The sequence below is a fragment of the Kitasatospora sp. NPDC059673 genome (assembly GCF_042734215.1).
In the GTDB taxonomy this organism is placed as follows: domain Bacteria; phylum Actinomycetota; class Actinomycetes; order Streptomycetales; family Streptomycetaceae; genus Kitasatospora.
In genome coordinates, this window is record NZ_JBHWEN010000001.1 from 153,307 (window position 1) to 210,100 (window position 56,794).

54 protein-coding genes (2 of these 54 running past the window's edge) are annotated in these 56,794 nt (G+C 73.6%); 23 read left to right on the forward strand and 31 right to left on the reverse strand.

Annotated features, from left to right (window positions below):
• The 10 genes from ACFV18_RS00565 to ACFV18_RS00610 form a co-directional block, all read right to left on the reverse strand.
• On the reverse strand, positions 1–944 hold the 5' portion of the coding sequence (locus ACFV18_RS00565; protein ID WP_380477962.1) for a hypothetical protein. Its footprint begins 412 nt before the window's first position; only the first 944 of its 1,356 coding nucleotides appear in the window; the start codon lies at positions 942–944; its stop codon lies beyond the left edge, outside the window.
• A gap of 53 nt (positions 945–997) precedes the next feature.
• The gene (locus tag ACFV18_RS00570; RefSeq protein WP_380477963.1) at positions 998–2,941 is read right to left on the reverse strand and encodes a hypothetical protein; all 1,944 of its coding nucleotides are present in this window, start codon (positions 2,939–2,941) and stop codon (positions 998–1,000) included.
• 80 nt (positions 2,942–3,021) lie between these two features.
• On the reverse strand, positions 3,022–3,570 hold the full coding sequence (locus ACFV18_RS00575; RefSeq protein ID WP_380477964.1) for a WXG100 family type VII secretion target: 549 nt from the start codon (positions 3,568–3,570) through the stop codon (positions 3,022–3,024).
• Positions 3,571–3,795: 225 nt separating this feature from the next.
• Positions 3,796–6,576: a BTAD domain-containing putative transcriptional regulator gene (locus ACFV18_RS00580; protein WP_380477965.1), complete on the reverse strand. Its 2,781-nt coding sequence runs from the start codon at positions 6,574–6,576 to the stop codon at positions 3,796–3,798.
• Between the two features lie 109 nt (positions 6,577–6,685).
• Positions 6,686–8,839 carry a WD40 repeat domain-containing protein gene (locus ACFV18_RS00585; protein WP_380477966.1) on the reverse strand — a complete coding sequence of 718 codons (2,154 nt, stop codon included), beginning with the start codon at positions 8,837–8,839 and terminating at the stop codon, positions 6,686–6,688.
• Positions 8,840–8,884: 45 nt separating this feature from the next.
• Positions 8,885–9,448, reverse strand: a complete 564-nt coding sequence (locus ACFV18_RS00590) for a GNAT family N-acetyltransferase (RefSeq protein WP_380477967.1) — start codon at positions 9,446–9,448, stop codon at positions 8,885–8,887.
• 244 nt (positions 9,449–9,692) lie between these two features.
• A complete protein-coding gene (locus tag ACFV18_RS00595; RefSeq protein ID WP_380477968.1) occupies positions 9,693–10,583 on the reverse strand; it encodes a LysR family transcriptional regulator in 891 nt (296 codons plus the stop codon).
• Between the two features lie 17 nt (positions 10,584–10,600).
• Positions 10,601–11,293, reverse strand: coding sequence for a hypothetical protein (locus ACFV18_RS00600; RefSeq protein ID WP_380477969.1), 693 nt, complete (start codon positions 11,291–11,293; stop codon positions 10,601–10,603).
• A gap of 106 nt (positions 11,294–11,399) precedes the next feature.
• The gene (locus tag ACFV18_RS00605) at positions 11,400–12,116 is read right to left on the reverse strand and encodes a hypothetical protein (protein WP_380477970.1); all 717 of its coding nucleotides are present in this window, start codon (positions 12,114–12,116) and stop codon (positions 11,400–11,402) included.
• A gap of 23 nt (positions 12,117–12,139) precedes the next feature.
• Entirely contained in the window at positions 12,140–12,658 is a 519-nt protein-coding gene (locus tag ACFV18_RS00610; RefSeq protein WP_380477971.1) for a SigE family RNA polymerase sigma factor, read from the reverse strand.
• 98 nt (positions 12,659–12,756) lie between these two features.
• On the opposite strand from ACFV18_RS00610, the gene ACFV18_RS00615 reads away from it, so the two are divergent.
• Complete coding sequence (locus ACFV18_RS00615; protein ID WP_380477972.1) at positions 12,757–13,878, forward strand: NADP-dependent oxidoreductase; 1,122 nt, start codon at positions 12,757–12,759, stop codon at positions 13,876–13,878.
• A gap of 1 nt (position 13,879) precedes the next feature.
• Here ACFV18_RS00615 and ACFV18_RS00620 read toward each other — a convergent pair whose 3' ends face one another.
• Positions 13,880–16,036 carry a DEAD/DEAH box helicase gene (locus ACFV18_RS00620; RefSeq protein WP_380477973.1) on the reverse strand — a complete coding sequence of 719 codons (2,157 nt, stop codon included), beginning with the start codon at positions 16,034–16,036 and terminating at the stop codon, positions 13,880–13,882.
• Positions 16,037–16,157: 121 nt separating this feature from the next.
• On the opposite strand from ACFV18_RS00620, the gene ACFV18_RS00625 reads away from it, so the two are divergent.
• Positions 16,158–16,451 carry a hypothetical protein gene (locus ACFV18_RS00625; RefSeq protein WP_380477974.1) on the forward strand — a complete coding sequence of 98 codons (294 nt, stop codon included), beginning with the start codon at positions 16,158–16,160 and terminating at the stop codon, positions 16,449–16,451.
• A gap of 65 nt (positions 16,452–16,516) precedes the next feature.
• Here the strand turns inward: ACFV18_RS00625 and ACFV18_RS00630 are convergent, their stop codons facing one another.
• Positions 16,517–17,272: an MBL fold metallo-hydrolase gene (locus tag ACFV18_RS00630; RefSeq protein WP_380477975.1), complete on the reverse strand. Its 756-nt coding sequence runs from the start codon at positions 17,270–17,272 to the stop codon at positions 16,517–16,519.
• A gap of 137 nt (positions 17,273–17,409) precedes the next feature.
• Between ACFV18_RS00630 and ACFV18_RS00635 the strand changes: the two genes are divergently transcribed.
• On the forward strand, positions 17,410–18,006 hold the full coding sequence (locus ACFV18_RS00635; protein WP_380477976.1) for a CGNR zinc finger domain-containing protein: 597 nt from the start codon (positions 17,410–17,412) through the stop codon (positions 18,004–18,006).
• A gap of 67 nt (positions 18,007–18,073) precedes the next feature.
• Here the strand turns inward: ACFV18_RS00635 and ACFV18_RS00640 are convergent, their stop codons facing one another.
• Positions 18,074–19,510: a glyceraldehyde-3-phosphate dehydrogenase gene (locus tag ACFV18_RS00640; protein ID WP_380477977.1), complete on the reverse strand. Its 1,437-nt coding sequence runs from the start codon at positions 19,508–19,510 to the stop codon at positions 18,074–18,076.
• 398 nt (positions 19,511–19,908) lie between these two features.
• On the opposite strand from ACFV18_RS00640, the gene ACFV18_RS00645 reads away from it, so the two are divergent.
• From ACFV18_RS00645 to ACFV18_RS00660, 4 genes are read left to right on the forward strand one after another with little or no spacing between them, the layout of a single operon-like run.
• A complete protein-coding gene (locus ACFV18_RS00645; RefSeq protein WP_380477978.1) occupies positions 19,909–20,439 on the forward strand; it encodes an EF-hand domain-containing protein in 531 nt (176 codons plus the stop codon).
• A gap of 30 nt (positions 20,440–20,469) precedes the next feature.
• Positions 20,470–21,597, forward strand: coding sequence for an isocitrate/isopropylmalate family dehydrogenase (locus tag ACFV18_RS00650; RefSeq protein WP_380477979.1), 1,128 nt, complete (start codon positions 20,470–20,472; stop codon positions 21,595–21,597).
• Positions 21,594–22,232, forward strand: a complete 639-nt coding sequence (locus ACFV18_RS00655; protein ID WP_380477980.1) for a cysteine hydrolase family protein — start codon at positions 21,594–21,596, stop codon at positions 22,230–22,232. The genes ACFV18_RS00650 and ACFV18_RS00655 overlap by 4 nt, the downstream gene beginning before the upstream one ends.
• Before the next feature lie 2 nt (positions 22,233–22,234).
• Positions 22,235–23,122 carry an SAM-dependent methyltransferase gene (locus tag ACFV18_RS00660; protein ID WP_380477981.1) on the forward strand — a complete coding sequence of 296 codons (888 nt, stop codon included), beginning with the start codon at positions 22,235–22,237 and terminating at the stop codon, positions 23,120–23,122.
• A gap of 55 nt (positions 23,123–23,177) precedes the next feature.
• Here the strand turns inward: ACFV18_RS00660 and ACFV18_RS00665 are convergent, their stop codons facing one another.
• The 6 genes from ACFV18_RS00665 to ACFV18_RS00690 form a co-directional block, all read right to left on the reverse strand.
• Complete coding sequence (locus tag ACFV18_RS00665) at positions 23,178–24,311, reverse strand: FAD-dependent monooxygenase (RefSeq protein WP_380477982.1); 1,134 nt, start codon at positions 24,309–24,311, stop codon at positions 23,178–23,180.
• Between the two features lie 51 nt (positions 24,312–24,362).
• Positions 24,363–24,926 (reverse strand): ATP/GTP-binding protein, encoded by a 564-nt coding sequence (locus ACFV18_RS00670; protein ID WP_380477983.1) that lies wholly within the window; start codon positions 24,924–24,926, stop codon positions 24,363–24,365.
• A gap of 1 nt (position 24,927) precedes the next feature.
• Positions 24,928–25,284: a DUF742 domain-containing protein gene (locus tag ACFV18_RS00675; protein WP_380478301.1), complete on the reverse strand. Its 357-nt coding sequence runs from the start codon at positions 25,282–25,284 to the stop codon at positions 24,928–24,930.
• Between the two features lie 44 nt (positions 25,285–25,328).
• The gene (locus tag ACFV18_RS00680) at positions 25,329–25,766 is read right to left on the reverse strand and encodes a roadblock/LC7 domain-containing protein (RefSeq protein ID WP_380477984.1); all 438 of its coding nucleotides are present in this window, start codon (positions 25,764–25,766) and stop codon (positions 25,329–25,331) included.
• On the reverse strand, positions 25,763–28,489 hold the full coding sequence (locus ACFV18_RS00685) for a nitrate- and nitrite sensing domain-containing protein (RefSeq protein WP_380477985.1): 2,727 nt from the start codon (positions 28,487–28,489) through the stop codon (positions 25,763–25,765). The genes ACFV18_RS00680 and ACFV18_RS00685 overlap by 4 nt, the downstream gene beginning before the upstream one ends.
• Before the next feature lie 542 nt (positions 28,490–29,031).
• Complete coding sequence (locus tag ACFV18_RS00690) at positions 29,032–30,036, reverse strand: hypothetical protein (RefSeq protein WP_380477986.1); 1,005 nt, start codon at positions 30,034–30,036, stop codon at positions 29,032–29,034.
• A 98-nt stretch (positions 30,037–30,134) separates the two neighbouring features.
• Between ACFV18_RS00690 and ACFV18_RS00695 the strand changes: the two genes are divergently transcribed.
• Positions 30,135–30,719 (forward strand): TetR/AcrR family transcriptional regulator, encoded by a 585-nt coding sequence (locus ACFV18_RS00695; RefSeq protein WP_380477987.1) that lies wholly within the window; start codon positions 30,135–30,137, stop codon positions 30,717–30,719.
• Between the two features lie 6 nt (positions 30,720–30,725).
• Here the strand turns inward: ACFV18_RS00695 and ACFV18_RS00700 are convergent, their stop codons facing one another.
• A complete protein-coding gene (locus ACFV18_RS00700) occupies positions 30,726–30,851 on the reverse strand; it encodes a hypothetical protein (protein WP_380477988.1) in 126 nt (41 codons plus the stop codon).
• A gap of 56 nt (positions 30,852–30,907) precedes the next feature.
• A complete protein-coding gene (ddaH, locus tag ACFV18_RS00705) occupies positions 30,908–31,756 on the reverse strand; it encodes a dimethylargininase (RefSeq protein WP_380477989.1) in 849 nt (282 codons plus the stop codon).
• A gap of 220 nt (positions 31,757–31,976) precedes the next feature.
• On the opposite strand from ddaH, the gene ACFV18_RS00710 reads away from it, so the two are divergent.
• From ACFV18_RS00710 to ACFV18_RS00730, 5 genes are all read left to right on the forward strand, one after another.
• Entirely contained in the window at positions 31,977–32,495 is a 519-nt protein-coding gene (locus ACFV18_RS00710; RefSeq protein WP_380477990.1) for a hypothetical protein, read from the forward strand.
• Between the two features lie 89 nt (positions 32,496–32,584).
• The gene (locus ACFV18_RS00715; RefSeq protein ID WP_380477991.1) at positions 32,585–33,334 is read left to right on the forward strand and encodes a PIG-L deacetylase family protein; all 750 of its coding nucleotides are present in this window, start codon (positions 32,585–32,587) and stop codon (positions 33,332–33,334) included.
• 66 nt (positions 33,335–33,400) lie between these two features.
• The gene (locus tag ACFV18_RS00720; RefSeq protein ID WP_380477992.1) at positions 33,401–33,907 is read left to right on the forward strand and encodes a GNAT family N-acetyltransferase; all 507 of its coding nucleotides are present in this window, start codon (positions 33,401–33,403) and stop codon (positions 33,905–33,907) included.
• Between the two features lie 301 nt (positions 33,908–34,208).
• Positions 34,209–35,138 (forward strand): LysR family transcriptional regulator, encoded by a 930-nt coding sequence (locus ACFV18_RS00725; protein ID WP_380477993.1) that lies wholly within the window; start codon positions 34,209–34,211, stop codon positions 35,136–35,138.
• A 156-nt stretch (positions 35,139–35,294) separates the two neighbouring features.
• Entirely contained in the window at positions 35,295–37,871 is a 2,577-nt protein-coding gene (locus tag ACFV18_RS00730; protein WP_380477994.1) for a collagenase, read from the forward strand.
• Positions 37,872–37,926: 55 nt separating this feature from the next.
• Here ACFV18_RS00730 and ACFV18_RS00735 read toward each other — a convergent pair whose 3' ends face one another.
• Positions 37,927–38,073, reverse strand: a complete 147-nt coding sequence (locus tag ACFV18_RS00735; RefSeq protein WP_380477995.1) for a hypothetical protein — start codon at positions 38,071–38,073, stop codon at positions 37,927–37,929.
• 16 nt (positions 38,074–38,089) lie between these two features.
• Positions 38,090–38,674 (reverse strand): TetR/AcrR family transcriptional regulator, encoded by a 585-nt coding sequence (locus ACFV18_RS00740; protein WP_380477996.1) that lies wholly within the window; start codon positions 38,672–38,674, stop codon positions 38,090–38,092.
• A gap of 137 nt (positions 38,675–38,811) precedes the next feature.
• Between ACFV18_RS00740 and ACFV18_RS00745 the strand changes: the two genes are divergently transcribed.
• Positions 38,812–39,840 (forward strand): hypothetical protein, encoded by a 1,029-nt coding sequence (locus ACFV18_RS00745; protein ID WP_380477997.1) that lies wholly within the window; start codon positions 38,812–38,814, stop codon positions 39,838–39,840.
• A gap of 85 nt (positions 39,841–39,925) precedes the next feature.
• Here the strand turns inward: ACFV18_RS00745 and ACFV18_RS00750 are convergent, their stop codons facing one another.
• Positions 39,926–40,528 carry a hypothetical protein gene (locus tag ACFV18_RS00750; RefSeq protein ID WP_380477998.1) on the reverse strand — a complete coding sequence of 201 codons (603 nt, stop codon included), beginning with the start codon at positions 40,526–40,528 and terminating at the stop codon, positions 39,926–39,928.
• Between the two features lie 96 nt (positions 40,529–40,624).
• Between ACFV18_RS00750 and ACFV18_RS00755 the strand changes: the two genes are divergently transcribed.
• Together ACFV18_RS00755 and ACFV18_RS00760 are read left to right on the forward strand one after the other, a co-directional pair.
• A complete protein-coding gene (locus ACFV18_RS00755) occupies positions 40,625–41,596 on the forward strand; it encodes a GlxA family transcriptional regulator (protein ID WP_380477999.1) in 972 nt (323 codons plus the stop codon).
• A complete protein-coding gene (locus ACFV18_RS00760) occupies positions 41,593–42,225 on the forward strand; it encodes a DJ-1/PfpI family protein (RefSeq protein ID WP_380478000.1) in 633 nt (210 codons plus the stop codon). The genes ACFV18_RS00755 and ACFV18_RS00760 overlap by 4 nt, the downstream gene beginning before the upstream one ends.
• Positions 42,226–42,346: 121 nt before the next feature.
• On the opposite strand, the gene ACFV18_RS00765 is transcribed toward ACFV18_RS00760, so the two are convergent.
• Positions 42,347–43,048 (reverse strand): DUF4241 domain-containing protein, encoded by a 702-nt coding sequence (locus tag ACFV18_RS00765; protein WP_380478001.1) that lies wholly within the window; start codon positions 43,046–43,048, stop codon positions 42,347–42,349.
• Positions 43,049–43,261: 213 nt separating this feature from the next.
• Between ACFV18_RS00765 and ACFV18_RS00770 the strand changes: the two genes are divergently transcribed.
• The 4 genes from ACFV18_RS00770 (at position 43,262) to ACFV18_RS00785 (ending at position 46,665) form a co-directional block, all read left to right on the forward strand.
• Positions 43,262–44,365 (forward strand): hypothetical protein, encoded by a 1,104-nt coding sequence (locus ACFV18_RS00770; protein ID WP_380478002.1) that lies wholly within the window; start codon positions 43,262–43,264, stop codon positions 44,363–44,365.
• Between the two features lie 130 nt (positions 44,366–44,495).
• Entirely contained in the window at positions 44,496–44,663 is a 168-nt protein-coding gene (locus ACFV18_RS00775; RefSeq protein ID WP_380478003.1) for a hypothetical protein, read from the forward strand.
• Positions 44,660–45,127, forward strand: a complete 468-nt coding sequence (locus ACFV18_RS00780; protein WP_380478004.1) for an SsgA family sporulation/cell division regulator — start codon at positions 44,660–44,662, stop codon at positions 45,125–45,127. Before ACFV18_RS00775 ends, ACFV18_RS00780 begins: the two co-directional genes overlap by 4 nt.
• Before the next feature lie 161 nt (positions 45,128–45,288).
• On the forward strand, positions 45,289–46,665 hold the full coding sequence (locus ACFV18_RS00785; protein WP_380478005.1) for a hypothetical protein: 1,377 nt from the start codon (positions 45,289–45,291) through the stop codon (positions 46,663–46,665).
• Positions 46,666–46,956: 291 nt separating this feature from the next.
• On the opposite strand, the gene ACFV18_RS00790 is transcribed toward ACFV18_RS00785, so the two are convergent.
• From ACFV18_RS00790 to ACFV18_RS00800, 3 genes are all read right to left on the reverse strand, one after another.
• Positions 46,957–47,448, reverse strand: coding sequence for an acyl-CoA thioesterase (locus tag ACFV18_RS00790; RefSeq protein WP_380478006.1), 492 nt, complete (start codon positions 47,446–47,448; stop codon positions 46,957–46,959).
• A 3-nt stretch (positions 47,449–47,451) separates the two neighbouring features.
• Positions 47,452–47,709, reverse strand: a complete 258-nt coding sequence (locus ACFV18_RS00795) for a hypothetical protein (RefSeq protein WP_380478007.1) — start codon at positions 47,707–47,709, stop codon at positions 47,452–47,454.
• A 335-nt stretch (positions 47,710–48,044) separates the two neighbouring features.
• Positions 48,045–50,300 carry a hypothetical protein gene (locus tag ACFV18_RS00800; protein WP_380478008.1) on the reverse strand — a complete coding sequence of 752 codons (2,256 nt, stop codon included), beginning with the start codon at positions 50,298–50,300 and terminating at the stop codon, positions 48,045–48,047.
• 270 nt (positions 50,301–50,570) lie between these two features.
• Here ACFV18_RS00800 and sigJ point away from each other — a divergent pair, with 270 nt between their 5' ends.
• Positions 50,571–51,521, forward strand: coding sequence for an RNA polymerase sigma factor SigJ (gene sigJ / locus ACFV18_RS00805; RefSeq protein WP_380478009.1), 951 nt, complete (start codon positions 50,571–50,573; stop codon positions 51,519–51,521).
• Positions 51,518–53,569, forward strand: coding sequence for an MMPL family transporter (locus ACFV18_RS00810; RefSeq protein WP_380478010.1), 2,052 nt, complete (start codon positions 51,518–51,520; stop codon positions 53,567–53,569). The genes sigJ and ACFV18_RS00810 overlap by 4 nt, the downstream gene beginning before the upstream one ends.
• Before the next feature lie 122 nt (positions 53,570–53,691).
• Here ACFV18_RS00810 and ACFV18_RS00815 read toward each other — a convergent pair whose 3' ends face one another.
• Positions 53,692–53,922 carry a DUF397 domain-containing protein gene (locus ACFV18_RS00815; protein ID WP_380478011.1) on the reverse strand — a complete coding sequence of 77 codons (231 nt, stop codon included), beginning with the start codon at positions 53,920–53,922 and terminating at the stop codon, positions 53,692–53,694.
• A gap of 3 nt (positions 53,923–53,925) precedes the next feature.
• Positions 53,926–54,798, reverse strand: coding sequence for a helix-turn-helix transcriptional regulator (locus ACFV18_RS00820; protein WP_380478012.1), 873 nt, complete (start codon positions 54,796–54,798; stop codon positions 53,926–53,928).
• Positions 54,799–55,025: 227 nt separating this feature from the next.
• Between ACFV18_RS00820 and ACFV18_RS00825 the strand changes: the two genes are divergently transcribed.
• Complete coding sequence (locus tag ACFV18_RS00825; RefSeq protein ID WP_380478013.1) at positions 55,026–55,505, forward strand: ATP-binding protein; 480 nt, start codon at positions 55,026–55,028, stop codon at positions 55,503–55,505.
• A 264-nt stretch (positions 55,506–55,769) separates the two neighbouring features.
• Here the strand turns inward: ACFV18_RS00825 and ACFV18_RS00830 are convergent, their stop codons facing one another.
• Positions 55,770–56,794, reverse strand: the 3' portion of a protein-coding gene (locus ACFV18_RS00830; RefSeq protein WP_380478014.1) for an LLM class flavin-dependent oxidoreductase. It continues 49 nt past the right edge of the window; only the last 1,025 of its 1,074 coding nucleotides appear in the window; its start codon lies off the right edge, out of view; it ends in the stop codon at positions 55,770–55,772.

The window sequence follows — 56,794 nt, forward strand, 5'->3', positions numbered from 1 at the left end:
TCCACCTGGAACCCCTGCCCGGCCTTGCCCGTGTCGGAGGAACCCGAGCCCGAGCCCGACCCGGAGCCTGAACCGGCGTTGGTGCCGTTGGCCGCCCCAGCCCGCTGCCCGGCCTCGGCCGACTTCTGCGGCACCCCGTTCTCGATCGGAGTCCCGCTCGACTTCATCCGCGCCGCCTCCGTCCCGGGCGCGAGCGGCTCCCCGGCCGTCGCCGGCACCCCCTCCTGGAGCGGGGTCCCCTGCGCCTTCAACCGCCCACTCTCGGCAGGCATCGCAGGCACCGTGTCACCCAACGGCACACCCTCCGACGCCTTCAACCGCGCCGACTCCGCAGGCATCGCAGGCACCGCGCCACCGAGCGGCACACCCTCCTGGAGCGGGGTCCCCTGCGCCTTCATCCGCGCCGTCTCGGCGGGCATCGCGGGCATCGCCTCATGCAGCGGCACGCCCTCCGATGCCTTCATCCGCGCCGTCTCGGCGGGCATCGCGGGCATCGCCTCATGCAGCGGCACGCCCTCCGATGCCTTCATCCGCACCGACTCGGCGGGCATCGCAGGCACCGTGTCACCCAACGGCACACCCTCCGACGCCCTCATCCGCACCGACTCCGCAGGCTCGCCGACGGCCGTCCCGACCCGGAACGCAGGCATCTCGTCCGGCGCAAGCCGCCCGACGTGCGCCGCCTCCGTGAACGGCGAGCTCCCGTCAACCCGCTGCGCAGGCATCACATCCGGCTCAACCCACCCCACCCGCGCCGCCTCCGTGAACGGCGAACCCCCCTCAACCCGCTGCGCAGGCATCACATCCGGCTCAACCCACCCCACCCGCGCGGCTTCGCCGAACGTCGGCGCCTCCACGCCGATCCGCTCACCTTCCGGAATGCGCATGGTGCGCGCGGGTTCGACGTCGGGGTCGATCGCGAACCAGGGCACGTCGTTGCTCATGGGGGGTCCTTAGTGAGTACGGATCAGCGCGGAGGGGGGAAGCGGGGGCGGTGTCAGTCCGCGGGGGCGGCCAGGCGGGTGAGGGCGGCGCGCAGGAACGGGCTGGGAACCTGGTAGCCGCCTTCCTCCCGGATCGGGAGCGGCTTGGCGGCCGCCGCCGCAGGAGCCGCCGCGCTCACCGGAGTTGCGGGAGTGGCCGGCGTGGCCGCCACCGTCTCTGCGGCCTCCCCGTGCCCGCGCCGCGCGGCGACGCTGCGCGCCCGCTCCAGGTAGTCGCCGTCCGCCTTCGCCCCACCGGACGCCCCGGACTCCTTGGTCGCCCCGGAGGACTCGGTCGCGACGCTCTCCTGACGCGGCGCCGCCGCCTCCCCGGCCGCCGCAACAGCCACCTCGGGTGCGTCGCCGTCGGCAGGGGCGGGGGCACCCAGCAGCACTCCCGCGAGCTGGTTGAGGACGGCCTGCTCGCTGGTCGGAGCCGCCGCGGCGTCTGCTGCCACGGGCTCGGGCTCGGGCGCCGTGAGCACGCCCTCGGCGCGGGCGTCGTCCAGCCAACGGCGGCGGGCGCGCTGCCAGTTGCGGTCGCGCGGATCGACCTCGCCGGCCTGGCCGAGGATGCCACTGTCGTGCAGCAGCGCCTCCTCTTCCTCGCCCTCCGGTCCGAAGCGAGTGGGGCCGAGGAAACGGTTGGCACCCTTCTTCTCGCCCTTGCCGCCCCGCCCGGCGCCGCCCATGCCGCCGCCGTGGGCCCCGCCCGCAACACCCGCACCGGCACCCGCACCGCGCGCACCGGCACCGCGCGCACCCGCACCGGCCGCACCGCCGCCGCGCATGCCGCCGGCGCCACCGGCGCCACCGGCGCCCGCGCCGGCCAGCGCGCCGCCGGCCCGGCCCATCGCACCCATCGCGTTGCCGAAGGCGCCGCCGCTCATCCCGCCGGCGCCGCCGAAGCCGCCGCCGCCGAGACCGGCACCGCCGAGTCCGCCGCCGCCCGCGCCGCCGAACGCGGAGAGTCCGCCGCCCGCGCCGCCGAGCCCGGAGTGGCCGATGCCGAGGCCGGTGCCGCCGGAGCCGAGGTCGCCGAGGCCGGCCAGGTTGAGCGAGGCCTTCGGGCTGACCGGAAGGGGCGTGAAGGTCGGCGGGTGGCCGCCGCTGGACAGGTCCGGCACGTGGCCCGGAGGCGGCGGCGAGAACGGCTTCAGGATGCTGGGCGTCTTGGCACCGCCGTGACCGCCCGCGCCACCGCCGCCGCCACCGCCGGCCCCGCCGCCCGCACCGCCGCCCGCACCGCCACCCGCACCGCCGCCGCCACCGGCCCCGTCACCCGCACCGTCCCCACCGGCACCGCCACCGAGGCCGTCGGGTCCGCCGAGGCCGCCCGCGCTGTCGATGCCGAGGCCCGATCCGCCGCCCGCACCGCCACCGCCGCCGCCACCGCCGTTGAGGGTGCAGGTCTTGCCGATGCCGTTCATGTCGGCGATCTGGTTGGCGTTGTTGCGCAGGATGCCGTCCACCTGCGAGCTGACACCGCTCACGTACTGGTGGTACAGGCTGGCGGCCTGCTTGACGCCCTCGGAGTTGGCGATGTCGTCGTGCTTGCCCGCCGGGTTCTGCGCCATGTACGTCTTGGCGTAGTCGAGTTCCCGGATCATCTCGTTCTTGGTGTCGATCACCGCCTGGTGCGCGCCGTGCAGGCCGCTGGCGATGTCGGCACCGGCCTTGACGGTGGTGGCGACGTGCGAGGCGTCGCCGCCCGCGAACTTCTGCAGGTACTGCTGGAAACTGTCGGCGGCCGCGCCGGACATGCAGGACATGGCGCGCTGGGCGGCGTTGGCGATGCCGCGGATGTGGGTGTCCGCGATCTGGTTCCACTTGTCCCAGGCGACGGCGAGGTCGCCGATCAGGTCCTCGTTGCCGTCAGGGAACGAGATGTCCTTGCCGTTCTCGTTCTTCTGCACGGTCTTGAGTACTTCGGCGAGGTCGGCCGGCAGCTCGATCATGGCGGGAAGCTCTCTCGGATGGTGGGTGCGGCGGCGGCTGACACCGGATCAGCCGCCGTGGTGCGGGTGTGCGGCGTGCGTCAGATCAGGTTGCGGCCACCGCCGCCGACCGGGCCGTGCGGCTCCGGCGGGGGCTTGGGCTTGTTGTAGTCCAGGGACGGCCCGTCCTGGGTGTGGTAGCCCCCGGTGTCCGGCTGCGGCGCGGGCGCAGGTGCGGGCGCCGGAGAAGGCGACGGGGTCGGGGACGGGTTCACGGCCGGGGTGAGCGGAGTCAGCGGGCTGCCGTCGCCGGTGCTGATCCGGCTGAGCGAGGCGGCATGCTCCTCGTCGTTGGCCTGGTGGCGGGCAGCCATGGTCTGGAGGTTGGTGCCCATCGCGGTGGCGTTGCTGAGCAGCAGCTTGATACCTGCCAGCACGTCCTTCTGGTGCTTGTTGAAGCCGCCGACCGAGGAACCGCCGCCGGTCAGCGACTTGCCCAGCAGGTCGGTCCCGTACACCGAGTCCTCGACCATGGTGATGTGGGCTTCCAACTGGGCGAACGGGCCTTGCAGTTCCTCCAGCAGCGCTGCGATCGTCTTGGCTGCCGCCTGGACCTCGTCCAGGTCGATGTTCACACCGTCTCCGGCCATCCGTCCCGCCCTCTCCCTGTCTGCTCCCCGACAGTGCGGGCCGGTGACGGGGCGTTGCAGGGGGCCGGGGGCGACCGGGCGAGCGAGGGGCTGTACGCGGTGCCACGGGCAGTCCCGCGCACCCGCGGCTACCGCACCTGCCCATCCTTGCGGTAGCCGTTTGCCTTCGGCTTGCGCCTCACTAACGCGTCGATTTCCGGCCCCCACCAGCGACTTGGGACGGGCTCAGTGCGGCCCGAGTTCCTCCGCCCGCCGCCGGTGGGCGGTCGCGGCGTGGGCCAGCCCGGCGGCGTCCTCGGCGGCGGCGAGCGCGGCGAGCACTTCGGCGGTGGCCTCGTCGTGGCCGATCTGCTCGGCCTCGGCGAGGGCCGCGTTCAGCCGGCTGCGGGCCTCGGCGTGGCGGCCGAGCGCGGACAGTGCCTCTCCGCAGCAGGTGTGCAGCAGCACCCGACGCGCGGACGGCACCTGATCGGCCGTCAACTCCAGCCCGTACAGCGTCCGTTCGATGGCCTGGGCGGGGCGTCCGGTGGCCAGCAGGTGGCGGGCCAGGTGCTGGAGGGCGAGGGTGACGGTGTGGGTGTGGCCGATGGCGAGGGCGATCTCCAGGGCCTGGGTGAGGTTGCCGCCGGCCGTGGCGGTGTCGCCGAGTTCGGCCTGGACGGCGGCCAGGTTGACCAGTGCGACGGCCCGGCCGACCTGGTTGCCGGCCCGGGCGGCGAGTTCGGCTGCCGGGGAGAGGCAGGCGACGGCTTCGGGGAGGCGGCGGTTGGAGACCAGCACCCAGCCGAGCATGGCCCGCACCTGGCTCTCGCCGTCCAGGTCGCCGCACTCCAGGGCGGCCTCCAGGGCGTGTTCCAGCTGGGTCACCCAGCCGTCGCGCAGGCGGCGCAGGATCAGCGGCCACTGGGTGAGGACGAGTCGCCAGACCCGTTCCGGCGAGGTGGTGGCGATCACCTGGGCGAGGGTCTCGCGGTGCGCGCCGAGCCAGCGGATCGCCTCCTCGCCGCCGTCGAACTCCGGTACGGCGCGCGGCCGGTGGCTGCCGGCCGGGGGTTCGCAGCAGGGTTTGCTGCCGGGTTCGGCGGCCTGTGCGGCGGCCAGGCCGGTGTACAGGTACTGGTCGGCGAGCCGTTCCCGGGCGAGGCGCTGTTCGGCGGGGTGGGCGCGGCTGCTCAGTTCGCGGGCGTACAGCCAGACCAGGTCGTGCAGGGTGTAGCGGCCGCCGTCGGTCTCGGTGATCAGGTGGGTGGCGGCCAGCCGGTCGAGGGCCTCGGCGGTGGCCGAGGGTTCCAGGTCGCTGAGCGCGGCGGCGGTGTGGGCGTCGATCACCGGGCCGGGGTGGAAGCCCAGGGTGCGGAACAACTGGGCGGCGGAGGGCGGGAGTTGCTCGTAGGAGATGCGCAGCGCGCTGGCCACGCTGATCTCCTCGGCGGCCAGGTGGCCGAGCCTGCGCTGTTCGTGGCGGAGCTGTTCGGTGATCGCGGCGAGGCCGCGGCGCGGGTCGGAGGCGATCTTGGCAGCGGCGATCCGCAGGGCCAGTGGCAGGCCGTCGCAGAGCCGGGCGAGTTCGCGGGCGGCCTCGGGTTCGGCGGCGATCCGGGCCGGTCCGAGTACCCGGGCGAGCAGCGCCGCGGACTCCTCGGGGCCGAGCACGGCGAGCGGCAGCGGGCGGGCGAGTTCGGCGGCGACCAGGCCGAGCATCCGGTTGCGGCTGGTGACCACGGCGACGGAGTCGGCGCCGGCCGGCAGCAGCGGCCGGACCTGGTCGCTGTCGCGGGCGTTGTCGACCATCACCAGCAGTCGGCGGCCGGTGGTGATCCGCCGGTACAGGGCGGCGCGGGCGGTGGTGCCGGCGGGCAGGTCCTCGCGGGCGACGCCGAGTGCGGCGAGGAATTCGGCGATCACCTCGTCGAGGTCGCGGTCGGGGCGGTCGCTGAAGCCGCCGAGGTCGGCGAAGAGCAGGCCGTCGGGGAAGCGTCCGGCGTTGCGGTGTGCCCAGTGCAGGGCGAGGGCGGTCTTGCCGACCCCGGCCGGTCCGGTGATCAGCGCGATCGCGCCGTCCGGTCCGCCGCGTGCCGCGTCGGCGAGGGTGGCGAGTTCGGTGTCGCGGCCGTGGAAGCCGCGCGGGGCGCGCGGCAGCAGGTCCACGGCGGGGAGGTTCTCGATCGCGGGCGGCCCGGCGGGCGCGGGCACCCTCAGATCAACCAGCTTGTGAGCCACCGGAGTCGGGGGCGCTACGACCGGGGCCGGAATGGGCTCGGTGGGCTCGCCGCGCAGGATCCGCTCGTACGCGGCGTTCAGCGCCCGGCCGGGGTCCACGCCGAGCCGGTCGGCGAGCGATTCGCGGGTGCGGTGGTACCAGTCGAGCGCGTCGCACTGCCGTCCGGCCCGGAACAGCGCCAGCATCAGCGCGGAGACCAGCGATTCGCGCAGCGGGTGGGCGACCGTTTCGGCGCGCAGCAGTTCGGCGGCCCGGGCGGGGTCGCCGAGCCGCTGGTGGTGGTCGGCGAGGGATTCGACGGCGGCGAGCCGGTTCTCCTCCAGGGTCTGCCGCCAGGCCTCCAGCGGGGGGCTGGCGACGGTGCCGGTGAGGGCGGGTCCGCGCCACAGGGCGAGCGCGGCCTCCAGCGCGTCGACGACGTCCACCGAGCGTGCCTCGACCCGGGCGGCGGCCACCAGGGTGTCGAACTGCTCGACGTCCAGGCACCCTTCGGGCAGTTGCAGGGTGTAGGCGTCGCCCGCGGTGGCGAGTTGGACGCCCTTCCCGGTGGCGCCCTGCTCGGTGAGCAGGGCGCGCAGCCGGGATATGTGGCTCTGCACCACGGTGCGGGCGTTGGCGGGCGGTTCGGCGATCCACAGCGCCTCGGTGAGCTGGGCGACCGAGACCGCCCGGTTGCGGCGCAGCAGCAGCAGGGCGAGCACGCTGCGCCGCTTCTCCGGTCCGAGTCGCAGTTCGCCGCCTTCGGCGTCCTCCGCCGAAACGGCCCCGAGCAGCCGGAACTTCACCGCAGTAACCCCCAAACCCCCCCCGAGTTTGTGTTCGGTGACGGAGGCTACCGGGTCGTTATCCGGTACATGTAATCAGGGCCGCTGGTGGGGAGCTCCGGACGGGCCGTCAGAGGGTGACGGCGCCCGCCGGGGTGACGATCCGCAGGCCGGCCTCGTCGAGTTCGATGGCCAGCGGGGTGCCGTCCAGGGCGGCCTCGTTGAGGAGGGTGGCGCTGCCCAGGTGCCACAGCCGCAGGGTGCCGGCGGCGTCTCCGGCGGCGAGCAGCGCCTCGCCGTCGAACTCGCGGCCGACCACGGCGCGGACGGCCGCGCCGCCGCCGGTCAGCTGGGCGGTGCGGCTGCCGCTCTGGACGTCCCAGACCAGCACGGTGCCGTCGGCGGAGCCGGCGATCAGCACGGGGCGGCCGCCGACCTCGGTGAACGACAGCACCTCGGCGGGCTGGGCGAGTCCTTCGCAGACCGGTCCGGCGGCGCCGCTGCCGGCGTGCCACATCCGCACCTTGAGGTCCTCGCCGGCGGTGGCGAGGATCGGCTGCCCGCCCGCGACGACGGCGGCCAGCGCGGTGATCGGGCCGTGGCCGGTGGCGAAGCGCCGGCTGTCGTCGCCGGTGGCGGCGGCGCGGACGGCGATCACGCCGTCGCGGCCGGCCGAGGCCAGCAGCGGCTGCTCGCCGGTGGTGAAGGCGAGTCCGGTGACGGCTCCGGCGTGCGGGACGGGCAGCGGGTTGGCGGCGCCGTCGGCGAGGCGGTGGCTGCGGACGGCGCCGGCGGTGGTGCCGCAGACCAGCAGCGGGCCGTCGGGGCCGCCGTCGGTCAGGTCGAGGGTGTGCACGGGGCCGCCGTCGGCGGCCAGGTCGAGGAGTTGGCTGCCCGTCGGGGCGTCCCAGGCGGCGAGCGTGCCGTCGCCGAAGCCGGCGGCGAGCACCGGGCGGCCGTGCAGGGCGCCGGTGGCGAGCGCGGTGAGCGGGCTGCCGGGGCGGCCGGCGGGGGCGGCGTCGGTGCGGGCGGCGCCGGTGGCGGCGTCCCAGGCGGTGATCCGGCCGGTCTCGTCGCCGGTGTACAGGACGCCGTCGGCGGCGGCCAGCGCGGTGAGCCAGCTGCCGGCGGGCCAGCCGTGCAGGGGGCGGCCGTCGTACACGTCCCAGGTGCGCACGGTGCCGTCGAGGGCGCAGGAGGCGAGCACGGGGCGCTCGTCGAGGGTGGTGAAGGCGAGGCCGGTGACGGTGCCGGTGTGGCCGGTGAGTTCGGCGACCGGCTGGCCGGTGGCGAGGTCCCAGACCCGGACGGTGCGGTCGTGGCCGCCGGTGGCGAGCACGGCCTGGTCCTCGACGGTGAGGACGGCCATCGAGCGGACCTCGCCGCGGTGGCCGACCAGCAGGTGCAGCTGGTCGCCGGTGCCGGCGTCCCAGACCCGCACGGTGCCGTCGGCGGCGGCCGCGGCCAGCAGGTCGATTCCGGCGCAGTGCGCGGCGCGCAGCACGGTGGCGCCGTGGCCGCCGGTGGGCAGGTTGCCGAGCACCCGGCCGTCGTCGGCGCGCACGGCGCGCAGGTCGCCGCCCTGGCCGGCCGAGAACGCCACCGGGATGTCCCGGCAGATCAGTGCGGCCACGGCCTGGGCGCCTTCGCCGCCGGTGGAGCCGTGCACGACCTGGCCGGTGGTGGCGTCCCACACCTGCACCGAGCCGTCGCTGCCGCCGACGGCGAACAGCGAGCGGCCGCCGGCCTCGCCGAGGGCGACGGCGGACGGGGCGAGGCCGGCGTCGGCGTCGGAGCCGCCGAGCGAGGCGGCGTCGTCGAGCGCGGTCAGGCCGAACGAGCCGTCCTCCTCGACCAGGGCGTACGCGGCCCGGCCGCCGACGGTGCCGACGGCGGCGGCGCTGCGGGCGGCCTGCGCGGCCGGGTGGCCGAGAGCGACCGCGCCGGGCAGCGCGGCGGGCTCGCCGGGTTCGCCGAACGCCTGGGCCAGCAGGGTCGCGAACGGGGCGACGGCGGCGGGCACGGGCGCGTCGGTGCCGTCGGCCCACTGCCGGTCCGGGCGGCCGTTCAGTCCGGTCACGGTGAGCCGACGGCCGGCCGCCGGGGCGGCGGCGCCGGGCACCGGCGCGGGGGCCTCGCCGAGCACGGACAGCACGCGGACGATCAGCGCGGCGTCCACCCGTCCGGTGCGCTCCTGCCCGGCCCGGGTGGCGCGGAACCCGTCGGCGGTGATCAGCAGCTCGCCGAGCGTGCTGTCCTCCAGCCGGAGGCTGCTTCCTGACATGTCGTCACTCCTGGTTCTGGTGCGGGGAGTTGAGATCCCCGAAGGTCAGCAGAGGTCTTCCGGTACGAGGGTCGCGTACACGGCGTCGTGCAGCCGCTGGGTGCGGGAGCTGCGGAACAGCGCGGGGCGGTAGCCGGCCCGGCGGAAGCCGATCGCGGCGCCCGTCACCTGGCTGGGCATGTTGTCGGCGGCGGCGAAGGCGTCGATCCGGCGCAGGCCGAGCCGCTCGAACCCGAACCGGCACACCAGTCGCATCGCGCTCTTCGCGGTGCGCAGCCGGCGGTGTTCGGGCAGCAGCCAGACGGTCATCTCGGCGCTGTCCTGTTCGGCGTCGAGGTTGACCAACTCGGCCCAGCCGACGGCTTCTCCGGCTTCCTCGACGGCGAAGTAGGCGGCCCGTCCGGTCTGCCAGAGCAGCGGCGGGATCTCGTCCAGCCACCGCGCGGCGGCGGCCTCGTCCCGGTGCGGGATGACCGCTTGCAGGAACTCGCGCACCAGCGGGTCGTGGGTGCCGCGGTGCACCAGGGCGGCGTCCGCGGGCAGCGGCCTGCGCAGCACCACCTCGCCGTCCGTCAGCGGATCGTCCCGCACCTCGGCGAGCGCTCTCATGGCCACCCCCGTCGCCTCACCGGGCCGCCCGGCGGCTGCCCCCGGCGTACCCTTCCCCGCCCATCGACCACGCGTCAAGTCAACCATATTTCACGGCCGTTCCTGCACGTCAGCGGGACGTTAGTGGGACGTGAGCCCGCCCCGGCAGACTCAGTTGCGGGGTTCGTCACTCCAGTCCCGCCGCCCACCCGGCCCACCTCTCTCCCGGGCCGGGCGCCCCCGCTACGGGCGGCGGGACGCCCCCTCACCGCACGGCGCTCGCGCCCTCCGGCAGCGGGGCGGCGCGCAACTCCCGCACCACCGCCCGCACGGCGGCGGTCCGCGCCAGTTCCGGCGTGGTGACGTAGCCGACCTCCCGGGACGGGCGCTCCGGGCCGAGATCGGTGACGGCGAGCCCCTCGGGCAGCCGGTCCAGGGTGAGCATCGGCATGATCGCCATCCCGAGGCCCTGCGCGGCGAGCGACAGCACCACGGTGTCGTCGGAGACGTTGATGGTCGCGGACGGGATCCAGTCCTGCCGGCGCCACCAATCGGCCGTGTACGAGCCGCAGTTCTCGTCCCAGTCGACCAGCGGCAGACTGCGCGGATCCGGATGGCCCCGCTGGTGGGCCAGCGCGTAGCCCTCCCGGTACAGCGGCACGGCGACCAGCCCGCGCGGGATCGCCCCGCCCAGCGTGGCCAGCGCGAGATCGGCCCGGCCGTCGGCGACCTCCCCGGCGGTGCCCCGGCCCAGGTCCCGCACCACCCGCACCTGCGGCTCCAACTCCGGGAAGTTGACCGCCAGTCGGGCCAGCAGCGCCGGCAGCACCCGCTCCGCCGCACTCCGGAACGCCACGATCCGCACCGGCCCGCGCGGCCGGCCCGACTCCCCCTGCCGCGCCTCGCCGGGCAGCGCCGCCAACAGCCGCAGGATCCTCCGGGCGTGCCCCACCACCCGCTCCCCCGCCGCCGTCGGCACCGCCCCCCGCCGCCCCCGCTCGAACAGCACCGCGCCCAGCTTCCGCTCGCACCCCCGCACCGCGTGCGACACCGCCGACTGCGTCAGCCCCAGCCGCTCCCCCGCCGCCGTGAACCCACCGCTCTCGGCCACCGCCACCAACACCCGCAATTCCTGCGGAAGAAGATCCTCTGCCACCTCCGCAGCGTACGGCGTCAGGGCCGGCGCCGACCCACGGCACCGGCGCCGTACACCACCCCCGCCGCGAGGAGCAGCACGGCCGCCGGTACCGCCAGGTTCAGCAACTGCCGAATGCCCGCCGGGTCACTGAACACATCGACCGGAAGGCCGAGAGCGTGAAACACGCCGAAGGAGTCGCGGGTGGCGCAGACGTAGGCCAGGGCGCAGAATCCGACCGCGAACGCGAGCAGCCCGGCACTGCGCTCGACCACTGCCAGCGCGAGCAGCACGGGGGCGATCACCAGCAGTGGCGTGGCCCCGTTGAACACCATCAGCATCGGCGTCTCCGCCCAGGCCGACGGCGAGCGGAAACCGTGCCAGTCCGCCCAGGTCAGGGCGGTCGTGACCGCCGCCAGCAGCACCGCGACCAGCACCCCCACGACGGCCCGGCGAGCTTCCCCCGCCCGCCGGTACCACCACCCGAGCGCGCAGCTGCCGAGCACCAGCGCAACCAGCCAGTACAGCTGGACCGCTCCGGGGTGCCCCAGCGCGTAGCCGCCCAGAATCCCCTGCGGCGACGAAACCTCCGCGACGCACCCGAACCCCCCTTCCACCTCCGGAAGTTGCGGCCCGCAGAATCGACCCGGCGTCAGATAGAACGGCAGGGAGAGCCCGAGCAGCACCCCGCACACCATCAACGCAAACCAGTACCGCCGTGCCGCAGCCATCGCCGCCATCCCTCCCAGACCTCAACCGGACAGGCCTTGGACGCACCCGGGCGGGACCCGGTTCCGCGACGTCCCCCGGTCCCGCCGGACCGGGGGACGCGCCGCCTCAGCGGGCCAGCGGCGCTCGGGCGATCAGGACCTGCTCGTTGCTGTCCCTCAACGCGACGACCGGCGCGCGCAGCAGCAGCACCACCTCGTAGTCGCCCGGGTGCGCCCAGATCTGCGGCCAGGTCACGGACGGGCACAGCGTGTTCTGCTCGCGCAGCTTCATGTCGAACGGCCTGTCCTCCCGGACCACCCACACTTGGCCCATGAGCTCCCCCGACGGCGGCGGCGTCGGGTCGCCCCGCCCGATCCGCACGGGTCCACCGCCGACGACGACGCCGTCCTTGAGGTACAGCGCCTCCAGGCCCGGGGCCGGCCAGCCGTTGGCGTGCACCGTCCGCTCCGTGCTGAGCGCGGCGTCGATGGCCGGACCTGCCTCGTTGCTCAGCCGTTGGACGGAACGCACCGACATCTTGACGCTTTCGATGGTGGGTGCCGTGCCCTGGGTCGACAGCGGTTGGCCGCACTTCTGGCCCCACGCGCTGTCGAACGACTGCCCGGACGCCGACCCGTTCGCCCCTGCTCCGCCCGCTCCGGGCGAGGCCGCCGCCGGGCCCGCCGGCCCGGCCTGCCCGGCCACGGTGAAGACGGCGCCCGCCAGCGCCAGGACGGCCCCGGCCGTCAGCGTGGAGCGGGTCCTGCGGCGCCGGCGGACCGCCCGCGTGAGCCGCTCGGTGTCCAGCTGAAGCGGTCCGGCCAGCTCGGCCGCGTCGGGCAAGCTCCTACGAATGTCTTCCGGGTTCATGCGCTCACACCTTCCCCAAGTTCTCGACAGGTTTCCGCGAGTGCGACACCCAGCCGCGCCAGCGCGTCACTGAGGTGCCGTTTGACCGTTCCTTCGCCGCGACCCAGCCGCTCCGCGACCGCCGCCACCGGCAGGTCCTCGTAGTACCGGAGCACCACGCAGGCCCGCTGGGTCGGCGACAGCGTCCCGAGCGCGACCAGCAGTTGGAGCCGGTCCGCGAGCTCTTCGCTGCCGTCCGGGCCGACCGGACTCTCGGCCAGCTGCGGCACCAGTGCGCGGTAGCGTGCCCTTCGCCGGTACAGGTCCAGGTAGCGGTTGAGCATGGTGCGGCGGACGTATCCTTCGATCTCCCCGAGCCGCCAGGCGCGGCGCGGGCGGGCGAACACCCGCACCAGCGCCTCCTGCACCAGGTCCGCCGCCTCGGCGCGGTCCCCGGTCAACAGGAATCCGTAGCGCTGAAGTTCGGCTCCCCGGGTCGCCACCAACTCGGTGAGCTGATCCGCCCATTCGGCCACATTCCCCCCTCTCCTCGCCTCTCACCCGTCACCACGAACAGCGGGCCGGTTTCGTTGGGGGGTGCCCGGAGCACTACGCGGGGCCGGATCCGTCAGACATGAACGCCGCTCATGGATCACGGGCAGCCATCGACGCGGGCCTCTGCCACGGCCGTTCCGCCCGGCCTAGCGTTTCTCCTCGTCAACCCCCCTCTTCTCGCGGAGTGTTCACCGTGTCCAGCACCGCCACCCGCCACGCCCGAGCCGTCCACCTGCTCTCCCGCCCGACCGGGCTGCCGACCGTCGATCAGTTCGCTTTCGTGGACGACGAGCTGCCGCCGCTCGCCGAGGGCAGCGCGCTGGTGGAGAACGCCTACCTGTCCGTGGACCCGTACATGCTCGGCATGATGGAGGACGCCGAGGACGGCAACGAGCTGAACGCCCCGATGGAGGGCCGGACGGTGGGGCGGGTGGTGGAGTCCCGCAGCGCCGCGCTGCCGGTCGGCACGGCGGTGATCCACCGTCACGGCTGGCGCACCCACGCGGTGGTGACGCGCGAGGACGTGCGAGTGCTGCCCGACCTGCCGGGCGTCCCGCTCAGCGCGTACCTGGGCGTGCTCGGCGGCACCGGCCTGTCCGCGTACGTCGGCCTCACCCGGATCGCGAAGCTCGCGCCCGGCGAGGACCTGTTCGTCTCGGCGGCGGCCGGCGGCGTCGGCACCGCCGCCGGGCAGCTGGCCCGGCTGATCGGCGCCCGCCGGGTGATCGGTTCGGCGGGTTCGGCCGCCAAGACCGCCTTCCTCACCGACGAGCTCGGCTTCGACGCCGCGTTCGACTACCACGACGGCCCGGTGGCCGAGCTGCTGACCGCCGCCGCCCCCGACGGCATCGACGTCTACCTCGACAACGTCGGCGGCGACCACCTGGCCGCCGCGATCAACTCGATGCGCGACTTCGGCCGGATCGCCTGGTGCGGCGCGATCGGCCAGTACCTCACCGAAGCGCCCGCCGCCCCGTACAACCTGTTCGAACTGGTCGGCCGCAGCATCCGGCTGGAGGGCTTCCTGGTCCGCCACCACATGGACGCCCAGGAGGAGCTGTACGACCTGCTCGGCCCGCACCTGCGCTCCGGCCGGGTGATCTCGCCCGAAACGGTGCTGGACGGCTTCGACCGCACCGTCGAAGCCTTCCTCGGCGTGCTCACCGGCGCGAACACCGGCAAGATGCTGGTCCGGCTCTGAGCTATGCCAACTTTCCTTCCGCCAGCCGCAGTTGCTCGTCCTCGACAATCCGCACCGCGAGTGCGCGGTCCGAGATGTCCACCGCCTCGGGGGCCGACTCGGCGAGGTCGCTGCGGCGCGCGTAGCTGTCGAACAGCTCGGCCTTCCCGCGCAGCCGCTCGACCAGGCTGCGGTCCAGGCTGTCGGTGGCGAGCAGCCGGTGCACCCGGACCCGGCGGATCTGACCCATCCGCTGGGCCCGGGCCACCGCCTGGTCCTCCAGCGTCGGCTTGAGCTGCGGCTCGCACAGCACCACCACGTTCGCCGCCTGCAGATTCAGGCCCAGCCCGCCCGCCTGAATCTGACACAGCAGCACCGCATGGCCGACCACGGCGGTGAACCCGTCCACCAACTCCTGCCGCGCCTCGGCGGGCAGCGACCCGGAGACCGTGCCCGCCACCGCCTCCCCTAGCGCCTCGCCGACGGTGGCCAGCACCTCCCGGAAGTACGAGAACACCACCACCTTGTGCCCGCTCTCGGCCGCCTCCGCGACCAGTTCGCGCAGCCGCCGCAGCTTCGCCGAGTGCGCGGGCTCCGCGTAGGCGGCCCGCCGCATCGCCATGAAGTTGCCCGCCGCGACGGCCTCGGCATACGCGGCCCGGTCCGGCCCGGACAGCTCGTCCCACTCGTCCACCCGTACCACGTCCGGCAGTTCGGTCAGCACGTCCTGCTGGTTGCGGCGCAGGTACGCGGGCGCGACGGCCCGACGGAACGCCACCGACCCGGCCACGCCGAGCCCGGCGGGCAGCTGCGCCAGCAGCTCGGGCTGAAGATGGCCGATCAGGGTGCGGAACTCCTCCACCCGGTTCTCCATCGGCGTGCCCGTCAGGAACAGCACGTGCTCGGTACGCCCGGCCCACTCCGCCACCAACCGGGTGCGCAGCGCGGCCGGGTTCTTCACGAAGTGTGCCTCGTCCACCACCAGCGCGGCCACCTGGTCCTCGGGCAAGGTCCGCAAGGACTCGTAGGTGGCGACCAGCACACCCCCCTCCCTCCGCCACTCCGCCCGGGCCTCCTCCCGCCCCGCGCCGTGGTACCGGTACGCGGCCAGCGTCGTCCGACTCCCCGTCTCCCGCTGCCAGTTGACCAGCACCGACGCCGGGCACACCACCAGGAAGTGCCGCTCCCCCGCCGCCGCCAGATGCGCCAGTACGGCGAGCGCCTGCACGGTCTTCCCCAGGCCCATCTCGTCGCCGATCATCACCCGCTTCCGGGCCAGCGCGAACCGCGCCCCGAACGCCTGATAGCCGCGCAGCGAGACGGTGCAACCCCGGTCGTCCAGCCGCTCCGCCCGCACCGACTCGGCCAGCGCGTCCGGCAGATGACCCTCGGCGGCGCCCCGATCGACCCGGCCGATCCTTCCTTCCTCCTCCAGCAGCGCCAGCTCGGCATAGAACTCGGCCGCCCGGTGCTCGAACTCGACCCAGACCTCCACCTCCCCCGCCCCCGGCCGCAACAGATCCGCCCCCGCCTGGGCGAACCGCAGCGGCACCCCCTCCGCCTCCGCGAACGCGACCTGCTGCTCCAGCGACTCCACCGCCCGCCGAGCCCGCTCCCGCCCCTCGGCCCCGGCCACCAGCCCCCTCACCCAGCCGCAGGCCGGCCGGGCCGCCGCCAACGGCCCCGCCAGCGCCGCCTCCAGCTCTGCTGCCTCGCCCGCCGCCCGCCGCGCCCCCGGCCCGGCCACCACCAGCCGGTGCAAGGCGATCAGCAGCTCCGTGCTGTCCCCGTCCGGCCGCGCGGGATCGATCCGCACCGCCGTACTCCGCTCCACCGCCTCGGCGATCTGCCGTGCCGCCCCCACCAGCTGACTCGCCGTCGGCCCCCCGATCCCCGGAATCCGCACCAACTCCTGCGCACTCGCCCCACACACCTGCGCGACCGTCCGGTACCCCGCCCCCACCAGCACCCCGATCTGCAAGCGCCCCTCCGTCACCTCCTTCAACCGCTCCACCGGTATCCCCTCCAACTCCCCCCGCACCGCCCCCCGAAAAATCCGCCCATGCGCCTCCACCACGGCCCCCACCGCGTCCTCCCACCCCGCCACCACCCCCTTCGCCGCCTCCCGCAACTCCCCAGCCCGCCCCACAACCTCCTTGCCCCGCCGCCCACTCCCCACGACCCACGCCTCCTCTGCCCAACCCACCAACCCGGGCAATTCTGGCACCCACCACCCTCACCCCGACGTGCCCGGACCGCTTGGGGTGCCCCGACCACACCTCGCTGGGAGACTGGCCGCCGTGACGCGACCTGAACTCTCCGAGTTGGAGCACCTGAAGGAGATCGAGCTGCTGGCCAGAGCGGTGACGGCCGCCGCCTCGGCCACCTGGGACGACGGGAACCTTCAGGTGACGATGGTGGTCTCCGCGGTCGACACCACCGAGGGCCTGCTGATGAACTGGTCGCGGGGGCTGGTCCGCTATCCGGTGACGCCCCTGCCCTCGCAGGTCGCTCTCGTCCACCACGGCTGGGCCGCCCACATGATCTTCTCCCCGTTCGGGGTGAAGAAGCTCGGGCTCGGCGGGCAGCCCTGACCTCGCGTCATCTCGACTGCCCGCCACCCGGCACTTGGCCGAGCTGAACCGACCGGGAGCTCGGTTCAGGCCAGGTCGAGGACCTCGGACAGGCCGGCGGCGGCGAACGCGGCGGCGAGTGCCTCGCGGCCTTCCGTGAAGTGGGCCCAGCTGTCGAAGTGGACGGGGACGACGCGGCGGGCGCCCAGGAGGCGGGTGGCTTCGGTGGCGCGGGTGCTGTCGAGGGTGAGGAGGGCGTTGTCGAAGAGGCCGCTGCGGGCCGCGCCGGCGAAGAGGACGGCGGTGTCGATCGGGGCGTAGCGGGCGGCGATCCGGGCGACGACGTCGAGGGAGGCGTTGTCGCCGGAGACGTAGACGGCGGGCAGGCCGGGGCCGGTCAGGACGAAGCCGATGACCTCGCCGGTGACGGGCTCGCAGCCGTCGGGGCCGTGCTGGGCGGGGACGGCGGTGATGGTCACGGGCACGCCGTCACGGCCGGTCAGTTCGGTGCTCTGCCAAGGGGCGAGGCCCTGCGCGGTGCCGCCCAGGCGCTCCGCGCCGCCGCGGGTGGTGAGGGTGAGCGGGACGCCGTCGAGGAACTTGCGGCCGCTGTGGTCGAGGTTGTCGGGGTGTTCGTCGTGGGAGAGCAGGACGGCGTCGATCGGGCCGAGGGCGGCGGGGTCGGCGGCGGCGGGGTGGGTCTTGACCAGGGCGCCGCCGCGCGGGAGCGGGTATTCGCCGGGGGCGTCGAAGGTGGGGTCGGTGAGCAGGCGCAGGCCGCCGTACTCGATCAGCGCGGTGGGGCCTCCGAAGACCTGGACGGCGGGGACAGCAGCAGTCATGACGCACCTCACGGAAGGGAAAGCGGTTTACCGTGAGAGGAATCTAACGGGCCGTCACGGAGAACCGCAAGCTTTTCCGTGAGAAAAAGCGGCGGCAGCACTCCTCACCTGCGAGGGAGGCCTCTACCATGAGGGCCATGAGCCAGCGCACCGCCACCACCGCCCACTCCCCCGCCCCGGGCGCCGAGCAGCACCCGGCGCTGGACTTCGCCAACTCCTTGCTCAGCCTGCCCACCGGCCCGTTCGACCTGCTCGGCTCGCCGGAGGCGGCCACCGCCTGGCTGATCGACCACGAGCTCGCCCCGGCCGGCGGCCGGATATATCAGCCCTGCACCGCCCGGCTGCACGAACTACGAGAATCCGTAAGGGAGTTGCTCGCGGCCCGGACCACCGGACAACCGGCCCCGACCGACGCGCTCAAGGCGGTCAACGCGGCCCTCACCGCCACTCCGTCCACCCCACTGCTGCACTGGGACGCCGAGCGCGGCCTGCACCGCGCCCTGCCGCACCCGGCCGACCGGATCGCCGACCATGCGATGGCCCAACTCGCCGCCGACGCCGCCGAGTTGCTCACCGGCCCGGACGCCGACCGACTGGCGGCCTGCGGCGGCACCCCGTGCACCCGGTTCTACGTCCGCACCCACGCCTCCCGGCACTGGTGCTCGACCCGCTGCGGCGACCGCGTCCGCGCCGCCCGCGCCTACGCCAGGAAGCGCGCCACGAACCCGAGTTGAGAAACAAACGGACCCCGCCCGGCCACGAAGGCCGAACGGGGTCCGCAGGGAGCCGACAAGCAGCGCGTTACGCGGCCGGGCGGGGGAAGGTCGGGTACTCGACGCCGGAGACGTGCTGGACGACCCGGACGACCTGGCAGGAGTAGCCGAACTCGTTGTCGTACCACAGGTACAGGATCGCGTTGTCGCCCTCGACCTTGGTCGCGCCCGCGTCCACGATGGAGGCGTGGCGGGAGCCGATGAAGTCGCTGGAGACCGCGTCGGGCGAGTCGATGAAGTCGATCTGCCGCTTCAGCGGGGAGGTCAGCGAAACCTCGCGCAGGTGGTCGAGGACGTCCTCGCGGGTGGTCTCGCGGGCCAGCTGCAGGTTGAGGATGGCGATCGAGACGTCCGGCACGGGGACGCGGATCGAGCTGCCGGTAATCTTCGCCTTGAGGTCCGGCAGGGCCTTCGCGACGGCGGAGGCGGCACCGGTCTCGGTGATCACCATGTTGAGCGGCGCGGACCGGCCGCGACGGTCGGCCTTGTGGTAGTTGTCCAGCAGGTTCTGGTCGTTGGTGAAGGAGTGGACGGTCTCCACGTGGCCGCGGAGCACGCCGTACTCGTCCTCCATCGCCTTCAGCGGCGGGACGATCGCGTTGGTGGTGCAGGACGCGCAGGAAATGATCTGCTCGTCCGGCTTGATGGTGTCGTGGTTGACGCCGTGCACGATGTTCGGGACGTCGCCCTTGCCGGGGGCGGTCAGCACGACCTTGGCGATGCCGGGGCGCAGGTGCTTGGACAGGCCCTCGCGGTCGCGCCAGCGGCCGGTGTTGTCGATCAGGATCGCGTCGTTGATCCCGTACGCGGTGTAGTCCACCTCGCTGGGGTCGTTCGAGTAGATCACCTGGATCGCGTTGCCGTTGGCGACGATGGTGTTGGTCGCCTCGTCCACGGTGATGGTGCCCTGGAACTGGCCGTGGATGGAGTCGCGCCGCAGCAGCGAGGCGCGCTTGACCAGGTCGTCGGCGCCGCCGCTGCGGACCACGATGGCGCGCAGCCGCAGGCCGCCGGCCTTCTCGACCAGCAGGCGGGCCAGCAGGCGGCCGATCCGGCCGAAGCCGTACAGGACCACGTCGCGGGGCGCCTGGCGCTCCAGCTTGTTCTCGCCGGTGGCGCCGGCCACTGCCTCGGCGGTGAACTCCTCGACGCTCAGGCCGCGGTCGTCCGCACGGTACGCGGCGGCGAGCAGGCCCAGGTCGATCTGGGACGGGCCGAGGTCGAGGGCGGTGAGCGCCTGGAGGAACGGGAAGGTCTCGGTGATCGAGAGCTCCTCGCCGGCTATCTGGCGGGCGAAGCGGTGGGTCTTCAGGATGCTGACCACCGACTTGTTCACCAGGGAGCGGCTGTGCAGCAGGACGGTGACGTCCCGCTCGCGGTGCAGCCTCCCGATGATCGGGATCATCGACTCCGCGAGCTCCTCGCGGTTCTTCCAGTCCGTGAACACGTCGTCGTTGACAGTCACAATTCAACTTTCGAGGGTAGAGCCAGGGCTAGGCGCCCCCATGCTAGCTTCGGCCGCCCCGTCGGCGGGGCGCGGTCCCCCCGCTGACCAGCGGCGGTACCCGCGCGGAGACCGTTCCGGACGTGATCGCGACCACACCCGCGACACTCCCCGACCGCTCCGGTGCAGCTCGGTACCGAATCTGACGACTCGTCAGCCGCATTCCGGGCCCGAGGTGGCGTGACCAAGCTCACCCACGTCTAATTCATCACCCCACGGGGTGATGTCTCATCATTTTCGGCCACTTGGCGCCTGCGGATGGAGGAGAGTGGGAGCCCCGGCCGGGCGGCCGCCCGATACCGGGGGGTGCAGGTCCGGCCGTCCGAGGCCGGGCCGCCGCGAGGAAGGGACGGCCGTCCATGCCACACCTGGCCTACCAGCGGGCCGCGCTGGTGTTCACCCTGTTCGACGCCAACGACAACGGGGTGCTCGACGCCGAGGACTTCGATCTGATGACCGAGCGCGTCCTGGCCGTCGCCGGCGATTCGTCGGAGGCCGACCGGCAGGCGCTGGCCGACAGCATCAGCAACTACTGGGAGGTGATGGCCAAGACACTGGACATCGACGGCAACGGCCTGATCACCCCCACCGAGTTCCGCGGCTTCGTCCTCAACCCGGAGCTGTTCGGCGCCACCGCCGCCGTGTTCGCCGACGCGCTGGCCGCGCTCGGCGACCCGGACGGCGACGGCCTGATCGAACGGCCCCGCTTCCTCGCCCTGATGACCGCGATCGGCTTCGAGAAGCCCAACATCGAGGCCCTGTTCGACGCCTTCGGCCCGGACGCCACCGACCGGATCACGGTCGCGGTATGGGCCCAGGGCATCCGCGACTACTACTCCCCCGAAAAGGTCGGCATCGCCGGCGACCGCCTGGTCCCGAATCCGCTCTGACCTCTTCCTCCGCTTGTGAAGGAGCCCGTTTTGACCGCACCGCTCATTGCCCTGGCCGTCGGCCACGGCACCGGCCCGGACCTCGCCTCCGTTTTCGAACGGGTGCTCCGCCGGATCACCCGACTGCACGGTGTGGAGGCCGAGTTGGTGCGGTCACCACGGCTCTACCACTCGTACCTCTCGCTGCGCGCCGAGTGCGCCGACACCGCCGAGATCACCCGGATCACCGCGCAGGACGCCGCGCACTACGAGCAGTTCTGCCGCGAGCAGGCGGCGGCCGGCGTCCGGGCCGTGTTCCGCACCGCGATCAACGCCCAGTCGCTGTACCTGGTGCGCCAGCGCCTCGCCGCCGTCAAGGTCGAACCGCTGGCCGCGGCGGGCGCCCGGCTGCTGCTGGTCCGCGACCAGGCCCAGGGCTTCTACACCGGCGAGAACCGGCACACGCCCGGCAAGGTGGTGCGCACCATGGAGTTCAGCCGCGCCGTCACCGAGCAGGTGGTGCGCTACGCCGTCCGCCGGGCCCACGACCTGTGGCCGGAGGGCCCCGCGCGGGTGCAGATGGCCTACAAGTTCCACCTGCTGGACGGTGCCCTGGACGACTGGACGGCCGAGCTGTCCGCCGAACTCGGCATCGAGATCGCGCTGTTCCAGCCCGACACGGTCAACCGCAATCTGATCACCCACGGCCCCGAGGACCGCACCGTGCTGGTCGCGGGCAACGAGTGGGCCGACATCATGCACGTGGTGCTGCTCGACCGGTACGGCTCGGAGCGACAGGAGAATCGTTGCACCGAGAACGTCCACCTCCACCCGGAGCTGCACGGCCTCACCGAGTACCAGACGGTGCACGGCTCCGCCGACGCCCTGGCCGGCCTCGATGTGGTCAACCCCGTCGCCACCGTCCGGGCCGCCGCCCGGATCGCCGAACGCCACGCGAACTGCCCCGGCGCCGAGGCCGCGGTCGAGGCGGCGCTGGCCGCCGCCCAGGCCCGCGGGGTCCGCACCCCCGATCTCGGTGGCACCGCCGGCACCACCGAGGTGGTGGACGCGGTGCTCGGCGAGCTCCGGGTCGCGTTAAAGCCCTTCGTGCCCGCCGCCAGGTCGGGCGCGACCCGCGTCGCCGCCGCCTCGGGCACCGATCGGGCGGGCGCCCGGTGAGTACCACCGCCACACCGACGGCCCTGGTGGTCGTCGACGTCCAGAACGACTTCTGCGCCGGCGAGGTCGCCGCCGCCCGCTTCCCCGGTGATCCGGCCCGGCTGGCCCGGGTCGCCGAGCGCACCGCCACCGCCGTCGACCGGGCCCGCGCGCTCGGCGTCGAGGTGGTGTTCGTCCGTTTCCTCGGTGATGTCGCCCACCAGGGCCCGGCCTGGCGGCGGCGGGACGCAGCGCTCGGCAAGCGGCCCAAGTGCCTGGAGGGCAGCTGGGGCGCCGAGTTCCACGCCGCCCTGCCCCGCCCGGAGGAGGCGGTGTTCACCAAGCTCGCCTGCTTCGACGCCTTCCTCGACCCCGCGTTCGAGCCGTACCTGCGCTCCCGCGGCATCCAGCACCTGGTGCTGGCGGGCGTGTTCACCGACGTGTGCGTGGACTCCACGGCCCGCACCGCCTTCCAGCGCGGCTTTCACCTCACCGTGCTGCGTGACTGCACCGCCGCACTGCACCTCGCCGACCAGGACATCCTGCGCTTCATGACCAAGGTGTACGGTGCCCGGATCACCGACCTCGGGGACGAACAGCCCTTCGTGCTCCCGGAGTTGACCACCCCTGCTACCGCCGGGGCAGGGCAGTCGTGACCATGAGCGCCACCGTCCTGGACGACCCGGGCGTCACCGCCGGCGTCGGCCGCACCGCGCTGCTGGTCGCGCACGCCCGCGCGCTGGAGGCCCGCCGGCCCGACGCGCTGGCCGTCGACCAGTTCGCCGAACACTACGTCCGCGCCGACCCGGGCTGCGCCGACTGGCCACTGAACCCGGACGAGATCGCCCCGGGCGACCCGCTGTGGGGCCGGCTGGCGAGCTACTTCGCGCTGCGCACCCGGGTGCTGGACGCGCACCTGCTGACGGCCGCCCGGGCCGGGGTGCGCCAGGTGGTGCTGCTCGGCGCGGGGCTGGACTCGCGCGCGCACCGCCTGCCCTGGCCGCCCGGCACCACGGTGTGGGAGCTGGACCGGCCGGAGGTGCTGGCCTTCAAGCAGCGGGTGCTGGACGAGCTGGAGGCCGTCCCGTCGGCCTGCCGCCGCACCGTTGCGGTCGATCTGCGCGGCCCGTGGCCGCAGGCGCTGACGGACGCGGGGCTGGACCCGCGGCTGCCGGTGGCCTGGCTCGCCGAAGGGCTGTTCCTGTACCTGCCCGCCGAGGCCGAGCTGCAGGTGGCGGGCGCGCTGGACGAGCTCAGCGCGCCGGGCTCCACGCTGGCGTACGAGGTCAAGATCGGTCTGGAGGCGGCCAAGGTGCGCGCCAACCCGGTGTACCAGGCCGCCCGGACCAGGATCGGCGTCGATCTGCTGGGGCTGTTCGCCCCCGGACCTCGCCCGGACACGGCGGCGCACCTGGCCGCGCTGGGCTGGGCGACCACCGTCCGCACGCCGTTCGACCACGCGGCCGGGCTGGCCCGGGCACCGCGCCCGGAGCCGGACGACGCGCTGGCCGCGAACCGGTGGGTCACCTGCGTCAAGGGCCGATAATGCAACAGCGGGGCCGGGCGGTTGACGCCCGGCCCCGCTTCGGTGCGAGGGACGGTCAGTACGGCTCGACCAGCACGTGCGCGGCGCCGGGGACACCGATCTTGAGGAGTTCGTCCTCCTCCGGGGTGGTGGGCGTGCCGGTCTCCTGCTTGAGGATGGCCCGGGACAGCGCCTGGACGAACATCGCGCGCGGGCGGCGGCGGTCCTCCCAGGCCCGGAGCGCGGCGGGCACGTCGGCGGCGGCCTCCAGCTCCTGGGCGAGCACCAGGGCGTCCTCGACGGCCATCGCGGCGCCCTGCGCCAGGTGCGGCGTGGAGGCGTGCGCGGCGTCGCCGGCCAGCACCACCCGGCCGACGTGCCAGGGCGCGTCCACGGTGACCTGGGAGATCCGCGAGTAGACCACGGTGGACGGGTCGGTGATCTGCGCGAGCGCCTCGGCGACCGGGCCGGTGAAGTCGGCCAGCCGCTCGGCGAGCTGCTCGTGGGCGCGCTCCGGGTCGGGGCGGAAGTCCTCGGCCTCGGCGAACACCGAGCCCAGGTACATCAGTTCCTCGGTGATCGGGGTGAGCAGCGCCTTCGCGGCCAGGTTGCCGGTGCTCATCAGCACACCCTGCAGGTCGGCCCGCCGGGGCAGGGTGACCCGCCAGTTGGCGAAGCCGGTGTACTCGGGGCGGAAGCGGTCGCCGTACAGGCGGGTGCGCAGCGGGGAGCCGATGCCGTCGAAGCCGACCACCAGGTCGTAGCGGCCGGTGCTGCCGTCGGACAGCGTGACGTCCACGCCCTCGCCGTCGTCGGCGAGTTCGGTGATGGTGGTGCCGAAGTGGACGCGCGTGCCGGCCTCGGTGGCGGCCCGGCCGAGCACCTGGGCGAGCGCCGGGCGGGGGATGCCGTTGTTGGCGGGGGCCCCGTCCATCCGCGGCTGCGGGATCTTCGCGACGGGGTGGCCGGCCGGGTCGCAGATGGTCAGCACCTCCCATTCGAAGCCCACCGCCAGGCAGTCCTCCAGGATGCCGAGTTCGCGCATCACGTGCAGGGCGTTGGAGGGCTGGATGATGCCGACGCCGAGCGCGTCGAACTGCTCGCGGAGCTCGGCGACCTCGACGCTGTGGCCGCGGCGGGCGAGGGCGACGGCGAGGGTGAGTCCGCCGATGCCGCCGCCGTGGACGAGGACACGCAGGGGTGTTGCCATGGTCATCTCCGATGGGTTCGGGGGTGGGGGCGCGGTGGCCCCGCAGGAAGGTCAGCCGACGGGCAGCGCCATCAGGTGATCGACCAGGGAGAGCAGCACGTCCCGGCCGAAGGCCCGCTCCCGGACGTCGCCGACCAGCATCGGCACGTGCGGGTCGAGGTCGAGCGCGGCCCGGATCTCCTCGTCGGTACGGGTGTTGACGCCGTGGAAGCAGTTGATCGCGACCACGAACGGGATGCCCCGGCTCTCGAAGAAGTCGATCGAGGCGAAGCTGGACTCCAGCCGGCGGGTGTCGGCGATGACCACGCCGCCGAGCGCACCGTTGACCAGGTCGTTCCACATGAACCAGAAGCGCTCCTGGCCGGGCGTGCCGAACAGGTACACCACCAGCTCGGGGCTGACGGTGATCCGGCCGAAGTCCAGGGCCACGGTGGTGGTGGTCTTCTGATCGACGCCGGCCAGGTCGTCCACGCCGACACTGGCGGTGGTGAGGTACTCCTCGGTGCGCAGCGGGGCGACCTCGCTGACGGCGCCGACCAGGGTGGTCTTGCCGACGCCGAAGCCGCCGGCGACCAGGATCTTGACCGCGGCGGCTCCCGCCTGGGTGATCGTCATCTCAAAGCCTCCTCAGTCCCTCACGTACGGCGGCCAGCAGGCCGCGGTCGGCGCCGCCCGAGGCCCGGGCCACCGAGATCGGGGCCCGGGCGGTCAGGAGGCCCTGGTCGACGAGGTCGCCGAGCAGGATCTTGGTCACGGAGACCGGCAGGTCGAGGTCGGCGGCGACCTCGGCGACGGCGGCGGGGGTCTGGCAGCGGATGAGGATCAGCCGGTGCTCGGGCTGCAGCCGGCCCGGCCGGATCGGCGCGCCGAGGGCGTCGACCGGCTCGGCCACGGTGGTGAGCAGCGTGATGAGGCTGAAGTCGTCCCGCTCGGGCGCGGTGCGGCCGCTGGTGATGGTGTACGGGCGGACCATGCTGTCCGCGCCGTCGTCCGCCTCGTCGTCGTCCCAGTAGGGGCTCACCCGCGCTGCCCGCCCCGGGCGGCGAACGCGTCGAAGTCGCCGCGCTGCGGGGTGCTGAGCTTCTGGCCGACCTGTTGGACCAGGTTGTGCATGGCCAGCGACATGACCTCGGCATCGACGTCCTGGGAGGCGACGACGGCGAGGTGGGTGCCCTGGCCGGCGGCGATCACGAACAGCCACAGGTCGGCGAGTTCGACGATCACCTGGTGGACGGGGCCGCCGGTGAACAGCTGGCCGACGCCGCGGGCCAGGCTCTGCTGGCCGGTGGCGATGGCGGCGAGGCGCTCGGCGTCGGGGCGTTCGATGGTGCGGGAGTGGCTGACCACGAGACCGTCGTCGGAGAGCAGGACGGCGAGCCTCGTCCCGGCCACCGAGTCCACCAGGCCGTCGAGCAGCCAGTCGAGGTCCTGGTGGGTGGAGGTTGTGCGCGTCATGACCGGTCTTCTCTCGTCGGGATGGTCTGGGTGTTCCAGGTGTCACCGGGCTCGGGCCGCTCGGCGGGCTGCGGGGTGGTGTCCGCGGTCGGCTTGGCGGCTTCGGCCCGCGCCTCTCTGGACCGCCGCTGGAACGCTCCGACCGCTGCCCCGGCCCGTCGGGGGGCCGGTCGGAACAGCGGGTTCTCGTCCCAGCGCGGCGGAGCGGGGGCGGCCGGCGCGGTGGCCGGGTCGATCCGCAGCTCGTCGACCAGGCTGGCCTGGCGGACGCGGCGCGGCAGTGGCGGCTCGGCGCCCGGCAGTGCCGGGGTGGGCGGCACGTACGGGGCGGGCGCCGCCGGGGCGGGGGCTGCCGGGGCGGGCCGGTACTGCGCGGGCACCCCGTACGGAGCGGGCGCGGCCTGCGCGGGCGTGGCCTGCGCGGGCGGCAGCTCGGCGGGGTACGGGTGCTCGTGGCCGGCGGTGGGCCGGTCCCCGTCCTGCGCGCCGAACGGCTCGTGCGCCTCGTACGGTCCGGGCCGGTCCTGCTGGTCCTGCTGTTCGTGCTGCGGGAGCGGGTCGCCCGCGCCGTACGGGGTCTCGATCGGCGTGATCGGCGGGTACGCGGCCTCGATCGGCACGTACGGGGCGTCGATCGGCGCGTGCGGGGCCTCCAGCGGCGGGTACCCGTCCCCGACCGGCGGGTACGAGGTCTCCTCGGGAGCCGCGTGCAGCTCCAGCAGCGCGTTCTCCTGGTCGGGCGTCCGGGCGAGCGAGGTCGCCGCAGCCAGCGCCTGGCCGCGGGACCGGGTGGGCAGGCCGCCGGGCTGCGGCGCGGCGACCAGTCGCGGGCGGGCGTTCGGCGCGGGGACGATCAGCTCGTCGGGGACGAGCACCACGACGCGGGTGCCGCCGAACGCGGACTGCCGGAACTCGATCCGCAGGCCGCTCTGGTGGGCGAGCCGGGCGACCACGTAGAAGCCGAGGCGGATGTCGTCGCCGCGGGCCAGCACGTCGGCCTTGGGCGGGCGGGTCATCAGCAGGTTGGCTTCGTCGATCTGTTCCTCGTCCATGCCGAGGCCGCGGTCCTCGATCTCGATCGCGACGCCGCGGCTGACCCGGCCGGCCCGGACCTCGACGGGGTTCGGCGGACGGGAGAAGCTCAGCGCGTTCTCGATCAGCTCGGCGAGCACGTGGGCGACCGCGCCGACGGCGCGTTCGGACACCCAGGGGCTGCCGTCGAGGTCGATGACGACCCGTCGGTAGTCCTGCACCTCGCCCTGGGCGGCGCGCATCACGTCCAGCAGCGGGACGGGCTTGCGCCAGCGCCGGTGCGGGGTGCCGCCGGCCAGGATGACCAGGTTCTCCTCGTAACGGCGCAGGCGCGCGGTGAGGTGGTCGAGGTCGAACAGGCCTTCGAGGATCTCGGGGTCCTCGTGCTTGCGTTCCAGCTCGTCGAGCTTCTTCAGCTGCTGACCGATCAGCAGCTGGGTGCGGCGGGCGATGCGCTGCAGCAGCCGTTCGTAGGCGCGGTGCTGCTCGGCCTGGCCGACGGCGGCCTGCAGGGCGCTGGTGCGGGCCAGGTTGAACGCCTCGCCGAGCTTGGCGAGTTCGTCCTCGGTGCGGGACCACGGGTCGCGCTCGATCGCGCGGGCGTGTTCCTCGACGTCGATCTGCTCGCCGTTGCCGAGCCGCTCCACCACCTCGGGCAGGGCGTTCTCCAGGTCCTCGGCCTGCTGCTGGAGCCGGCCGATGCGGCGGCGCAGCGTGCGGGTGAGGCGCCAGCTGGTGAGGGCGACCACGACGAGGGCGATCAGGCCGGCCACGGTGGTGAGGCCCAGGCGGACCGCCAGGTCGATGGTGATGCTCTTGGCCTTCTCGATGATGGCCGCGGTGCGGTACTCCATCAGCCCGACGAGCTCGGGGTTGACGCCGTCGATGGACTGGCGCCAGGTGTCCTTGTCGGTGCCGAGCGGGATTCGGCCGTTGCGGTCGGGCGCGACGGGCTTCAGCAGGTCCTGCTCGGCGCGGCCCTTGGCCAGCCAGGCCGGGCTGCTGGTGATCTGCTGCCACTTGGCGGCCTGGTCGGGCTCCAGGTTGGGCGCGACCTTGACGCCGAACTGGAAGCTCTGCTCGGAGATGGACTGCCGCAGCTGCTGGTAGTCCTCGACGCTCAGCGAGCCGGTGGGCCAGCCGCGGGCGAGCAGCGCGTCGGCGCGGGAGATCATCTCCTTGCCCCAGAACAGGTCCACGAGCGGCGCCGAGACGGTGGCGATCCGGCCTTCGTCCACGTGGCTGAGCGCTCCGAACAGTCGCAGGTCCACGGCGATCAGGTCGGTGTAGTAGCCGTAGACGGCGGCCTGCTGCTGGTCGCCGCCGCTGTCCACCAGGGCGCGCTGCGCGGGCAGCTGGTTGATCGCGGCCCGGGCCTCGTGGACGGCGTCGCGGACTTCCTGCGGCGCGTTGCCGGCCTCGACGCCGGACAGCTTCTGGAACGTGGCGACGGCCTCGTCGGTCTTGCCGCGCTGGGCGCGCAGTGCTTCGGTGACCCCGGTGTGCCCGGCGAGGACCTCGGCACTCAGGCGCCGTTCCTCCTGCAGGTTGTAGTACACGATGTTGGACGGCTGGCCGGCCTGTTCCGCGAGCATGCCCTGGGCGGCCAGTCGCTGGAAGGAGTACAGGAGCTGTCCGCTGGTGACCGCCCACAGGGCGGCCAGCGCCACTGCCGGGACGATGGCCAGCACGAGCAGGGTCGCTCGGAGCGACAGCCGGCCCTTGATCCGCCGAGAGGCGCGCGTGCGCAGGACATTCTCCTTGGAGACGACGCCAGTCGTTCAGAACTGGTCGAATCTGATGAGGACTCTGACGGATGGATCTTAGTATCACCGTATAACGGGCCAAAAAGCCGAGGCGGTCCCGCGCCCGCGCGGCACCGCCCCATGGTGTCCCAACACCCGTTCCGAACAGGCACGATGAGCCGCTCGGAGGTCAACACCCCACTGCTCGGCGGCTCTTCACCGCAGGCCGGATCCGGCCCCGCGCGAACTGCCCGCCTCAGCACCGGAACTGAAGCCCCACCCGGCGCCGGACCGGCCCGCGAACCATCCGTCAGGGCCGCCGGCCGAGCCGATCCGGAGTCTAGCGCTCCCCTCCCCGCCCAGGGCATGGCCCCTGTCGAAACTTCTCAAAAACCGCACATCAACAGTCGGAATCAACCCGAAGCGTCCAGGAATCGCCCAGAACGACCGGCTCCGCTTTTCCTTACCGACTCTTGACACGGCCTCACTTACCGACCGGCCCCCTGCTCACCGCCCCGCAGCACCGGTCCGAGTTCGGCGATCAGCCGGCGGTAGGTCTCGAACGCCGCCTTGCGGGTGTGGTCGTCGCGCAGCAGGCCGAACCCGTGGAACAGGCTCTCGCCCCGGCTGTCGGCGTCGCGCAGCGCGAACAGCGTGTACCCGTCGATGTTCAGCGCGGCCGCCTGCCCGGCGACCGCCCGGACCACCGTCTCCAGCGCCCGGGACTGCGCCTGCTCCGACCGCCCGGGCCCGGTGGGCCAGCCGTTCTCACAGATCCGGACCGGCACCTCGGCCGGGATGCCCGCCTTGGGTAGATCGGTGTGCCGGAAGCCGTGCAGCACCCAGGCCACCCCGTCCACCAGCCGCTCCGCCGGGACGGGCCTGAACACGTCAGGGAAGAAGTCCAGCCCCACGTAGTCGAGCGCGTCCAGGAAGCGCCGGTCGGCGAGTTCGCCCAGCGCGTCCCAGAACAGCCCGGCCGGGCCGAAGGACGGCACCGCGTTGAAGCCGACCTCGGCGGACAGACCGAGCGAGCGCACCTCCTCCTTCGCCGCGACCACGCCCGCCACCAACGCCTCCCGCACCCCCGGGACGCTGCCGTCCAGCACGGGCAGGTCCGCGTTGGGCTCCTCGCAGATCTGCACCGAGCCGAGCCGCGCCCCGAGTTCGCGCACCTGCCCGCGCACGTACCGCTCCCACCCGTCCCGGCTGCCGGTCGGCTCGCGGAACTGCAGCACCAGATCGACCTTCCGCCCTGGCCGCCCCAGGTATGCCTCCCAGCCGTCCGGGGTCTGCCCGGGCGCGGTAACGGTGGACGCGAAGGACCGGTACACCCGGACCAGGAACTCCCCCTCCGCGCCCTGCAGTTCGTCGAGCGCCTCGGCCACCCGCCGCGGGTCGTCCGGGCTGACCGGGTGCACGATCCCCCGTTCGTCACCGAGTAGCGCCCCCGGGTAGATACCGAACCTGAACTGCCGCTGCCTGTCGTCCACTTGACCCCCCGGGCCGATATTTTTGGTGTGACACCAATTTTTCAGTGACCCTACCATTCGGGGAGGTGCCCGGCGCGGGGTTCCCTAGCATGGGGCGCATGGGCCTTCGTGAGACCAAGAAGCAGCAGACCCGGACCGCCATCGCGGACGCCGCGCTGCCACTGTTCCTCGAACGCGGCTTCGACCAGGTCACCGTCGCCGAGATCGCCCGGCACGTGGGCGTCTCCACCAACACGGTCTTCAACTACTTCGCCACCAAGGAGGACCTGTTCTTCGACCGTCAGCACGAGGTCGAACAGCACCTGGCCACCGTGGTCCGCGAGCGCCCGCCCGGCACCTGCCCCGTGGCCGCCCTCCGCGACGACCTGCGCACCGCCGTGGAGCGCGCCGACCTCACCCCCGGCTCCGCGACCTTCTTCCGCACCATCGAGGCCAGCCCCGCGCTGCGCGCCCGCGAACGCGAGATCGCCGACCACGCCGAGACCGCCCTCGCGGCCGCCCTTCCCCCGTCCCCCACCGCGTTTCTGCTGGCCGGTGCCCTCGTCGGCGCCCACCGCGCCACCCACCGCGAACTCCGCCGCCGCCTGCTCGCCGGCCACCCGCCACACGCCCTCGTCAGCGAGCTCGCGGCGGCCGTCACCACCTTCTTCGACGCTCTCTGCCGCTGCCCGCAGCACTCCTGAGTCCCGCTACTCCCGCGCGCCCGTCCCGGCAACCGGGCCCCGGCGCACCGCGGGCCAGATGGTGACCAGGACGGTGCTCAGACCCAGCAGGGCGGCGGCGGTGACCGACAGTTGGGCGGGCAGGTACCGCACCCGCCCGGTCCGCCCGGTCCGCCCGGTCCGCCCGGTCCGCCCGAGGATCTCCGCCGCTACGGCCGCAGTTCGAGGGTGCAGCACTTCACGGCGCCGCCGGCCTTGAGGAGTTCGGTGGTGTCGGCGCCGATCGGGTTGAAGCCGTGTTCCCGCAGGCGCTCGGCGAGACCGGTGGCGGCCTGCGGGAGGACGACGTTGTAGCCGTCGGAGAAGGCGTTGAGGCCGAACGCGGCGGCGTCCCGGGCATCGGCATGGATCGCATCCGGGAACAGGTGCTCCAGGACGGAGCGGCTGCCGGGGGTGAACGCGGCCGGGTAGTACATGATCTCGGTGTCGGAGAGGGCCGCGAGCGCGGTGTCCAGGTGGTAGTGCTCCGGGTTGACCAGGGTCAGCGAGGTGACCGGCAGGCCGAAGAACTCCTGGGCCTCGTAGTGCGACCGCTGGTCGGTGCGGAAGCCCGTACCGGCCAGGATGCGACGCCCGACGGGCAGGTAGTCGCCCTCGCCCTCGTTGATGAACTCGGGCCACAGCACGTCCCGGTAGCCCTGCCGGATGAACCAGTCCAGGTACGCCGGCCCCTCGGCGGTGCGCTCGACGTGCCGGAACCGGGCCCCGAGCACCTTTCCGTCGACCACGGTGGCGCCGTTGGCGGCGAAGACCATGTCCAACAGGCCGGGAATCGGCTCGATCACCTCGACGGTGTGACCGAGCGAGAGGTACACCTCGCGCAGCCGCTCCCACTGGTGCAGGGCCAGCGCGCCGTCGACCGGCCGCTCCGGGTGCATCCACGGGTTGATGGAGTACGCCACGTCGAAATGCTGCGGCCGGCACATCAGCAGCCGGCGCGGGGTGGCCGTCCGACCGCTCGGCCGCACAGATCCGGCCTGGTCAACGCCAACGGACACAGTGTTCTCCTCTGCGACGGCCGATCTGCACCGTCTCGGCTATCCCCGACCGGAACGTATCAGCGCCCGCGGAACACTTCGCCCCCGAAGGGCTGTTGGTGGACGATCCCATGGCGATCAGGTGACTACTCCGAAGTCCCGTTTCCTCCCCGCGCCCCGAAGGACAGGGTGCCATGAGCGGAGCCCCCATTCGCGACCCCCCTCAGCAAGGAGTTCGACCGTGTTGGACGCTGAAAACCCGGATGGGACCGAGCGCACCAGGATCGTGCTGGCGGACGCCGAATTCATGAAATCCCGATGGGACGATGTGCTGTCGGCGCTGAACAGCGCCTTCGCGGACTCCGTCTTCAACGACGCGGGCTACACCGCGGACAACCCAGTGGCCTTCACACGTGCGGGCGTCGACGGGAAGCTCGGCCCCGGCATGAAACACGTGCTCGCGCTCGGTACCCGCGAAGCCGTGGTCGGCGGGTGGTTCTGCATCCCGACCGCACGGACGACGGACGCGACCGAGTGCGACGCGGGCTGGATCTTCGTCGTACCGGGTATGGAACGGGCAGCACGGCGCCAACTCGTGGACAGGATCGTGGAGATGGGCTTCCAGACCATGCGCGACGCGGGATTCCGGTACGTCGTCTCGAACATGGGGACCCCGGCCGGCGCGAAGTCAATGAGTCGCTACGGTTTCGTCCACCAGCCGATCGAGGGAAAGCAGAACCGCTGGACCAAACAGCTCTGAGCCGCCACGAGCGCGCCGCCGTTTCGCCGGTGCACGAACCGGAAACCCTGCGGGGAAACGGAACTTCCGCAGGTCGAAGGCGGTGCGGCATGGAACTCCCCAGCGTGCTCGGTGTGTTCGCACACCCGGACGACGAATCCCTCTCCGCCGGCGGCCTGCTCGCCCGGCACGCGGCGGCCGGGGCCCGGACGGCCGTGGTCACCGCGACGTGGGCGGAGGGCACCCACCGAATTCCCGAACTGGCCCGGGCGCTCGACGAGTTGGGGGCGGGGCCGCCCCGGCTGCTGGGCTACGCGGACGCCAAGGTTCCGGACTCGGCGCCCGGGCGGGCTCGGCTGCTCGATGCCCCGCTGGACGAGGCCGTGGCCCAACTCGTCGCCCACCTACGGGAGCTCCGCCCCGAGTGGGTGGTCACCCACGACGCGTACGGCGGCATGACGGGCCACCCCGATCACCAGCACACCCACCGCCTCACCGTCCTCGCCGTCCACGCGGCGGCCCTCCCCGGCCTCCACCCCGAACTGGGCGCCCCCTGGCCGGTCCGCCGGCTCCTGCTGGCCACCCACCCGCACAGCGCCGCCCGGGAGTTGGGCGCCCTGTTGCTGCGCCCCGGCCGCACCGCCTACAGCGTCCCGGACGCCACGGTCGAGGCCCTCGACGTCACCCCGTGGCTCCCCCGCAAACTCGCCGCCGTCTTCGCCCACCGCTCCGAGGTGCTGCGCGGCGCCCTTCCTGGCCGCCTCGCCGCCGCCCCGCCGTCCGTCCGCGCCCGCCTGGTGCGGACCGAGTGGTACCAGCCCCATCCGCTCCCCAACGCGCCTGTACCCGTGGCCAATTGAGTGGCAGGCCAACGACCCCGTCTGCTAGAGAGTCGACATGCGGCGCCCATCCCTCCAAGGAGTCCCGTGTCAGACCTGACCGTCCGCCTCGCCACCACCGCCGACCGGCCCGTCCTGGAACGCCTCTGGCTGATGTTCAGCCACGACATGTCGGAGTTCGACGGCCTCCTCCCGAACCCCGACGGCACCTTCCGCGACGAGCGCCTCCACCAGGCTCTCACCGACCCGGGCTGGGCCGCGTACCTCGTCACGACCACCGGCAACGCCCCGGCCGCTTTCGCCTTCGTCCGCGGCCTGACCGGCCCCACCCGCGTCCTGAACAGCTTCTTCGTGGCCCGCGGCGCACGGCGCTCGGGCATCGGACTGCGCGCCGTCCAGGAGATCGTCGCCAGACACCCGGGCCCGTGGGAAGTCGCCTTCCAGGACACCAACCCCACCGCAGTCCACTTCTGGCGCCGCGTCGCCACCCGGCTCGCCGGCCCCGCCTGGACCGAACAGCACCGCCCCGTCCCGGGCCGTCCGGATCTGCCGCCCGACACCTGGATCTCCTTCAGCCCGCCCACGTCGCCCTGAGCCCCGACCGGGTTCAGCACCGGCGCGAGCCTGTGATCGGATGATCCGAGGCTCGACGTGGCACCCGGCCCGCCCTCGCCGCCGACCCGCAGCAGCGGCACCCGGCCCGGCCACCCACGCCCCCAAGTCCCCACGCCGGCCCCGACCTTGACACACCATCTTCCCCACCCGCACAGCAGAACCCCAGCCCCCTCGCTCGCCCGGGGCTTGACGTGGCAACGACCAGAAGCGAAGGTGGCGGCACCATCTGACATGTTGCGTGTGAAATAGTACTGACCCACTCGCAAGGAAAGGCCGGGCCATGGACCTGGAGCTGCGGCACTTGCGGGTGCTCTGCGCGATCGCCGACACCGGCAGCGTCGGGCGGGCGGCCGCGGCCATCGGCGCGTCCCAGCCTGCCACGAGTACTCAGCTGCGAAGAATCGAGCGGCACTTGGGCGCCGTGGTGTTCGAGCGGACGGCAACTGGTGTGGTGCCGACCACTTTCGGGGCGGAGGTTCTCGCCGCCGCCCGCGAGGTGCTCTCGCGGGTGGACCGCCTGGGGGACGCCGTCGCCGCCAACGGTGAGCGGCCGCACCGCGAGTTGCGGGTGGCCGCGGACTGTCCGGCGCTGTTGCCGGGGACGCTGGCCCGGACCCGGCAGCTCCGCCCGGAGCTCCGGTTCTCGCTCACCGCCGGCCCGCAGGAGCCGTTCGATTTCGCGCTGGCCCTCGACCATCCCGACTCCGGCCTGCGCCCCACCCCGACGTTCGCGGCGCGCGTTCTCGCCACCGAGCCGGTGTTCGTCGCGCTGCCGGCCGGCCACCCGATCCGGCATCACGCCGAGCCCGCGCTCGGCGATCTGGCCGGCGAGACCTGGTTGCTGCCCGCCGCCGACGGCACCGCATGGCCGGCGGTGGTCCGGGCGGCCTGCGAATCGGCGGCGCTGCCACCCACAACGGTCCGCCACCTTCCGTTCGGGCAGCGGGAGATACAGGACCTGGTGGCGGCGGGGCTGGGTGCGACCCTGGTCCCGGCCAGTACGCCGCCCGCCCCGGGTGTGGTGATCAAGCCGCTGCTCGGTGCGCCACTGTGGTTGCGGTACGTCCTGCTGTGGCGCCGCGCCACGCTCGGTCCGGCGCTCGCCGACACCCTGTTCGGTGCGGCCACCGCCGCGTACCGCGAACTCGCCGCCGGGGCACCGCACTTGCACAGCTGGGCAAGCCGGACCTTCCGTCCGCCGCGCACCTGAGGACACCGCCCGCGACCGGCGGGAGACCAAGAACAGCACTTCGGTGTTATGCCACCGCAGTGCAATGTCATATGACCTGTGACATTGTTCTGACCCCTGCCCCAGTGCCACGATGCATGCACTCCCCCCATCTCCCCAGCCCCCACAGGAGAATCAGTGCGCATATCCCTCCCCGCACTGGCGGCCGGCCTGTTGGCCGGTTGCGCCACGGCGGCCACTCTGTTGCCCGCCCCGGCCTTCGCGGCGACCGGCGGACAGTCGAAGGCCGCCGCCCCGGCCACGTCCGCCGCCGGCAGCGACCGCAGCGCCGCCCCCAAGCCGCTCGGCCCGATCGTCGCGGCCGCCACGGAGGCCCCCGCCCCGGTCTCGGCCCCGCTGCCCCCGGCGCTGCTCGGCCAGGTGGTGATGGGTCAGCCGGCCGGCACCACCGTCCAGACCACGCCCCGCCCCCAGGCGAAGCAGCCGGCCACCCAGAACAAGGCGGCGGGCCTCGCCGCGCAGACCTGCACCCCCGGCGACTTCGGCAGCCGCTCCGGCGCCGACCTGGTGGCGTTCGTCAAGGGATCGACCACGAGCTGCCTCGGCACGCTGTACAACGTGACGGGCAGCGACGCGGGCGCGATCTTCAAGCAGGCGAACATGCTGACCGTCGCGAGCGCCTTCAAGAACCTGGCGGCGACGTACGACGGCACCAACAGCGCCAACATCCTTCAGCTGGTGCAGTTCCTGCGGGCCGGCTACTACGTCCAGTCGTACAACGCGGACTCGGTCGGCAACTACGACTCGACGCTGACCGCCGCCACCAAGGCGGGCCTGGACACGTTCCTCGCCGGGCAGCACTGGAAGGACGTCTCGGACGCCAACGGCATCGTGCTGTACGACGTGCTGGTGCTCACCGACAGCGCCAACGTGCAGGCGAACTACCTGGGCACGTACAAGCAGGTGCTGAGCGGCTACAGCAACAGCTACAACGCGTACCCGAAGATGGTGAACGCGGTGAACGCGGTGCTGTTCGCCCCGCTGTGGCGCGGCAACTGGAACACCGACTTCGTCAACGCGCTGAACGCCGACACCTCCCTGGTCTCCACCCTCGGCAGCTTCATCACGAACCACAAGGACCTGCTGGGAACGGCGAATTCCTTCCTTGAGGTCAACGCGGGCAACGACCTGGCCCGGATGTCCGGCGACAGCTCCACCGTCGAGGCGGCGACCCGGCCGCTGATCAAGCAGATCCTCGACTCGACGCCGATCGTCGGCGCGAGCGGCCCGCTGTACGTGCACACGGCCTTCCAGTCCAACGAGTTCAACCGCACCCAGTGTTCGACCTTCGGCATCTGCGACCTGCCCAACAAGCTGATCAACGCCGTCCTGCCGAACGTCCTGGTCTGCGACAACAAGACGCTGCGCGCCCAGGCCCTGACGGTGGCCCAGCTGGGTCCGGTGTGCGAGAGCCTGCGCGGCGAGGACGCGTACTTCCACAACCTGGTCAAGGACAACGGCCCGATCCCGGGCCAGTACGGCTCCACCCTTGACCTGCCGGTGTTCGCCAGCGCGGCCGACTACCAGACCTACTCGTGGGCGATCTGGAACAACTCCACCGACAACGGCGGCGTCACCCTGATGGACCCCACCGACCCGAACAACAAGCCGGTGGCGATCATGTACCAGAAGTCGTGGAACGACGACTTCCCGGGCAACGTGTGGAACCTCAACCACGAGTACACGCACTACCTCGACAACATCTACGACATGAAGGGCAACTTCAAGACCGAGACGTCCGTCCCGGACATCTGGTGGATCGAGGGCGTCGCCGAGTACGAGTCGTACGGCTACCGGGGGGTGACGGACACCCAGGCGATGTCCGAGGCCGCCAAGCACACCTACAAGCTGAGCACGATCTTCCAGAACACCTACTACAACGCCGACTCCACCCGGGTCTACCCGTGGGGCTACCTCGCCGTCCGCTACATGATGGAGAAGCACCCGGCGGACGTCACCAACATGCTCGGCCACTTCCGCACCGGTGACTACCAGGGCGGGTACGCGGTCTACAACGGCCTCGGCACCTCCTACGACGCCGACTTCGACGCCTGGCTGACCCAGTGCGCGGCCGGCGCGTGCTTCGCCACCGGCCCGACCGCGCTGTTCGACCAGTCGGTGAACGGCTCGACGGTGACCCTCACCGACCGCTCGGTGGTCACCAACTCGCCCGCGCAGCTGGTCTCCTGGCACTGGACCTTCGGTGACGGCAGCTCCTCCGACGAGCGCAACCCGTCGCACACCTACGCCGCGGCCGGCACCTACACCGTCGCCCTGACCGTCACCGACTCCACCGGCCGCTCCACCGCGACCCCGACGAGCGTCACCGTCAAGACCGGCAGCGGCGGCGGCACCACCCTGCCGACCTGCACCGACCAGCGCACCGACGCGATGGGCCAGAACTGCCAGCGCACCGGCCGCACCCGCACCGCCGGCAACGTCGACTACCTGTACGTCTACCTGCCCGCCGGCACCAGCACCCTGAAGATCACCACCAGCGGCGGCACCGGCACCGCGTACCTGTACTACAACGACGCCACCTGGGCCTCCCCCACCGCCTACACCGCCTCCTCCACCACTCCCAACAGCACCACCCAGACCATCACCGTCACCAACCCCCAGGCCGGCTACCGCTACCTGAGCCTCTACGCGGCCACCGACTTCACCAACGTCACGGTCGCCACCCAGTTCTGACCCCCACCCCCCACCAGCTGACGGGCAGTCGCCGCCTCCCATTCGCGACTGTCCGTCAGCTGCTTTCGCGCGCGAGCCGCCGCGCCGCCGCCGCCCGCAGCTCCGGCGACTCCACCGGGCTCGCGCTCAACTCGGCCAGACGGCGGCGCAGTTCGGCACCACCGGGCGCATGCTCGACGGCGAACAGGCGGGCGTCCCCCACCCGGCGGGGGCGTTGTTCAGGCCCGGCCCCGGACCAGCGGAAGGAAGACCTCGTCCACAATCTCCACCAGGACCTCGTCGGGGACGGCCGGGACGCCGCGCAGCAGGTATTCGGTGCGCAGCAGGGCCATCGGCGTGGCGGCCACGCGTGGGTGGACGGCCGCGGCGGGGGCCTCGCCCCGGGTCGCGGCGCGGGTGAGGACGGCCAGCCAGGCCTCGTCGAGTGGGTCGGGGCGGTCGGGGTCGCGGAGTTCGGCGAGGAGTTCGGGCGCGCCACCGGCGGCCGCGAGCAGGCCGCGCAGGATTTCGCCGTACGGGGAGGACCAGGTGCGGTTGGCTCGGCGCAGCAGGTCGAGGGCGTCGTCGCGGAGGGCGCCGGTGTCGGGCGGTCGGGTTTCGGCGGCGGCGAGCCTGCGGTAGGCGGCGATGCCGAGTGCGGTGCGGTGGGGCCAACGCCGGTACAGGGCGTTCTTGTTGGTGCCGGCCCGGCGGGCGACCTCGTCCATGGTGAGTCCGGCCACGCCGTGTTCGAGCAGGAGTTCGCCGGCGGCGGTGAGGATGGCGTCCTCGAGTTCGGCGCCGCGCCGCCTGGTCGCTGCCACCTGCCCACCTCCTGCTCGCTGTTGCCGCTGATCCCGGTTCGCATGGTACGTCCCCACCAGAACAAGGTACCGGCCGTACCCAATTCGCCGTAAGGTACGAGCCGTACCCTACTTCGCGAGGAGAGGACGGCTTCGCCGTGCGCGTTTTCGGCATCACCTACGACACCGGCTTCCGCAGCACCATCGACACCACCACCCGGGAACCCTTCGACCCCGACACCGTTCGCCGCGAAATGCTGGTGATCCGCCAGGAGTTGCACTGCGACGCGGTGCGCATCACCGGCGCCGTACCGGACCGGCTGGAGACCGCCGCCCGGTACGCCGCCGAGGCCGGACTTGAGGTCTGGTTCTCACCGTTCACCAACGGGCTCACCCAACCCCAGCTGTTCGACCTGCTGGTGGACTGCGCCGAGCGCGCCGAGAAGCTGCGGGCCGGCGGCGCCGAGGTGGTGCTGCTCACCGGCTCCGAGATCTCCCTGTTCACGGACGGCTTCCTGCCCGGCGCCGACTACCTCGAACGCGCCGGCGTGCTCGCCGACCAGCCCCGTTTCCGTGCGCTGCTGCCCGAGCTGCACCGCACGCTGAACGCCTTCCTGGCCCGCGTCCTCAGCGCCGCGAGGTCGCGCTTCGGCGGCCGGATCGGCTACGCCTCGCTGCCCTTCGAGGGCATCGACTGGGCCCCGTTCGACATCGTCGCCACCGACGCGGGCTACCGCGACGCCACCAACGCCGAGCTGCTCGCCCCCGGCCTGCGCGCCCTCACCGGCCAGGGCCGGCCCGCCGCCGTCACCGAGTTCGGCTGCGGCAGCTTCACCGGCGCCGCCGCACTCGGTGCGCGCGGCGACCGCGCCGTACTCTTCGACGCGCACGGCCGCGCCGACCGCTTCGCCGAACCGCTCGCGCGCGACGAGCAGGAACAGGCCGACTACCTGCTCGACCTGCTCGCGGTCTTCGAGGACTCCGGCCTGGACGCCGCCTTCGTGCAGACCTTCGCCCACTACCACCTGCCCGGCTCCGACGACCCCGACCGGGACTTCGACCGCGCCTCCTTCGGCATCGTCCGCCCCCTCCCGCCCGGCCGCCCCTCCACCACCCACCCCGGCCTGCCCTGGGAGCCGAAGGCCGCCTTTCACGCCCTCGCCGCCTACGGCCGCGACCGTTCCTGACGGACCCGAGGAGCCTCCGCCCTGACCCGGGGGGTGATGGCAGAAAGGTGGGTATCCGTCATTACTGCCGCCGGGCCGCCGCCTGTCACCGCTGCGGCATGGGTACGCCTGCCGGTACTGGGCCGAGGCATTCGCCCAGGCCCGCAGGCTTGCCCGGTCCCCCAGCAGCGCGGGGCCGGTGAGGTGGCGCTCGGCCATCGCGGTCACGTTCCTCGGCCCTCGGGTCGCCCGGGTCCCAGGCCTCGGCCTCCCGGCCGGGCTTGGTGAGACGGACGAACTCCCGGTCTCCCAGCCGGTGTTCGAGCTGGGCGAGGAAGCCCTCGAAGCCCTCCGGAACCATCGCCCGGGCCGGCGCCAGGGCTTCGCGTTGCGCGGCCACGCAGCCGGGGCCGAGGCCGAGTTCGCGCATCAGCTCCAGGACGGCGCAGGCGCGGTCGGGCAGCAGGGTCCGGTCACCGTCGGCGAGCCGGTGCAGCCTGTCCCGGCGGGCGCCCAACTCGTCGATGTGGACAGCGAGTTGCCGCCCGACCTCGGCGAGCGCGGCGCCGAACTGCGCGGCCGCCGCGTCGAGCATCGACCCGGTCTCGGCCAGCGGCACGCCCGCGCCGGCCGGCATCCGCACCTGCACCAGTTGCAGCAACTCGCCGGAGCCGCACCGCCGGTAGCCGGAGCCCTGACCCGAGGTCAACCTCAACCGGGATCCGGACCACAGCCGTGGGGTGATGGCAGAAAAGGTGGGGTATCCGTCATTGCTGCCGCCGGGAGCCGCTGCGAGGGTGGGGACATGGCCGATCGCAGCGTGCTCTTCGTGCTCTTCGACGGGGTGCAGAGCCTCGATGTCACCGGCCCGCTGGAAGTGCTCGCGGCGGCCGGCTACCGGATCCGCACCGCCTCGCCCGGCGGGCTCCCGGTGCGGACGGGCAGCGGGCTGTGCCTGCTGCCCGACGAGGACCTCGCGCGCGCGGCCGCCCCGCACACGCTGATCGTCCCCGGCGGCCCGGGCACCCGGCACCCAGCGCCCGAACTCGTCAGCAGGGTCGGCGAGTTGGCCGGCAAGGCGGAGCGCATCGCGTCCGTCTGCACGGGCGCGTTCCTGCTCGCCGAGGCGGGGCTGCTGGCCGGGCGCCGGGCCACCACGCACTGGGCGCACAGCGAGTCGCTGGCCCGGCGCTTCCCGGACGTCACCGTCGAACCCGACCCGATCCACGTCCGGGACGGGCGGGTGGCCACCTCCGCCGGGGTCACGGCCGGCATCGACCTGGCGCTCGCCCTGGTCGAGGAGGACCTCGGCCGCGAACTCGCCCTCCGCATCGCCCGGCACCTGGTGATGTTCCTGCGCCGCCCGGGCGGCCAGGCCCAGTTCTCCACCCAGCTGGCCGCCCAACTCGCCGTCCGGCAGCCGCTGCGCGAGGTGCAGCGCTGGATCACCGAACACCCCGACGCCGACCTGTCCGTCGAGGCCCTGGCCCGCCGCGCCGCACTGTCGCCGCGCCAGTTCGCCCGGGTGTTCGCCGCCGAGACCGGCATCACCCCCGGCCGCTACGTGGACGGTGTGCGGCTGGAGGTGGCCCGCCGCCTGCTGGAGGACAGCGACGACGGCATCGAACAGGTCGCCCGCCGCAGCGGCTACCGCAACCCGGAGGCCATGCGCCGCGCCTTCGCCCGCACACTGTCCGTCAGCCCGCTCGACTACCGCCGCCGCTTCCGCACCACACCTCGGCGCAACGCCGACCCACCACAGAGAGGCACCCGATGAAGATCGCCATCCTGCTCTACGACCGCTTCACCGCACTGGACGCCGTCGGCCCGTACGAGATCCTGGCCCGGATGCCCGGCGCCGAAGTGGTGTTCACCGCCGACCGGCGCGGGCCGGTCCGCGCCGACCTGGGCAGCCTCGCGCTCACCGCCGACGCCGCCCTGGACGAAGTCACCTCCGCCGACCTGCTGCTCGTCCCGGGCGGACCGGGCTCGATCGCGCAGCAGGAACGACCCGAGGTGCTCGACTGGCTGCGCGCCATCGACGCCACCACCACCTGGACCACCTCGGTCTGCTCCGGCTCGGTCCTGCTGGCCGCCGCCGGGCTGCTCACCGGCCGCCGCGCCACCACCCACTGGTTCCTGCCGAAGGCGCTGGCCGCGTTCGGCGCCGAGCCGGTCGAGGAGCGGGTGGTGTTCGACGGCAAGTACGCGACCGCGGCGGGCGTCTCGTCCGGCATCGACCTGGGCCTGCACCTGGTGGGCCGGATCCACGGCGCCGAGACCGCCCAGGGCATCCAGCTGCTGACCGAGTACGACCCGCAGCCGCCGTACACCGCCGGCTCCACCAGGACCGCCCCGCCCGCCGTGGTCGAGGCCGTGCGCGCCCAGTTCGCCGTCCCGAGCTGAGCCGAGCCGGGCCACGCAGTCCCGTCCCGAGTCGAGCCGGTCCGTCCCGAGCCGGACCGTCCCGAGCCGGACCGTCCCGAGCCGGTCCGTCCCGCGCCGAGACCCCGCAGCCCGGGCCCGGTCACCCCTCGACGGGGCCGCGCCCGGGTTGCGGGACGACAAAGAACTCGCTGACGAAGCCGGTGACTTGGCCGGCGGCGTCCCGGCCCACCCAGGTCGGGTAGTGGCCGTCGCCCCAGCCGGTGGTGAACGCCACCATGCTGTGGCCGCTCGCGGGGTCGGTGACGGTGGCCGGGCGGAGGTGGGCGTCGTGGATGGCGTCGATGACCGGGTCGGCGTCCTGTTCGACCAGTTCGCCGATCGGGCCGACGGCGGACGCGTCCAGGAAGCAGCCGGTGCCCGCGTCCACGCCGTACCCGAAGAAGTCGCCCCGGCCGAGCCGTTTCTCGTCCTGCCCTTCGCTCAGCGCCAGCTCCCACCGCACCGCCGGCCGGTCGCCGACCCGCAGCAGGGCGGCGGCGATCCGGGTGTCCGAGGAGCCGGGGCCGTACGCGTTGCGCACCTCGACCACGGCGAGCGCGACGGGGTAGCTGCCCGGCGGCGCCACGGCGAGGAACGGCTCGTTCTCGTCCACCAGGCCGATCACCGGGTCGCACGCCACCAGCCGCCCGGTGGGCAGCGCCAGCACCGCTTCGGGCAGCGCGACCACGGTGGCCGTGCGGTCGTGCCCGCAGTCGTACTGGCTGCCCGGAGTGAACAGTCGCGCCACATCGGGGGCCGCAAGGGGCATCAGGGGCTCGCTCTCGTCGCACTCGTCGTTCACGGACCGGATGCGGACGGGCGTTCCGGACAGATCATCGGACGAACACCACCCGCGCGCGGCCCCCACGGTAGCGCCCCACCCGCCCCTGGCCCGAAACCGCCCGGCCGTTGACGATCCGCCAGGGCCCGGTCCGGGTCGCCGGGCGGTCCGGCGGCCGGTCCGAGGGGGCGTGCGGGTGCCGGGCACCGCATCGGGTGGGAGATCATTCTGGGCATGACCCCCGTGCTGCTGTTCGGTATCGCCCTGGTGCTCTCGCTGCTGACCCGTCGGCGCTGGAGCGGCGGCACCGTACCGGCGCCGGCACCCGTGCAACCCCCGGTGGCCCCCACCCCCGACGGCTTCGATCCGAAGCAGTACGGGCTGGTGCCGAGCGCGGAGCTGGACCCGGGGCGCGCGGGGCCGCCGCTGCCGCTGCTGCGGCGCAAGGAACTGGAGGCACTGGCCGACTCCTGCCTGGCCGGTGGCTGGCGGGCAGCCGCGGCGTACGTGGCGGCGGCCGGGGAGGACTGGGACGAGCGGTGGTCCCGGCTGGACTTCCTGACCCGGGTGGCGGCCGAGCGCGACGAGTGGCTCACCGCGTGGCGCGAATCGGGCACCGAGGCGTGCGCGGCCACCACCGTGCACGCCCGGCTGCTGGTGCAGCGGGCCTGGGAGGTGCGCGGCAGCGCGCTCGCGCGCCAGGTCCCGGCCGAGCACCTGACCGCCTTCAAGGCGCGGCTGGCCGAGGCGAACGCGGCCGCCCGGGAGGCCGCCGCGCTGGACCCGCGCGACCCCGGCCCATGGGCGGTGCTGGTCACCACGGCCCGCGGCGTCCCGCTCAGCCACCGCCGGTTCCGGGCGCTGTGGCAGGAGTTGACGGCGCGCGCACCGCACCACGTCGGCGGGCACTGGCAGGCCATGCAGTACTGGTGCGCCAAGTGGCACGGCAGCGACGCGCAGATGCTGCGCTTCGCCGAACACGCCGTCCGCACCGCACCGCCCGGCTCCGCGCTGCCCGGGCTGTACCTCCAGGCACTGACCGAACTGGAGCAGCGGCACGGCCTGTACGGTCTGCCGGACGCGGGCCGGCTGCGCGAGTTGCTGCCCGCGGTGGCCTCGGCGCTGGACGCCGCCCCGCCGACGAACGACCAACTCCCGCTGCTGCGGCACCTGTTGGCGCACTTCGCGCTGGTCTCCCGCCAACCGGCCCTCGCACTGGAGCAGTTCCGCCGGCTCGGCCCCTGGTGCGGCGCCCACCCCTGGACCTCCACCCCGCATCCCGTCCGCGCCTTCGACCACGCCCGCGCCGTCGCCGCGACCCACACCCCCACGGGCTGAACACAGGCACGGCAAGTGCCGTTACCGCCCCCGGGTTCGGTCGTTATGCCCGAACGTGAGTGCCGATCCCCTGGCCCCGACGGGCGTTCGTGACGAAACGATTCAGCACGCCCCGATCCACACCGGGCTGGTGGCCCTCTGGCACCGGTCCGGCCGCACCGCGCCCGGCCGCAGCGACCCGGAGTGGTCCCGCCTGATCACCCCGCCCCGCTTCGCCACCGAGGCCGCGCCCGAAGGCACCACCACACCCGAAAGCGCCACCCCGCCCGAGTCCGTCCACCCGAGGGAGACCCGGTGAACCACCGGAACACGCCGAGCACCTGGCTCCGACCCGCCGACGACCCGGACTGCGTCCTGCTGCTGAACGTCACCGTGCGCCCCTGCCCGGGCCTGCGCGTCCGGGTCCCGGCCCGCCTGCGCTACTACCGCACCGACCCGTACGCCGTGCACCTGGACTGCCACGCCGACCTCGAGGAGCCCATCACCTGGCTGTTCGGCCGCGAACTCCTCGCCGAGGGCCTGAACGGCCGCGCCGGCCTCGGCGACGTCACGGTCCGCCGCTCCCCCACCGACCCCCAGCTGCTGGCCATCGCCCTCACCACCCCCGGCCACACCGCCGTCCTGCACACCCCCTCCGCCCCGGTCCGCGACTTCCTCCGCCGCTCCCACCAGGTCGTCCCCCCGGGAACGGAACACCACCACCTGGACATCGCCACCCTGCTCCGCGACCTGCTGACCGACCGCCCGGCCCGCCCCGAGTGAGCCCGGCGCACCGGGCGTCGTCACCGAACGGCTGGTGCGCCGCACCGATTTCCGCTTCCGCGCGTTGAACAGGGGGCGTTTGTCGCATGCCGGTTCTCGCCGCCGACGCCGACCGTTGATCCGGGGGCCGGCCTCTCGGCGGTCCGCCCAAGGAGTTGTCGATGCCGCACGTCCGTGGACCGAATCTCGCGCTGCGCACCCGCATGGCGGAGGCCGGGTGGAACGGGCCCGCCCTGGCGGCGGCGCTGCAGAAGGTGGCCCGGGAGAGCGGGTTCAGCGTCGGCTACGACCGGACGACGGTGGCGCACTGGCTGTCGGGCACGCAGCCCCGGCATCCGGGGCCGCAACTGCTGGAGGAGGCGTTCGCCCGGCGGCTGGGACGGCCGGTGTCCCGGGCGGAGCTGGGGCTCCGCCCGGCCGGTCCCGCGACCGGTGAGGACGCCGAGACGGAGCCGGCCGACGCGCTCGCGGGGCTGCGCCGGCTGCACGCCCGGCCGCACTTCGGGGAGGCCTCGGACGAAACGTTTCATCCTCCGCTGTTCCGAATCCGCCTGCTGCCCGCCCCCCGCACCTCTCCCCCGTCCGCGCCCTCCGCCCCGCCCGTCCCCGCCGTCCCGCCCGTTGCCGCCGCTCCGCCCGTTGCCGCCGTCCCGCCGACCCGGCTCGCGCCGGTGCTGCGCCGCTCCGGCCCCGAGCGGGTGGGGGCGCGGCAGGTCGAGGCGGTGCGGGAGATGACGGCGTTCGGGGCGCGGCACTACGACGGGTACGGCGGCGCGATCGCCCGCAGCCCGCTGCTCGGGTACCTGCGCGACCACGTCCTGCCCTGGCTGACCAGCTCCGCAGGCGACCTGCGGCACCGTGAACTCCTGGTCGCGGCCTCCCAGTTGGTGCGCCTGGTGGGACGGACGTACACCGACGACAACCGGCACGGGGAGGCGCAGCGGCACTACCGGTTCGCGTACCGGCTGGCGGCGGAGGCGCAGGACGGCCAGGCGCAGGCGATGGCGCTGCGCGACCAGAGCACCCAGGCGGGGGCGCTGGGCCATCAGGCGTACGCGTCCCGGCTGGCGGAGGCGGCGGCCGAGCACCTGCCGCCGGACGCGGCGCCGGGGGTGCGGGCGTTCGTCCTGGCGCAGCAGGCGGTGGCGGCGGCCCGGCTGCGGCAGTCCGAGGAGGCGCTGCGGGTGCTGGACGCGGCCCAGCAGTGGGCGTCCCGGTCGGCGGCGGAGGGCGGCCCGCACCGGTACCCGGAGCCGGCGCTGCTGTACCAGGCGGCGCAGGTCCACCGGTCGTTGCGGGCCACCGAGTTGTCGCTGTCCTACCTGCGGGCCTCGCTGCGGGCCCGCCCGGCGGGCGAGCACCGGACCATCGGGGTGTCGTTGCTCCAGCTCGCTCACCTGGAGCTGGACGCCGGGAACATTCACCAGGCCCGGCGGGCGTACACGAGCTTCCGCGAGCGGCACGACGTGCTGCGCTCTCCGGCCACCGCGCTGCAACTCTCCCGTCTGGAGGGTCGGTTCGCCCGCCTGGGTGGTTAGCGCGAGCCCTGGGAACCGCCCCGGGCCGGGTGGGTGATCCATGGGGCATGAACGATCCCGCGTACTACCCGCTGCTGTCCCCGCCACCTGCCCCGGCCGACGCGCCTCCGTCCGCTCCGCCCGCTCCGTTCCCTCCGCCGGACGAAGGCGTTGAGGCCCGCACGCCGGTGGGCGGCCGCGACACGCGCTGCTGAGGCCGGTCCGGCCCCGGGTGGGGTTGCCCGGGGCCGGCCCGCTTCGTCGTGACCCGGGGGGCAGAAAGGGTTCTTCCATTTCCTCCCCCGGGCGTTCTCAGGAGGCCCGTCCGCCCAGGGCGGGGACCCGGAGGCGGGCGGTGGCCGGGACGGGGACGCGGCCGGCGGGGGCGACGGTGGAGAGCGGGCCGATGGGGCGGACCCGGTAGCGGTTCAGGTGTCGGCGTTCCGCGTCGCGCAGCGGCCGGCTGCGGCCGGTTCCGGCGTCGGTCGGCACCGTGACCGTCCGGGCCTCGAAGGCCAGCTCGCCGTCGCGGCGCGCCTCGCAGGTGGTGGCGATGGACGCCGTGCCGAGACGTTCCACCCAGATCTGCACGGGTAGTGGGGTGGGGCAGTGGTAGAGCGGCGAGCGGTAGTCGATCTCATGGCGGGCGATCATGAAGCCGTCCTCGAACAGCTGCTGGCCCTCGCTCTCGTCGTACAGCAGGCAGTAGACGGCCTCCTGCACGTACTGCAGCACCTTCAGGTTGTTGATGTGTCCGAAGGCGTCCATGTCGCCCCAGCGGGTCCGGCACAGGTAGGTGTACAACGGTCAGCCGTCCGTTCGGTGTTCGGTCCCGAAGCCGAGAGTGCGGCGCAGGTAGCCGTAGGCGTACGGGGAACGGCGCAGCGCGGCGTCGTCGCCCTGCTCGTAGACCTCGCTCGCGGTGTCCAGGACGGCGAGGCCGAGAATCTTCTCCGTCCGTCGACAGAGCCGTTCGAGTTCGGTGAGCCGCTGGGACGCGGGCAGGCCCGCGAGGGCCGCACACTCCTTCTCCACCTGATCGACCCCGCCACGGTAGTCAGTCATCGGTTCCTCTTTTCCTGTCGGACTTGATTCGTGTAGGGCCTCATCCGCCGAGGGGAAGGACAGGCGGATCCGTTGACGCCGAAGGTCCTTCCGGTGATCAAACTCGGTCCCCCCGCAGCCGGACATGGTGGGGCTCCCTGTGTTTGGTTGAAGATCGCTGCGTTCCCGGACTCTTTCAACACAGCCCTCCACCCGAGCCTGTTTCAGCGGTGGCCGACCTCCTGAACCGTACGTACACCAACCCAGAGGGCGCGATCGACACCCGGGAATGATCCAAAACGCACGACCATAGGGTGATCACATGACCAGCCAGGACGCCTTCCGCCGGCGGGAACTCAGCCCACCAGCGTGAGGGCGAGGACGGCCTCCGGGAGGGCGGCGATCACCAGACCGTCCGGGGTGACGGCGAGGGAGCGGATGGGGGCGCCCAGCCGGATGTCGGCGCCGCGGTGGCGCTCGCCCCAGCGGCGCAGGCGCAGCAGGCCGTCGGACCAGGCGGCGGCGAGGAGGAGGCCGGCGGGGGTGGCGCCGAGGGCGGTGGCGGTGACGGGGTGGGGGCGCTGGTCGACGGGGGCGGGCAGTGGGGGGCGGCCGGGCATCCAGGTCCAGACCCGGCCGTCCTCTCCGCCGCTGACCACCAGGGTGCCGCCGTCCGCGTCGGTGACGCCGAGCGCGGTGACGGGGCCGTCGTGCAGCGGGGTTTCGGGGCGGCGGGTGACGCCGGTGGACAGGGTGTTGTGGCTGGTGGAGCCGTCGGGGTGGCCGAGGACGAGGGCGTCGTGGTGGCCCGCGACGGCCGTGCAGGGGCCGAGCGTTTCGAGGGCGCCGGGCGGTGCGCCGACCGCGCCGTCCAGGGTGATCGAGCCGAGGGTGCCGGAGGCGTCGAGCAGCAGGGCGCCGCCGAACGCGGTGGCGGTCAGGGCGCGCGGGTGCGGTTCGGTCAACGGGGCGCCGGGCAAGGAGAGTTCGCCGGTCGCCGGGTCGGCGAGGTGCAGGGCGCCGTCGAGCAGCAGCAGTGAGCCGGTCCGCGGGCCGATGCCGAGCGCGGTCATGCACGGGCCGCCGGCCGCGGCGGCGGGGCGGTTCCAGACGGTGTGCCAGCGGGCGGCGGCGAGTTCGGCGCAGTACGCGGCGGAGGTGTCGTCGCGGCCGGTGAGCCAGGCGTGCAGGACGGCGGCCCGGTCGGCGGGGCGGGCGAGTGCGGCCCGGTCGGGTGCGGCCAGCCGCCAGGCCTCGGCGAGGGCGGTGGCGGGGGTGCCGGCGTCCTCGGCGCGCTGGAACGCGGCGGTGACGGTGGCGGGTTCGGCGTGCAGCAGCAGGTCGAGCTCGTCCAGCATCGGCGAGGCCGGGTCGGCGGCGGAGGCGTGCCGCAGCAGCAGCGCGAGGCGTTCGGGGTCGCTGGCGGCGAGGTCGGGTCCGCCGTCGGCGCGGACGGGGATGCCACCGGCCACCTCCCACATCATGGCGGGGTGGTCGACGGGCGGGCGGTCGGCGGCGACCCGGTCGGCGACCTCGTCGGGGCGCAGCCGCCAGCGGTCGGCCATCGGCGGCGGGGGCAGCAGGTCGGCGGCGGACTTGACGACCTGTTCGCCGCCCGCGCCGGGGAGGGTGGCCCACAGTTCGGTGCTGAGCGGCCCGTCGGCGGTGGACAGGGCGGTCAGGGCGCCGCGTTCGGCCTCGGGCAGCGCGGTCCACCAGGTGTCGGCGAGGGCGGTGGCGCGTTCGGCGGGCGTTCGGGCCGGGTCGAGGACGGCGCCGGGGGTGCGGGCGGCGAGCTGGGCGAGTCCCGGGCTGGGGTGGGTGGTGGCGGGATCGACCTGGTGGCCGGTCAGGCGGGCGCACCAGGCGCCGTACTGCGCGGGGTCGGTCCACTGCGGCTGGTCGAGGTCGAGGACGGCGCCGCCGGGGGCGACGGCGGTGAGCCGGTCGGCGGCGGGCCCGTGGCCGGCCTCGACGACCAGCAGCAGCCAGGGGACGGACAGCAGCGGGGCGAGCAGTTCGGCGGCGATCCGTTCGGGGGTGCCGGGCAGCGCGGGTCCGCCGGCCCGGTCGAGGTCGGTGACCACGATGGTGCGCGGGGTGCCGTCCTGGAGCGCTTCGAGCAGGTCGGCGGGGGTGCCGGCGGTGAGGCCGAGCAGGTCGGCGAGCCGGGCGGTGGCCGAACGGACCGTCAGCCCCTCGACGTCCAGCAGTGCGTGGACGCGTCGCCCGGGCCGGGGGTGGTCGGGCGGGCAGGCGGCGGCCAGCCAGGTCAGCAGGTGGGTGCGGCCGCTGCCGGAGGAACCGGCGACCCGGCACAGGCGCGGGCCCCGGGTGTCCTCCAGCCAGGACAGCAGGGCGCGCCCGGCGGGCCGGCGGCCGGCCCCGAGCGGGGGCAGGCCGGGCGGCGGGGCGTCGGCCGGGACGGGGTCGGCGAGCGGGCGGCGGTGGCGCGGGTGCGGCCGGTACGCGGCGTCGGCGCCGGGTGGCCAACTGCCCTGCACCGCATGGACGGGGACCCGCCCGGCCGGGTCCACGCCCTCGTCCAGCCGGTACCGCCAGAGGTTGTCGCCCTGCCCCTGCGTGCCACTGTCCACCGCTGTGCCGTTCACTGTGTGCGCTGTCCTTCGTGTCCGTCCCCGTGCGCCGGCCCCCTCCACGGGGCGGTGCGCACGGCCCGGCTGTCGCGCCCGGCCCGGTCCGTCCCCCGTACATCTCCGGCGGCGGTCAGCCTACTGGAGGTGCGGGTACGTCCGTTCGAGCCGTGCGGGCGGCCCGGAGCCGCTCTGTGGGCCGGCTCACACCACCCGCCGGCCGTGTCACTTTTCGCCCGCCGGGAGCGCTCTCACCTGCAACACGATCGACTGAGAGGAACACCCAGGATGACCGGGGACCGGACGGGGCAGGCGGAGCGGGCGACGGCGGCGGCCTCCGACGAGGCCACACGCGAGTACGCGGAGCACCGGGAGTTGCTGTTCTCCCTGGTCTACAACCTGCTCGGCAGCGTCGCCGACACCGAGGACGTGCTGCAGGACACCTGGCTGGCCTGGGCGGCGCGGCGCGCGGACGGGACGGCGGGGCCGGTGGAGCACCCGAAGGCGTACCTGGTGCGGGTGGCGGTGAACCGGGCGCTGGCGCAGCAGGCGGCGGTGAGCCGGCGGCGCGAGACCTACGTGGGGCCGTGGCTGCCGGAGCCGCTGGTGGGCCCGCTGGCGGAGCCGGGGGCCGCGGTCGGGGACGGGCCGGCGGAGGTGGAGCGCGCCGAGGCGGTGTCCTTGGCGTTGCTGGTGGTGCTGGAGACGCTGTCGCCGCTGGAGCGCAGCGCGTTCGTGCTGCACGAGGTGTTCGGGTACAGCGGCGCGGAGATCGCCGGGATCCTGGGGCGCAGCCCGGCGGCGGTGCGGCAGTTGACGAAGCGGGCGCGGGATCACGTGCAGGCCAGGCGGCCCCGGTACGAGCCGGAGCCGGCGGTGCGGCGGCAGGTGACGGAACGTTTCCTGGCGGCGGCGTTGGGCGGGGATCTGGCGGCGCTGCTGGAGTTGCTGTCGCCGGAGGTGACGCTGTGGGGCGACGGCGGCGGGAAGGCGCCCGGGGGGCTGCGTCCGCTCACCGGCCGGGCCAAGGTGGCGCGGCTGCTGGCGGCGCTGGCGTCGAAGTCCGCCGGTCGCGGGCTGGTGGCCGACTGGCGGAGCGTCAACGGTGCGCCGGCGGTGGTGCTTTCGGCGTTCGGCCGGGCGTTCGCGGTGCTGGTGCTGGACCTGGTGCCGGACGGCGACCGGATCTCCGGCATCTACGCGGTGTCCAACCCCGACAAGCTGGGGGGTCTGGCGTGAACCGGCTGAGGTCGTGGCTGACGGCGCCCGCCGGCCGGCGCGGCAAGTGGGTGGTGCTGGCGCTGTGGGCGGTGCTGCTGGTGCCCGCGCTGCTGCCGGCGGGGCGCCTCGGCGAGGTGGAGCAGAACGACAACGCGGCGTGGCTGCCGGGCGGGGCGGAGTCCACCGCCGTGGTGCAGCGGGCCGCGGCGCTCGGGGCGGCGGACACCGTCCCGGCGATCGTCCTGTACGACCGTCCGACCGGCATCACACCCGCCGATCTGACCAAAGCACAGTCCGACGCGGCGGCGTTCGCCTCCGTCGAGGCGGTGGTCGGCACCGTGCAGGGGCCGGTGGCCTCGCCGGACGGGCAGGCGCTGCAGACCGTCGTCCAGCTGCACAAGGGGCAGGACGGCTGGGAGGGCCTGGGGCGCACCGTGGACGCGCTGACCGCGATCGGCACCGCGCACGCCGACGGCCTGGGCTTCCACGTCACCGGGCCGGCCGGGTACGCCTCCGACTCGATCAAGGCGTTCGGCGCGGGCGGCGGCCTGACCACGATCACGGCCGTCGTGGTGGTGCTGATCCTGCTGCTCACCTACCGCAGTCCGTGGCTGCCGCTGCTGTCGCTGGTCACCGTCGGCGGGGCGCTGGCGGTCGCCCAGGCGCTGGTGTTCGTGCTGGCCCGGTACGCCGGGCTGGTCGTCAACAAACAGACCGGGTTCATCCTGGTGGTGCTGGTGTTCGGCGCGGCCACCGACTACGCGCTGCTGCTGATCGCCCGCTACCGGGAGGAACTGGCGGGCCACCAGGACCCGCACGAGGCGATGGCGCGGGCGCTGCGCCGCTGCGCCCCGGCGATCACCGCCTCGGCGGCGACCGTCGCGGCCGGGCTCCTGCTGCTGGTCCTGGCCGAGCTCAACTCCACCCGCGGCATGGGGCCGGCCTGCGCGATCGGCGTCCTGGTCGGCTGGCTCGCCATGCTGACGCTGATGCCCGCGCTGCTGGTGGTCTGCGGGCGGCGGGCGTTCTGGCCGCGCCGCCCCGAGTACGGCGCCGCCGCACCGGAGGGCGGCCGGGCCTGGACCCGCCTGGGCGACGCGATCGCCCGGCGCCCGCGCACCATCTGGATCGGCACCTCCCTGGCCCTCGGCGCCCTCGCCGCCGGCTGCTTCGCGCTGCGCGCGGACGGCCTCGCCGACACCGAACAGTTCACCGGCCGCCCGCAGACCGCCGTCGGCAAGCAGATCCAGGCGGCCCACTTCCCGGCCGGCGCGGGCGACCCGCTGTACGTGGTGGCCCGGTCCGAGGCCGCCGACGCCGTCCGCACGGCGCTCACCTCCGTGCCGGGCGTCCGGGCCGTGCACCAGCCCCCGCTCGCCGGCCCGCAGGCTCTGTTCACCGCGGAACTCTCCGCCGACCCGTCCGGCCGGGACGCGATGCGCACCGTCTCCCTCGCCCGCACCGCGGTGCACGCCGTGCCGGGCGCCGACGCCCTGGTCGGCGGGACCACCGCGATCGCCCTCGACACCCGGGACGCGGCCTCCCGCGACGACGCCGTGATCATCCCGGTGGTACTGCTGACGGTGCTGCTGATCCTCGCCGTCCTGCTCCGCTCGGCCCTCGCCCCGCTGCTGCTGATCGGCACCGTGGTGCTCTCCTTCGGCGCGGCGCTCGGCGTCTCCGCCCTGGTCTTCCACCACCTGTTCCACTTCGCCGGGACGGACGCCTCCTTCCCCCTCCTCGCCTTCGTCTTCCTGGTCGCCCTCGGCGTCGACTACAACATCTTCCTGGTCACCCGCATCCGCGAGGACGCCCGCACCCTCGGCACCCGCCGCGCGGCCCGCACCGCCCTCACCGCCACCGGCGGCGTCATCACCTCCGCCGGCCTCGTCCTCGCCGGCACCTTCGCCGCCATGGCCTCCCTCCCGCTCGTCTTCGCCGCCGAACTCGGCTTCACCGTCGCCTTCGGCGTCCTCCTCGACACCCTCCTCGTCCGCTCCGTCCTCGTCACCGCCCTCACCCTCGACACCGGCCCCCGCCTCTGGTGGCCCGCCCGGCACCCCTGAACCACCCGGCAGGATTCATCAATACGAGCGACCTGACGCCCCGTTCGAAACGGCCCCACCCGGCCGCACCTCGGGTGTGGTGCCGCCGAACGGGGCCGTTGACGCCTGTGGGCCTACTGCCGTCAGACCAGGTGGTCGAAGGCGCCGGCCTTCACGCCCTGGACCATGGCCCGGATCTCGTCACGGGTGTAGACGAGAGGCGTCTGCTGCGGCCGCTTGGAGTCACGGACCGCGATGAACGCGCCGACCACGCCGAACTCCACGCAGTTGTCGTTGCCCCCGCTGAACGGGGACTTCTCCCAGACGACATCCGAGAAGTCCAGCTCGGCGGGGACGGGCTTGGTGGTGCTCAACTCTCACAGCTCCTTGAGAATCTTGGTGATCTGGCTGCGGGTCTCGGGTGGGCCGAGGGCACGGGCCCGCAGGTGGTCGAAGACCTCGGTGTAGCGCTCCACATCCTCGGATCCCTCGAAGTACACCGAGTTGGTCAGATTCTCCACCCACACCACGTCCGGATTCGAATCCGGGAAGCCCATGAGCATGAACGATCCGTAGAGACCTGGATGAAATCCGGCCACGAACGGCAGCAGCTGAAGTGCGATGCCCGGGCGGGGCGAGACGTCCAACAGATGTTCCAACTGCCCTTTCAGAACAGTACGGTTGCTACCGATCCTTCGTATTGCTGCTTCGTCGATCACCGCCCAGAGCTTCGGGGCGTCCGCGCGGCCCAGCAGCTTCTCCTGCCGTTCCATCCGCACCGTCACCAATGCGTCGATCTGTTTGGCCGTCAGATCCACCCGCATCTCGGTGATGACCCGGCGCGCGTAGTCCGCGGTCTGCAACAGGCCGGGCATGAGCTGCGGTTCGTACGACCGCAGGCTGGTGGCGCTGGACTCCAGCGCCAGGTAACCGCCGTACTGGGTGGTGTTGATGACCGCCGAGTACTTCTTCCACCACTGCTGGCGCTGGGCCTGATCGGCGCGGACCAGGTCGAGGATGTCCTCCCGCTCGCCCGGGTCAATGACCTGGTAGCAGTCCAGCAAAGCCTTCACCAGTACCGGAGTTGTTCCCCGGTCGCCGTTCTCGATCCGGCTCAGTGAGCTCTGGTTGACCTCCACCACCTCGGCGACCTGAGTGAGCGTCAACTCCCGGTCGTCTCTCAACTCCTTGAGTCTGGACGCGAGCTGACGTCGGTACACGGACTTGGGGGCGGGGTTCCTCTTCGCCATGCGCGCCAGTCTCCACCGCGCCTCAAGCGGACAGCAACCGATCGAGGGAAAACCCGCTGGGCATATTGCCCACCTGGCAGCCCGGCGGGCATGCTGACTTCCGGTAGCACGGCGTGACCACCCGGTCGCGCCTCGTGGCACAACGCCGCTGCCTTCCTTGCGTCGGCCGACGGGGCGTCAACTCGCCCTCGCGGTCGGCGGCTTGCTCAGCCGCACGGGAGCCCGCCATGCGCGAAGACCGCGCCCCAGCACCGCCCGAACCCGACTCCGCCACCCGCGGCTTCTACCTCTCACCGCGCCCCGACGGGTTCGTCCTGCACATGAACGCCAGCGCCGAACACCTGGTCGAGATGCGGGCGCGGGTGTTCAAAACGGTCACCTCGGCCGGAGCCGCCGAGGAAGTCGCCGAGGCCGCCCGCCTGGTGGCGAGCGAACTCGTCGGCAACGCGGTACGGCTGTGCGGCCCGCACGCGCCGGTGATCGTACGCCTGGCCGACGCCGGTCACGAGATCGTCGTCCAGGTCCACGACCCCGAACCGGCCGTCCTGCCGAGCCGGTCCGCCGAGCCGCCGGACAACCCGCGCACCGGCACCGGCCGCGGCCTGTGGATCCTCGACGCACTCGCCCCGGGCTGGACGGTCACCCCCACCCCGCTCGGCAAGCAGATCACCTGTACCCTGCCGCGCGCCCGCTCCGCCGCCGCGTGACGCCTCCCGGGAATTCCGGCGCAGGGCGGCCGACTTGCTCCGCACAATGATCTCCATGACATGGGACGGACTGATCCAGCTCGGCGACGGCGCCGTATGGGCGAGCGACAGCGGGGGTGACGGGCCACCCCTGGTACTGCTGCACCCCGGGGTAGCCCCTCACCCCCATCACCGCCCGTAGGCCACCGCCCCTCCCCAAAACCGGCCCCGCCGGCCGCAGGCCCACCTCCCCCGAGACCCGCCCCGCCGGCCGCAGGCCGCCTCTCACCAGGCCCGCCGCCCCCGCAGCGGGTTGCGCAGGTGGGTGACCAGCTCGCGGCGGAGGGCGCGGTCGCGCGCCGTCTCGGTGGGGAGGTCGAGTTGGACGATGTCCACGCCCGCGGCGCGGAGGAGGTGGATGCGGGCGGCGACGGTCGCGGGGGAGCCGGTGTACGCGCTGGTGAGCTTGCGGCGGATGTAGGAGGCGACCTGGTCCGGACCGGCGGTGCCGCGGTCGCGTTCGCGGTCGAGGGCGACGGCGTCCAGGTGCCGGGCGGCATCGGGCCCGGCGGCCAGCCGAATCGCGTCGCGGCGCAGGCGGCGCAGGTGCTGCTGCGCGGCGGTGTCGGTGTCGGCGAGCACGACGGTGACCTGCCGCCAGATGCGCAGGGTGCGGCCGTGGCGGGCGGCGGCGGCGCGGGCTTCGGCGATCCGCAGCCGGGTGTCGGGAAGCGGTAACGGGGGGACGGCGTACACCTGCGCGTACTTCGCCGCGAGTTCGACGCCCTGGGGCGAGGAGCCGCCGAAGGAGATCAGCTCGCTGCCGGGGGCGGGCCGCAGGCCGGGTCTGGCGGCGCGCAGGGTGTAGTACTCGCCGTGGTGGTCGAGGTCGGTCTCGGTGGCGAGGTAGCGGGTGAAGACCGAGAGGTACTCCTCGGCGCGCCGGTACCGTTCGGCTTTGGGGAGGGTGTCGCCGTCCCGGGCGACCTCCGCGTCGCTGGAGCCGGTGATCACGTGGGCGCTGATCCGGCCGCCGGAGAGCCGGTCCAGGGTGGCGAGTGAACGGGCGTCCACCGTGGGCGAGTTGGTGCCGATGCGGTGTGCGGCGGCGATCCGCAGGCGGGTGGTGGCGGCGAGTGCCCAGCCGGCCACCAGCCACGGGTCGGGCCAGGAGGAGGACTGGACGACGAGTGCGCTGTCGAGGCCGTCCTCCTCCAGTTCCCGTGCGGTCCGGCTGATGTGGGCGGGGTCGGCGGTGCGTTCGCGCGGATCGGGTGCCCAGCGCAGGGCCTGCCGTTCGGCGGGGGTGT

Bases quoted from the DNA above. Each gene is read 5' to 3' on its own strand.
- ACFV18_RS00570 (WP_380477963.1), bottom strand. From the start codon at position 2,941: ATGATCGAGCTGCCGGCCGACCTCGCCGAAGTACTCAAGACCGTGCAG.
- ACFV18_RS00575 (WP_380477964.1), bottom strand. From the start codon at position 3,570: ATGGCCGGAGACGGTGTGAACATCGACCTGGACGAGGTCCAGGCGGCA.
- ACFV18_RS00585 (WP_380477966.1), bottom strand. From the start codon at position 8,839: ATGTCAGGAAGCAGCCTCCGGCTGGAGGACAGCACGCTCGGCGAGCTG.
- ACFV18_RS00590 (WP_380477967.1), bottom strand. From the start codon at position 9,448: ATGAGAGCGCTCGCCGAGGTGCGGGACGATCCGCTGACGGACGGCGAG.
- ACFV18_RS00600 (WP_380477969.1), bottom strand. From the start codon at position 11,293: ATGGCTGCGGCACGGCGGTACTGGTTTGCGTTGATGGTGTGCGGGGTG.
- ACFV18_RS00615 (WP_380477972.1), top strand. From the start codon at position 12,757: ATGAACGCCGCTCATGGATCACGGGCAGCCATCGACGCGGGCCTCTGC.
- ACFV18_RS00630 (WP_380477975.1), bottom strand. From the start codon at position 17,272: ATGACTGCTGCTGTCCCCGCCGTCCAGGTCTTCGGAGGCCCCACCGCG.
- ACFV18_RS00635 (WP_380477976.1), top strand. From the start codon at position 17,410: ATGAGCCAGCGCACCGCCACCACCGCCCACTCCCCCGCCCCGGGCGCC.
- ACFV18_RS00645 (WP_380477978.1), top strand. From the start codon at position 19,909: ATGCCACACCTGGCCTACCAGCGGGCCGCGCTGGTGTTCACCCTGTTC.
- ACFV18_RS00660 (WP_380477981.1), top strand. From the start codon at position 22,235: ATGAGCGCCACCGTCCTGGACGACCCGGGCGTCACCGCCGGCGTCGGC.
- ACFV18_RS00665 (WP_380477982.1), bottom strand. From the start codon at position 24,311: ATGGCAACACCCCTGCGTGTCCTCGTCCACGGCGGCGGCATCGGCGGA.
- ACFV18_RS00670 (WP_380477983.1), bottom strand. From the start codon at position 24,926: ATGACGATCACCCAGGCGGGAGCCGCCGCGGTCAAGATCCTGGTCGCC.
- ACFV18_RS00675 (WP_380478301.1), bottom strand. From the start codon at position 25,284: ATGGTCCGCCCGTACACCATCACCAGCGGCCGCACCGCGCCCGAGCGG.
- ACFV18_RS00680 (WP_380477984.1), bottom strand. From the start codon at position 25,766: ATGACGCGCACAACCTCCACCCACCAGGACCTCGACTGGCTGCTCGAC.
- ACFV18_RS00695 (WP_380477987.1), top strand. From the start codon at position 30,135: ATGGGCCTTCGTGAGACCAAGAAGCAGCAGACCCGGACCGCCATCGCG.
- ACFV18_RS00715 (WP_380477991.1), top strand. From the start codon at position 32,585: ATGGAACTCCCCAGCGTGCTCGGTGTGTTCGCACACCCGGACGACGAA.
- ACFV18_RS00725 (WP_380477993.1), top strand. From the start codon at position 34,209: ATGGACCTGGAGCTGCGGCACTTGCGGGTGCTCTGCGCGATCGCCGAC.
- ACFV18_RS00755 (WP_380477999.1), top strand. From the start codon at position 40,625: ATGGCCGATCGCAGCGTGCTCTTCGTGCTCTTCGACGGGGTGCAGAGC.
- ACFV18_RS00760 (WP_380478000.1), top strand. From the start codon at position 41,593: ATGAAGATCGCCATCCTGCTCTACGACCGCTTCACCGCACTGGACGCC.
- ACFV18_RS00770 (WP_380478002.1), top strand. From the start codon at position 43,262: ATGACCCCCGTGCTGCTGTTCGGTATCGCCCTGGTGCTCTCGCTGCTG.
- ACFV18_RS00785 (WP_380478005.1), top strand. From the start codon at position 45,289: ATGCCGCACGTCCGTGGACCGAATCTCGCGCTGCGCACCCGCATGGCG.
- ACFV18_RS00795 (WP_380478007.1), bottom strand. From the start codon at position 47,709: ATGACTGACTACCGTGGCGGGGTCGATCAGGTGGAGAAGGAGTGTGCG.
- sigJ (WP_380478009.1), top strand. From the start codon at position 50,571: ATGACCGGGGACCGGACGGGGCAGGCGGAGCGGGCGACGGCGGCGGCC.
- ACFV18_RS00820 (WP_380478012.1), bottom strand. From the start codon at position 54,798: ATGGCGAAGAGGAACCCCGCCCCCAAGTCCGTGTACCGACGTCAGCTC.
- ACFV18_RS00825 (WP_380478013.1), top strand. From the start codon at position 55,026: ATGCGCGAAGACCGCGCCCCAGCACCGCCCGAACCCGACTCCGCCACC.